The organism is Parvibaculum sp., from assembly GCF_035325945.1.
In the GTDB taxonomy this organism is placed as follows: domain Bacteria; phylum Pseudomonadota; class Alphaproteobacteria; order Parvibaculales; family Parvibaculaceae; genus Parvibaculum.
Map to the genome: position 1 here is coordinate 4,657 of NZ_DAOKYX010000002.1, position 56,143 is coordinate 60,799.

The following is a 56,143-nucleotide window of genomic DNA, read 5'->3' on the forward strand; positions in this document are numbered from 1 at the left end:
GCCCTCGACATTGCATGGATCGAGGAGCCATTGCCGGCAGATGATCTTGCAGGGCATGTCAGGCTCTCCGCTCTCACATCGCTTCCCGTGGCGGTGGGAGAGTCGATCTATTCGATCCGGCATTTCCGCGACTACATGCAGCAGGGCGCGTGCTCGGTGGTGCAGGTCGATGTGGCGCGCATCGGCGGCATCACGCCGTGGCTCAAGGTCGCCCACGCCGCCGAGGCGTTCAACCTCGCCGTTTGCCCGCATTTCCTCATGGAGCTTCATGTGGCGCTGGCCTGCGCCGTGCCGAACGGAAGATGGGTCGAATTCATTCCGCAACTCGACGACATCATCGCATCCGGTATGACGATCGAGAACGGTCATGCCGTGCCTTCGCAGGAGCCGGGGCTTGGTATCGACTGGGATTGGGAGGCGATAGACGCGCGCAGGGACAGTTATTTCGACATCAGGCGGCCGGGCTAGGGGGCGATCATGCAGCGAATGGGAATGGTCATCGGTGTAAGGCCGGAAAAGATCGCCGAATACAAGCGATTGCACGCGGCCGTCTGGCCGGAAGTTCTGGACATGATCTCGGCCTGCAACATCCGCAACTACACGATCTTTCTGCGCGAGCCGGAGAACCTCCTTTTTTCGTGCTGGGACTATGTGGGCACGGATTTCGAGGCCGACATGGCGCGCATGCGAGCGCATGAGCCGACGCAACGCTGGTGGGAACTCACTGATCCCTGCCAGCAACCGCTCGCAAGCCGCGAGGCGGGCGAACACTGGGCGCGCATGGAGGAGGTGTTCCATGCCGATTGAGGGAGCAGGCGGAAGGCTTGCAGGCAAGCGCATATTGGTGACGGCGGCGGCGCAGGGCATGGGCCGCGCGGCCGTAGATGCGTTCCGGCGCGAGGGTGCGGAAGTGATCGCGACGGACCGCGACGAGGAAAAACTCGCGACGGTCGAGGCGGCACGACTTGTTCCGCTCGACGTGACCGATGCGCGCGGCATCGAAGCGCTTGCCGAGGAATCGGGCGCGGTCGATGTGCTTTTCAACTGCGCCGGCTTCGTTCATCACGGCACCATCCTCGATTGTGATGAGGACGACTGGGAGCGCTCTCACGCGATCAACATCCGCTCGATGTACCGCATGTGCCGCGCGTTTCTGCCCGCGATGATCGCAGCGGGCGGCGGGTCGATTATCAACATGTCATCCGTCGCCTCGTCCATCATCGGCGTGCCGAACCGCTTTGCCTATGGGGTGACCAAGGCGGCTGTCATCGGCCTCACGCGCTCCATCGCCGCCGATTTCGTCACGCAGGGCATTCGCTGCAACGCCATCTGTCCGGGAACGGTCGATACGCCGTCCCTCGATCAACGCATGCGCGCGCAGGGCGACTATGACGCCGCCCGCGCCGCCTTCATTTCCCGCCAGCCTATGGGCCGCATCGGCAAGCCGGAAGAAATCGCCGAATTGCTGGTCTATCTCGCCAGCGACGCATCGGCCTTCATGACCGGCAGCACGCTCGTCATCGATGGCGGCTGGACAAACACATAGGAGTCAGACCGATGAAACTCTTGCGCTATGGCGAGCGGGGAAAGGAAAGGCCGGGAGCGCTCGACCGGCAGGGGCGCATACGCAGCCTCGCCGGGCTCATCGACGATATTCAGGGCGATTATCTCGTTCCGGCGGAACTTGCCTTGTTGCGTTCGATCGATCTCGAGACGCTGCCGATCGTCACCGGGACGCCGCGTCTCGGCCCTTGTGTGGCGAATGTTGGAAAGTTCATTTGCGTCGGGCTCAACTACGCCGACCATGCGGCGGAATCCGGCATGGAGACGCCGAGCGAGCCCGTGCTCTTCTTCAAGGCGACGAGCGCGATCTCGGGCCCGAATGACGATGTCATCATCCCTCGCAATTCCAGAAAGACCGATTGGGAGGTCGAGCTTGGCGTCGTGATCGGACGGGAGGCGCGCTATGTGTCCGAGGCCACGGCGATGGACCATGTCGCGGGCTATTGCGTCATCAACGATCTTTCCGAGCGCGAATTCCAGCTCGAGCGCGGCGGGCAATGGGTGAAGGGCAAGAGCGCCGACACTTTTGGCCCCATAGGCCCCTGGCTCGTGACGAAGGACGAGGTTCCCGATCCACACGATCTTTCGATCTGGCTCGATCTCGATGGACGCCGCGTCCAGAACAGCAGCACACGGATGATGATCTTCAGAATTCCGTTTCTGGTGAGCTACATCTCGCAATTCATGAGCCTCCAGCCGGGCGACATCATTTCCACCGGCACGCCGCCCGGCGTCGGGCTCGGCATGAAGCCGGAACCTGTCTATCTGCGCGAGGGGCAGGTCATGCATCTCGGTATCGAGGAGATCGGGGAACAGCGGCAGCGGACCGTTCGCGCCGAGAGCGTGGGAGAACATCTTCTTGCCGGAGTGGCGGCGCGATGAACGGAGACAGGAGAATGGCTTACGCGCCCGATCTTCAATCGCTCAACAGCCGTCCTCTGCCTGAATGGTACGATGCAGCGAAGTTCGGCATTTTCATTCATTGGGGCGTTTTTTCGATCCCCGCTTTCGCGCCGCAGCTTGGAAGCATTTCGGATGCGTTCAAGCTCGAATATGACCGCGCCGTGGCGATGGTGCCTTATACGGAATGGTATGCGAATGCGATCAAGGTGCCGGGCACGCCTTCGGCGAAGTTCCATGAAGAGCATTACGGCAATGCACCGTATGAGAATTTCAAGGAGCCGTTTCTCGAAGGGCTGAAGCAGTGGGACCCGGCCCAGTGGGCCGAGGCGTTCCGCGATGCCGGGGCGCGATATGTCGTGCTGGTGACGAAGCATCACGACGGGTTCTGCCTCTGGCCGAGCGAGGTTCCTCATCCCCATCGCCAAGGCTGGGACAGCAGCCGTGACATTGTGGGCGAGCTTGCCGCCGCAGTGCGGGCGGTGGGCATGCGCTTCGGCGTCTATTATTCCGGCGGTATCGACTGGACGTTCAATCCGGAGCCCTTGCGCACCATCGCGGATTTCATCGGCTCCGTGCCGGGCGGCGACTATCCGCGCTATGCGATGGCGCAGACGCGCGAACTCATCGAGCGCTACGAGCCAAGCGTGCTCTGGAACGATATTTCCTGGCCGACCGGCCTCGATGAGCTTCTGCCGCTTTTCGCCGATTACTACAACGCGGTGCCCGATGGCGTGGTCAATGATCGCTGGCCGCATGCGAACTGGGGCACGAAGGTGATGCGGACGAAAACCGGGCGCAGGATTTTCGATCTGATCGCCAAACGTTACATCAGGCGCAATCCGGACGCGCTCGACGGCATGATCCCGCCCGTCGTTCCGCATAGTGACTTCCGCACGCCGGAATATGTGCGCTTCTCGAGCATTCAGTCGAAGAAGTGGGAAGCGACGCGCGGCATGAGCTACTCCTTCGGTTACAACCGTCTGGACCGCGATGCCGACTACCTGCCTTCGGAAACGCTTCTGTCGGATTTCATCGACGGCGTTTCCAAGGGCGGCAACCTGTTGCTCAATGTTGGCCCGCGCGGAGAGGATGCGCAAATTCCGCAGGAGCAATTGTCGCGCCTCAGGGACTTCGGCAACTGGCTGCGTCGCAATGGCGAGGCGATCTATGGCACGCGGCCCTGGTCGCAGGCCGAAGCCGAGACGGCCGATGGTCTTTCCATCCGCTTTACCGCCAAGGGCAGCGAAATCAACGCGATCGTGCTCGGCCGGCCTGCGGGCGAGGAACTGCGGATCAGGAATTTCAATTTTGCCGGGCGCGCAAGGCGCCTCGAGGACGGGAGTCCCGTCTCATTGCATCAGGAAGGGGACGACCTCGTCCTCGGCTTCACGACGCCGCTCGCGAGTGATTTCGCGCCGGTCGTCGTCATGACACCGGAGGCGTGAACGAAACAAAAAAGTTCGCGCCTTCGACATCGAAACAGGGGAGGCCGCCACATCACGCAACGAAGGGTTTGAGAGGTGAGTTGCGGAGGGCGGAAGGAATGTTCGATTTCAATTCAACGGTGGGGAGGAAATGAATATGACGGATTTCCTGAGGGAAACGAGACGACGCTACCGGACGGGTTTGTTGTGCGGGGGAGCGTTGCTTCTTGCAACGGCGCTTGGCGCGCCCGCGACGGCGGCCGAGTGGACGTTCGGCAATGTCGAAATGCGTTTGAATTCGACGGTCTCGGCGGGTGCGGGTATGCGCCTCGTAAACCCGGACGCCGATTATATCGGCGTTACGAATGGTGGTAACGACCCGAGCGGCGTCAATTTCGATGACGGTAATCTCAATTATCGCCGGGGCGATTTCTATTCGGCCTCGACGAGGCTTCTGAACGAGCTGGAGATCACGGCAGGAAACTTCGGCGCCTTTCTCCGGGTCAACACGTTCTATGACGCCATCAACAACGATGCGGAAAGCACGCGGCGAACCGATCTGAGCAAGACCGCGCGCCATCGGATCGGGCGCGGCATCGATCTGCTCGATGCCTATGTGTCCGGGAATTTCGAGATCGGCAATTCGCCGCTCACCATTCGCGCCGGTAATCAGGTGATCAACTGGGGCGAGGCGCTCTTCACATCGGGCGGCATTTCGCAGACCAATGCGCTCGACGTCGTCAAGCTCGTCACGCCGGGCACGAATATCCGCGAGGCTTATCTGCCATCGCCGATGATCTACGGGAATATCGGTCTGTTCCCGAATTTCAATCTCGAAGCTTATTACCAGTTCCAGTGGCGGCAGAGCAAACTTCCGCCCGTGGGCACTTTCTTCGCCACCGACGATCTCTTCGGTCCCGGCGCACAAGGCCTCTTCTACCTTGCCGATCCCGGCGGATCCGGACTCGATCCGGCGACGCTTTTCGCCTTCGGCCTCGGCATTCCCAAGACCGAAGACAAGGCTCCGAGTGATCAGGGGCAGTTCGGCGTTGCGGCGCGCTATTTCGTCGAAAACATGTCGACGGAACTCGGTCTGTTCTTCGTCCGCTACCACGCCAAACTGCCATACTTCGCGGGCTCGGCGGAGGCTGTTCCGATTGTGGTCTTCCCATTCATTGATATCGTGCCGGCCAATTACTTCGCGGCATTCCCTGAATCGATCGATCTCTGGGGCGCGTCCGTCAGCTTCCCGGTCGGTCAGTTCTCGGTCGCGGCGGAAGCGAGTTATCAGCCGAACTTTCCGGTACCGACCAACGAGAACTCGCTGGTTGAAGCCGCCTTGGCGGTCCTCGGCGATCCTTTCCTGCGGCCGGCTTCCGTCTTCACCTATCCCAAGGCGGATCGCTTCAACATGATCGCGAATGCCGCGATCTCGATGGGACCGACGGATCCGTTCTTCGGCGTTGCGACCACGGCCATCGGCGCGGACAGCATCGATGCCATCGTCGAAGTCGGCGGTGTGTCGTTCGACAAGCGGCCGATCGACACGACGGGCGATCTCTTTGCCTGGGGATACAAGCTCTCGGCTTCCGCCACCTACAGCAATGCATTCGGAAGCAGCGTAACGCTGACGCCGCATGTCGCATTCTCGCATGACGTTCGTGGCACGCCGATCGACCGGACTGCCACCGGCAATTTCATCGAGGGGCGCAGGGCCGTCACCATCGGACTCGATGGCACGTACAACGCCAACCTCAAGGTGGGCGTCGCCTATACCAACAATATGGGTGGCGGTGTCGTGTCCAGAAATTCCGATCACGACTACGCCACTGTGGCTGTGAGCTACGCATTCTGACCGGCCATCGATAGCGATCAATGAGCCAGGAGAAAGAAACCATGTCTTATTCAGTCAAACTGAGAAGTGTTCTGACGGCCGGTCTTTTGTCGGTTTCCTGCATTGCGATGGCCCAGGCGGCCGGCGTTGATGATCTCGGAAAATCGCTGACGCCGGTGGGGGCGGAGAGGGCAGGCAATGCCGACGGCAGCATTCCGGAATGGGCGGGCGGCATCACCGCGCCACCTGCGGGATGGACGGTCGGGCAACCGCGCGTCAATCCTTACGCGGGAGATGCGAAGCTATTCAGCATCGACGGCGGCAATGTCGATCAGTATAAGGATAAGCTTTCCGAAGGCCAGATAGCGCTTATCAAGCGCTATCCCGGCTACAGGATGGATGTTTATCCGACGCGGCGGAGCTGCGCCTATCCCGAGCGCGTCTATGAGCGCACAAGGGCGAATATCGCCGAAACGAAGATGGACGAGAGCGGGCACATAACCGCTGGCTATGGCGGCTTCCCGTTCCCGATCCCGACGACCGGCTGGGAAGTCATCCAGAACCACCGCTCGGCTTATCGCGGCTATGGCGTCATCAGCACCCCGGCCATGGCCGTGATGCAGGGCGGCGATCGCTACATTCTCAATGTGGGCGATCAGGTGTCCTACACGCCGCAATACGACCCGAAGACGAAGTCCTTTGCCGATACGAAGGGCTTCAGAGGCAAGTTCATCTATACGCAGACCCAACCTGCCGCGTCGGTAGGCGGCGTGCTGCTCGTGCATGAGTATTACAACGGGCGGAAGGAATCCTGGGGCTACATCCCCGGGCTTCGCCGCGTGAAGCAGGCGCCCAACGCTGCCTATGACAATCCGGTGCCGGGGCAGGACGGGTTGCGGACCTTCGACCAGACCTTCATGTTCAATGGCGACGGGGATCGCTATGACTGGAAGCTCGTGGGCAAAAAGGAACTCTATGTTCCCTACAATGCCTGGGCGCTGAAGGACCAGAAGCTCACGATCAAGGATATCGTCGGTCCGGACTATCCGAACCGCGATCTCATCCGCTACGAGCTGCACCGCGTCTGGGTGGTGGAGGCCACTGTAAAGCCTGGCATCCGCAACATCCTTCCGCGCCGCACATTCTATGTGGACGAGGATAGCTGGACGATCGTTCTGGCCGATCTCTACGACACCAAGGGCAATCTGTGGCGCACACAGGAGAACAGCCTTTATGTAGCGTCGGAATTGCCTGCCTGCGTCACGGCGGCGGACTTCTATTTCGATCTCTCGGCCGGACGCTACATCGCCGACAACATGATCCTCGGCAATGCGACTGAGAACTATCTCGCCGGCGCTTCCGTCGATGGGGAGCGTTTCACGCCCTCCAGTCTGCGGCAAACGGGCATGCGCTAGAATTCCTCCTGCGAGACCACTCGCTCGCAGACCTGCCGGCCGCAATCCCTCTTGCGGCCGGTTTTTTTATGCGCTGCGTTTCCTATCTGATGAAGACGTGATTTCCGATGCGCGCCGTCTCCTCGTTGTTTTCGGCCCATCGCGGCGGCGACTTGCGGAACTGAAGCGTGGAGTAAAACGACGTCGCGCCGCTCGTCGTATCGGGGATCGCGCCCGCGATAAGCTTGTCGGCGATGGTCGAAGCGTCGCGCCATTGGCGCGACTTCCCGACAGCGACTTGTTTGCGCGATATGCGTCGCGTCCAGCCGAATTGCCCCGGCTCATAGACGACATCGCAAATGGTGGTGCCGGCCGGACGTGCGTCGAGACGGTTGAGGATCACATGGCCGACGCCGATCATGCCGTCGTCGCCTTCGCCATGCGCTTCGTAGTATATGGCGGCGGCGAGGCATGTATGCTCGCGCGAACCGAGATATCGCGGACGGGGAAGAGGAACTCGCAACCCGGGCGCTGCATGCGCGGAGGTGAAAGCCGTGCGCGCATCGCTCTCGACGATGGAACCTGTTGTAGTCGTGTCAGCCGCGACTTCGTCTGCCGCTGCGCTTGCCGCGTCCGTGGTCGCGGCCGCAGGCGCTGCGGATTCGGTTGAAGTCACGCAAGCGCTTAGCGCCATTACGATTGGAGCGGCAATGATCGGCGAGAGGCTGCGGCGCATTGACATCTCGTCATTGTGAAAGGGCGGGGGATTATGACGTCACGCATCCACGGCCGATAGCCGGAAATATCGGAAAAATATGATCGAAATTGCGCGTGATGTACCGAAACGGATCAGTTTCGCAAATCGTTTACATAATCAGCACACATAACTCGACATGATGGATGAAGGTCGTTGTGCTTAAATCCGGAGCCTGAGCGCGTTCGGGGACAGGACATGCTGGAGCAGAGAATTGGCGCCGCATTGCGCGAAGCGCGTTGCGAGCGGAATCTGACGCTGGCCGAGATAAGCGGGCGTCTGCACATCAGGGAATCCCATCTCAAGGCCATTGAGCGCGGAGAGGCGGAAGCGTGCTTTCCGCGCTTCTATCTCGTCGGCCACATGCGCAGCTACGCGAATGTGCTCGGCGTGGATATTGGTGACGATCTCGATGCGCTCTCGGCGGAGTTGCGGCGCGAGCGCGAGCAGACGGTGCCTGAATTCAAGCTTCCCGAAAGCACGAGCTGGTTTCGTCGTGCACAAGGCTGGGTACTGATGATCGGCCTGGCGTTCGGGGGGCTTCTCTTCTATCTGGGCGCCGGCGATGCCTCGCCCGAGGTGCATGTCGCAGGCAACGACATGGTGGAGCCAGTTGTTATCGACGCGCCGGAGCAAGCGCCCGCGCCGGAGCAAGCCTCCACATCGGCGTCGCGCGCTGTGGAGGATTCGTCCGCTCCCGATCTCATTGAGACGAAAGCGCCAGAGGCAGAGAAGGTAGCGGCGATACCAGTCGTGGCCGCATCCGCTGCGGCTGCACCCGATACCGTTGTACCCGACGCGCCGAAGGAACAAGTGGCGGCCCCGGCCCGCACGCAGGTGGTGGCGAAGTCCGTCTATCTGCGGCAGGGACCGACCGTTGCGAGCCCGGCCGTCGGCACAGTCATCCGCTGCACGCGCGTGGTCGTGGAGCGTGTCGATCCCCGGTCGGGTTGGGTCGAGGTTATGAACTCCGCCGAGCGCGGCTATCTCCATCGGAGCTTCCTCAAGGACGCAATGCCCGCCTGCGGCGAGGAGGGGGCGGGCGAGGCCGGCTAGATAGCGTCGAAACCTTCCGCTCGCTGTCAATTGCGGCGACGGGCCTGTTGCGGGTAATCTCGCATACCGGGCCTGAGGAAGGATGATCATGCGGATGAACAGGGTGGGGCTGGCGCTCCTTGCGATGCTTGCGGTCGCAGGCTGTGACACGAATCTGGGTCGCTCGGCGGGGCTGAATGCGCCTGAGGATGTTGGCGCGCTGCCTGCCGACTACCGCGAACAGGCGGTTGCCTTCACAAGGGCGAAGCTCAACGATCCGAAGGCCAATGTGACAGTGCTCGCGCCTTCGAGCGAGATCGCCAACTGCAATGTCAGCGTCATCGGAAGTCATTTCGGCTGGATGGTGCCGGTCGTCTATGACGCGCCGGACGGCTGTGGCGACTGCGAAGGCCACAAGACCATGTATCTGTGGTTCAGCCACGGCAAGATCGAGCACATGTCCTATTTTCCGGACCAGTGCTGACGGAGACATGACGGCCTAACGGTGATGAGCGCTCTCTAGGCGTTCGACCGCGACGGCGGTGAGCTTGTATTCCGGCGCGTGAACGACCCTGTCGCGGTGGGGGCTCGTCACACGGTTGAGAACGTTCTCAGGATCGTGGAAGGTGGCGAAGACCTCGCCCGTCTTCATTCCCTCATCGAGGCGCAGCGTCAGTTGCGCCTCGCCGTGGCGGCTTCTCACGCACACCCGCGCGCCCGCTTGCAGCCCGAGGCGGGCGGCATCTGACGGCGCCATGTCGAGCGTGTCGGTCGGGCGAAGCTTCGCATTATCCGTTCGCATGGTCATGGTTCCGGCGTTGAACTGGTAGAGATCGCGGCCGGTCATGAGCAGGAACGGAAACTCGTCATCGGTTACTTCTTCGCTCGGTATGTAGTCGATGCAGCGCAGGGGCGCGGCGCGGGCATGGGCGAATTGCGCAACATGCATGATCTCCGTGCCGGGGTCGCTTTCACTGCGGCAGGGCCATTGGAGGCCGCCCGCTTCGAGGCGGTCATAGGCGATGCCGCGTCCGTCAGGCCAGAGAGCGCGGATTTCGTTCCAGATGGCTTCGGACGACGCGAAGGAAAACGAGGAGCCGTGTCCCATGCGTGCGGCGATTTCCTGAACGATCTTCCAGTCCGGCAGGGCCTCGCCCGGCGGCGTGACAGCTTTCCTCACGCGCTGGATACGGCGTTCCGAATTCATGAAGGTGCCATCCTTCTCGAAGGCCGAGGCGGCAGGAAGAACCATGTGCGCTAAATGGCGCGCGGTTTCGTTGATGAAGAGGTCCTGCACGACAATGAATTCGAGGTTCGAGAGCGCCTCGCGGGTTTCATTCATGTTCGGAAGGGTCGCCAAAATGTCGTAGCCGACGACCCAGAGCGCCTTGAGACTGCCTGCGGCGGCGGCGTCGATCATGCCCAGTAGATCGTGGCCGGGGCGCGTGGGAATGGCAGTCTTCCAGATCGCCTCGAAGCGGCTTCGGCCTTCCTCGATGGCAATGGCGCCGGTGAGGCTTGCCGGTTCGCAACCCATATGCGCGGCGCCTTGCACATTGTTCTGCCCACGGAGCGGATTGATGCCTGCGCCCGGCTTTCCGAGATTACCTGTAAGTAGGGCAAGATTTGTGAGCGCCATCACCCCTTCGGTTCCCTGTGTGTGCTCGGTGAGGCCGAGCCCGTGGAACGCCATGGCGGGAGACGCCGCCGCATAGAGGCGCGCTGCGTCGCGGATCGCGCCCGCCGGAACGCCGCAGATCGCAGCCACGCGTTCCGGCGTCCAGCCTGCAATGAAGCGACCGAAATCCTCCCATGCGGCTATGCGTTCGCGGATGAAGGTCGCGTCGAACAATTTTTCCTCGACGATGACGTGGGCGAGCGCGTTGAGCAGCGGCACGTTCGTGCCCGGCCGGGGCGCGAGATGCAGCGTCGCATAGTCTGCAAGCTCGATCCTGCGCGGGTCGATCACGATGAGTTTGGCACCGTCGAGAACGCGCTGCTTGATGCGGGCGCCGACAACCGGATGATTGCCCGTCGGATTGGCGCCGACGATGAGAAACGCGCTCGCCTTCTCGATGTCGTCGAAGGAATTTGTGGCCGCGCCCGTGCCGAGCATGGCCTTGAGTGCGGCGGCGCTCGGCGCATGGCAGACACGCGCGCAGCAATCGACATTATTCGTGCCGAGCACAATGCGGGCGAATTTTTGCAGCAGATAGTTTTCCTCATTCGTCGCGCGGGCGGAGCCGAGAACGCCGATGGCATCGGGACCAAATGTCCCGGCAATGCGGGTGAATTCCTTTGCGCAACTGTTGAGGGCGACGTCCCAGCCGAGCGGTTCCCATCCATCGTGGCCGCGCTTCAGCGGCTGCCGGAGGCGGTCAGGCGAGGCGTTGAAGGCAAAGGCATAGCGTCCCTTGGAGCAGAGATGCCCCTTGCTGACGGGGCTGTCCGCTGCGGGGCGGATTTCCAGCACCTGCGAGCCGCGGCTGTGGATCTCGATCTCGCATCCGACGCCGCAATAGGCGCAGGTCGAGCGTGTCCATTTGTCGTCGTCGCGAAACGCCGTCGAGAAGATATCCGTGAGCGCGGCCGTGGGGCAGGTGTCGACGCAGGCGCCGCAGGCAACGCAATCGCTCGAGGCGAGATCGGACGCGTCGCCCGGCACGATCTCGGTTTCGGCGCCGCGGCCGACCGCATGCCAGACGAATTGTCCCTGCACCTCGTCGCAGATGCGCACACAGCGGAAGCAGTCGATGCACTGCGCCATGTCGACCTTTATGATCGGGTGCGAATGATCGCGCTCGCGCTCCGGCGATGGCTGCCCGCGCGGTTCGACGCCATAGCGGCGCATGAGCATGTGAAGCTCTTTTCCGGGCAACGCATCGAAGCTCGCCGGTGAAATGCGATCTGCCATCCAGGCGAGGATGGTCCTCCTGAAACCTTCGAGCGCGGGCGAGCGAGTCGTGATGGACATGCCGTCGGTGGCTGCCGTCGTGCAAGCCATGCGAGGATGCGGTTCGCCCGCAATCTCCACGGCGCATATGCGGCAGCCGCCGGCGGGGCGCAGGCGCGGATCGTGGCACAGCGTCGGCAGGTCGATGCCGATATGACGTGCCGCCTCCAGGACGGTGGTGCCGGGGGCTACGTCCAGTTTGCGGCCGTCAATTTCCACGACAGGCATGAGCGCCTCCCATCCGCCGGCCGGGTGCGGGGCCATGCGAACGGGATCATTCTAGGCGCGGGCTGCTGCCGGGTCTTTAGGGAATGACCCTGCTTGACAAGAGAGGTGGGCGGCGCGCAAAGCCGCTCAGATTTCGGCTTCGAGCTCGCCTATCTCGTCTTCCTCTCCGGCGATCGCCTGATGGTCCTCGGCGATGAGCATATACATGGCCGGGACGACGAAGAGCGTGAAGAGCGTGCCGATGGCAAGGCCGCTTGCGATGACGAGACCGAGATTGAAGCGGGAGACGGCGCCGGCGCCGCTTGCCAGGATGAGCGGCATGACGCCGAGCACCATGGCGGCCGTCGTCATGAGGATGGGTCGCAGGCGGATGCCTGCCGCTTCCTCGATCGCCTCGCGCTTCGACCGGCCCTGAAGCTGAAGGTTGTTCGCAAACTCGACGATGAGAATGCCGTGTTTGCTGATGAGGCCGATGAGCGTGACCAGTCCGACCTCGGTATAGATGTTGAGGCTCGCGCCGCCGAAGCCGAGATTGATGAACAGGAGAGCGCCGCAGAGCGACATGGGCACGGTGATGAGGATGATCACCGGGTCGCGGAAGCTCTCGAACTGGGCGGCGAGAGTGAGGAAGATGATGACGAGCGCGAAGAAGAAGGTGATGAGAAGCGCGCTGCTTTCCTGCACGAACTGGCGCGACTGGCCGCCGAAGTCGATCGTGTAGCCCGTCGGCAAGGTCCGGCCCGCGAGGTCCCTCAGATAGTTGAGGGCTTCGCCGGTAGTGATGCTGGGATTGGGCACGCCGTTGATCGTCGCCGCGTTGAGCTGCTGGAAATGGTTGAGCGTTTGCGGAACGGTCTTCGTCTCGATATGCGCGACCGTCGATAGCGGTATCGAGGCGCCGGAGGCCGAGCGGATATAGTAGTTTCCGAGCTGATCCGTGTTCAGACGGAACTTCTGCTGCACCTGCGGTATGACCTTGTAGGAGCGGCCGGAGAGGCTGAAATAATTGACGTAGCCGCCGCCGAGCATGGAGGAGAGCGCCGCGCCCACATCGGTCATGGTGAGGCCCATCTGGGCCACCTTGTCGCGGTCGATCACGATCTCGGCCTGAGGCTTGTCGAACTTCAGATCGGTGTCGAGGAAGATGAAGTTGCCGCTCTTCTGGGCCTCGGCAAGAAACTGCTGCGACACCTCGTAGAGCTGCTCGAACGGCTCCGTCGTCTGGATCACGAAGTTGATGGGAAAGCCGCGCGCGCCCGGCAGGGGCGGCGGCTGGATGGCGGCGATGCGGGCGAGCGGAATCTTGTTGAGCTCGGCCTGCAACTCGTTCTGAAGCTTCGTTGCCGATTTGGTGCGCTCGTCCCACGGCGTCGTGACAAGGCCGGCGAAAGCCTGCGTCGGAAGGATGTTCTGGAAGACGTGATCCGTCTCCGGATGCTTCGCATAGATGTCATAGATCTCGCGCATCGCGATCTGGCGCTGCGCGAGCGTGGCCGAAGGCGAGGACGACACGATGCTGACGACGATGCCCTGATCTTCCTGCGGGGCGAGTTCGGTCTTCGCGGTGGTGAACAGGAAATAGAGGCTGCCGATCACGATCAGCGCGAAGACGACAACGACCGAAATCTGCTCGTGGCTCGCATGGAGCATCCGGGCGTATCCGTGGCGAAGTCGCTCGAAGCGCTCGTCGATGTAGGCGACGAGGCGCTGCTCCCAGTGGCTGCGCTCGGCATCATGCGGCTTCAGGAAGCGCGCGCACATCATGGGCGAGAGGGTTAGCGCGACGACCGCCGAAACGGTGACGGCGGCGACGAGCGTGAAGGCGAATTCGGTGAAGAGTGCGCCCGTCAGGCCGCCCATGAAGCCGATGGGCACATAGACCGCGATCAGCACTACCGTCATGCTGACGATGGGGCTGCTCAATTCCCGTGCGGCGATGATTGACGCCTTGAGTGGTGGAAGGCCCTCCTCCAGATGCCGGTTCACGTTTTCGACGACGATGATGGCGTCGTCGACGACGAGGCCGATGGCGAGAACGAGCGCGAGCAGCGTCAGAAGGTTGATCGAGAAGCCGAACACCACCATGAAGGTGAAGGCGCCAATGAGCGACAGCGGAATGGCCAGCGTCGGAATGAGAACGGACCGGGGCGAACCGAGAAAGGCGAAGACGACGAGGGTGACGATGACAAGCGCCTCCACCAGCGTGCGGATGACTTCGCTGATCGAACTGTTGACGAATTTCGTCGCGTCATAGGCGATGGCGCCGTGCAGCCCCTCGGGAAGCTGCGCCTGGATCTCGGGGAAGATATTGCGCACCCGCTTCATCACATCGAGCAGGTTGGCCGTGGGCGCCACCTTGATGCCGATCTGGACGGAGGGCTTGCCGTCGAAGGCGGCGGCGGTTTCGTAGTCCTCCGCGCCGAGGGTCACATTCGCCACGTCCTCGAGCCGGACGGAGGCGCCCTTCTTGTCGCGGATGATGAGGTTGCGGAATTCGTCGAGCGAGTGAAGGCTCGTCGAGGCTGTGAGGTCGATCTGGACCATCTGGCCCTTGGTCGTGCCGACGGCCGAAAGAAAGTCGTTGCGGGCGAGCGCGGCCGAGACGTCCGACGCCGTCAGCCCGTAGGCTGCGAGTTTGTCCGGGTCCATCCAGACGCGGAGCGCGAAGCGCTTCTCGCCCAGGAATTCCGCCTGCTGGACGCCTTCCACTGCCTGCAGCTTCGGCGTGACGACGCGCAGGAGGTAATCGCTGATCTGGTTGTTGGCGAGGACGTCGCTCGAGAAGCCGATATACATGGAGTCGATCGTCTCGCCGACGGCGATACTGATGACTGGCTCCTGCGCTTCAGGGGGAAGCTGGTTTTTGACCGCGTTGACGCGCGTGTTGATCTCGGTCAGCGCCTTGGCGGAGTCGTAGTTCAGGCGTATCTGCACCTGAATGACGGAGAGGCTCTGCGAACTCGTCGAGGTGATGTAGTCGATGCCGTTCGCCTGGGCGATCGAGGTTTCGAGCGGCGTCGTGATGAAGCCGGCCACGACATCGGCGCTGGCGCCGAAATAGGCCGTCTGCACGGTGACGACGGCATTTTCGGTGCGCGGATATTGCAGCACGGGCAGCAGCGATACCGACCTGAGGCCGAGCACGAGGATCATCAGGCTCACGACCGTGGCGAGAACCGGACGGCGGATGAAGATGTCCGTGAACTTCATGGCCTGCTCCGGTTACCGGTCCTGAACGACGGGATTGATCTCGTTTGGCAGCTTCACCTCGTTGTTGATGGTGACCGCCATGCCGTTCTTGAGCTTGAGCTGGCCGGTGGTCACGATCATGTCGCCTTCCTTGATGCCGCCGGTGATGGCGACCTGATCGCCCCGGGTCTCGCCCGTGGTGACGAAGGTTTCTCGCGCGGTCATGACAGGCTTGCCATCGGCGCCGGGCTCGCCCTTGGTGACGACGTATACGGACTGGCCGTAAGGATTGTAGGTGATCGCCGTCTGCGGCAGGGTGAGGCGCTTTTCGGGCGAGCCGGTCGTGATGTTGATCGAGGCGAACATGCCCGGAAGGAGCCGGCGGTCAGGATTGGCGAGTTGGGCGCGGATGGCGACGTTGCGCGTTTCCGGGTCGAGCTTGGGGTCGATGGCGATGATCTCGCCGCTGAAGCTCTCGCCCGGGAAGGCGTCCGTGGTCACCACCACTTTCTGCCCGGTTGCGATCTGCCTCACGTTCCGCTGGGGCAGCGAGAAGTCGACATAGATCGGGTCCAGCGCCTGCAGCGTCGTGACCTTGATGCCGGCGGCGAGATATTGCCCGACATCGACGAGGCGGATGCCGACACGGCCGTCGAAGGGTGCAACGATCCGCTTCTTGTTGACCACGGCCTGCTGGGCGGCGACCTGGGCCTGGGCGCTCTTGTAGGTGGCGATGGCGTTGTCGAGCGCGGCCTGGCTCACCGTGCGGGACTTCACGAGCTGCTTGTTGCGCTCATAGGTGATGCGGGCAAGCTCGGCCGATGCCTTGAGCGCGTTCAGGTTGGCGATGTCGTCCTCGTCGACGAGCCTGAGAATGACATCTCCGGCCTTCACATCGTCGCCCGACTTGAAGGGAACCTCGGCCACGATGCCGGCAAGCTGGGGAGCGATGTCCGTGCCGCGGACGGCGCGAAGCGTGCCCACGGCCTTCAGAACCGGGCTCCAGTCCATGGCTTCGGCGGGCATGGCGGAAACCGTCGCGGTCTGGTGGCTCATGGCCGCCAGGAATTTCCGGGTCATCATGCCGACAAACAGTTTCCAGCCGACGAAGCCCGCCAGGATGACGCCGACTACGATGAGCATGGTGGCCATGCGCTTGGTCATCATGGACTTCTCCGCGTTCGCAAAGACCGAAGGCTACCCGAATGTTCGTAAAGGGGCGGTGAGCGGCCGATAAGGCGTAGGATACAGGCAGGCCGCCGCCGCGCCAAAAATAGTTGGGCACATTTACTACGTCCGCGCCGCATACAGGGCAAGGGGTGGATGAGGCCGGAAGGCCGGAAATGTGGTTTCCAGAGATTTACTGGCTCTTTCCAGTCGACGGGCCCGCCGCGTTCGCCCCTTCCAGCTCGTCCGGCGCCGGTCGATCCCGGGCCTTGAGGGATCGGCCGCGCGGATGGCGGGTGAGGGGCGGGACCGTCCGGGCCCTGCCTATTTGACGTATTTGCGGAATTCCGGCTTCCGCTTCTCCTTGAAGGCGTTGGTGCCTTCCCGCGCCTCGTCTGTATCGTAATAGAGCGCGACGGACTGCATGCCCATGGCGCCGATGCCCTTGATGTGATCGGTATCGGCGTTGAAGGAGCGTTTGGCGATGGCGATGGCGGTCGGGCTTTTTTCGAGGATTTCGGCGCACCAGCGGGCGATTTCGGCGTCGAGTTCCTCATGCGGCACCACGGCGTTGACGAGGCCCATGGCAAGCGCCTCGGCGGCCGAGTAGCGCCGGCAGAGATACCAGATCTCGCGCGCCTTCTTTTCTCCGACGACGCGGGCGAGATAGGCGGTGCCGAAGCCGGGATCGACGGAGCCGACCCTGGGCCCGACCTGGCCGAAGACCGCCTTTTCCGAGGCGATCGTGAAATCGCAGACCGTGCAGAGCACATTGCCGCCGCCGATGGCATAGCCCTGCACGCGGGCGATGACGGGTTTCGGTGCTTCGCGGATGAGGCTGTGCACCTCCTCGATGGGCAGGCCGATCGTGCCGCGGCCGTCATATTTTCCCGAATGCGCCGACTGGTCGCCGCCGGTGCAGAAGGCGCGCTCGCCCGCGCCGCCGAGCACGATGACGCCGACCTCCTTCGACCAGGCTGCCCGGTTGAGCGCGTCGATCAGCTCTTCGCAGGTCTGGGCGCGAAAGGCGTTCATCTTGTCCGGGCGATTTATGGTGATGGTCGCGACGCCGTTCGCCTCGGCGTAAAGGATGTCGGTGTAGCTCATGCCTGCCTCCTGATTCACTGTCTGCCGAGCGTAAGGCTGCGAGGGGCCTTGGCAAGCGTCCTGCGCAGGCGTAGATTTGCGAACGTCCCGGCAGAAGCCGGGCGAATGACTGGACGATGGAAATGGCGCACGGTTTTCTTTTCGTGAAGGGCTGGTGGACCACCTGAAGGGTGGCCCAGTCATGTCGTCTATCGACCTGCCGGATCGGCCGCCCCATTTGGAGGCGGCCTTTTTGTTTCCGTGTTCGGATCGAGGCCGCCCTTCCGGGGAGCGGCATCCGGCCCGAACATGGAGTGCAGGATGATCAAGGAACGCAATCGGACAAGGGAGTTCGCGCTCGAGGGCATCGTCCCCTGGGGGCGGCGGCTTGAGGAATATCGCGCCTTTTTCGCGCTCGATGATGTCGCGCCTGGTGCGAGCGTGCTCGACGCGGGCGGCGGGCCTGCTTCCTTTGCGGCCGAAGCCTGTGCGCTCGGCGCGAATGTCGTCGCAGCGGACCCGATCTACGAGCTTCCCGGCGAGGCGATCCGGCAGGGTTTCGAGGCGACGCGAGCCGCGATGATGGAGAGCCTGCGCATCGCGCGTTATCGCTTCAGATGGAGCCGCTACGGCTCGCCGGAGGCGCTGGAGCGCATCAGGTGCGAGGCGCTGGAACTCTTTCTCGCCGATTACGAAGCGCGGCGGGGAACGCGCTACGTCCCGGCGTCCCTGCCGCATCTGCCGTTCGGCAACGATGTCTTCGACCTCGCGCTTTCGTCGCATCTGCTGTTTCTCTATGGCGACGATCTCGACTGCGACTTCCATGTGGCGGCGGTGCGCGAGCTTGCGCGCGTGGCGCGGGAGGTCCGCATCTTTCCGCTGGTCAATCTCGACGGGCGGCCGTCGAGCCACCTTCCGGCCGTGATGGCGGAACTCGAGGCCGCGGGCCTTTTCGCCGATCTCGTGCCGGTGCCGTTCGAATTTCAGATCGGCGCGACGAGGATGCTGCGCGTGAGGCGGGCGTGATGCGTTTTCAGAACTGCTCGAAGAAGGCGTCGATGGCGGCGAGCGCTTCCGGCTCGTCGAGGAAAGGGGCGTGGCCGCGATCCTTCACCGTCACGCATTGCAGCTTGCGATGGCGCATCTCCATGCGCCGGGCCGTCTCGGCCGAAAGAATGTCGGAATTCTCGCCGCGCGTGACGAGCACGGGCACGGCGGTGAGCACGTTGAACTGCGCCCACATGTCGGGGATTTCGCCCTTCGCAGCCTCCAGCGTCTTGCGGAGCAGGGCGCCGATCCGCGCGTCATAGTCGAATTTCGGCGCGCCGTTTTCCTCCGCATAGGTCCGATGCGCGAAGGCGTACCATTCCTCGTTCGTCAGCGCCGGGAATTCACGCTCATTCATCATGCGGAGACGAAAGGCAGCTTCGGTCCAGCTTGCGGGCGCGTCTCCGACGCCCGCATATCCCGCAATGCGTTTCAGCCCCGCGATCTCCACTTCGGGGCCGATATCGTTCAGCACCGCGCCTTGCACAGCATTCGGGCGCTGCGCGGCCATGAGCATGGTCACGATGCCGCCGCGCGACGTGCCGATGAAGACGGCGCGGTGAATGCCGGCCGCGCCCATCAGGTCGAAAATGTCGAGCGCCTCGTTGGCGGGCGTATAGTCGGCGGCGTTTCTGCAATATTCCGAACGGCCGCGACCGCGAAGGTCGGGGCAGAGGACGCGCCGCGAGGTGGAGAGGCGTTCCGCCAGGGCCGCGAAGTCCTTGGAATTGCGCGTCAGGCCCGGCAGGCAGATGACGGGCGCCCGCTTCGACGTCCGCGAGCCATAGTCTCTCGCGAAGAGGCGCAGGCCATCCTGCGACGTATAGAACAGTTCGCGAAAGGGCATCGGCTTCACTGTTTGGAGTAGCTGCGCCGTGGCGCCAGGGGAGTGCGGCTCGGCACCTCCATCGCGGAGGTTTTCGTCTCGGCATCGGCGAGTTTGGCGTCATTGACGCTGCCGCCATCACCTGCGGAGGGGCGGTCCTCCTGCTCGACGACAGGCGCCATTGCGGGGCTTGCCTCCAGCGGCGAGATCGACGGCGCCTTGCCCGGCATCGGCGCCGGGGTCGTGATCGGCGCGCCCGTGTTGCGGCGCAGATCCTTGGACAGCCGGATGCGCTCGGCCTTGCCGCTGAGGCGGGTTCTGTAGACTTCGAGGTTTTCCATCACGCGCTGCACATAGTTGCGCGTTTCGGAGAAGGGAATGTTCTCGATCCAGTCGATCGGATCGACCGCCGGCGAACGCGGATCGCCGAACTGGCTCGTCCAGTCGGACACGCGGCTTCCGCCCGCATTATAGGCGGCGACGCTCATGATGTAGGAGCCGGTATAGTTTTCGACGAGGTCGCCGAGATGCGCCGAGCCGAGCATCGCATTATAGGCGGGGTCGGTCGTCAGACGGGATGGCGAATAGGGCACGCTGATCTTGCGCGCGACCTGCTTGGCCGTGGCGGGCATGAGCTGCATCAGCCCGCGCGCGCCGGCGGGGCTCACCACGGCCGGATCGAATTCGCTCTCCTGCCGCGAGAGGCCATAGACGAGCGCCTTTTCGACCAATGGCCCTTTTTCGTGGAATTTCGGCATCAGCGAAACGGGATAGGCGCGCTGCGCGAGCACGATGTTTCGCTGCGCGGCCGACTTGGCCACGCGGAGCGAGAGTTTCGGGTCGCCGAATTTGACGGCAAGGTCGGAGAGCGCCGCGATCTGCGCCGGCTCGTCCAGAATGTCGGCGAGGTGGAGCATGAAGCTCCACATCTGATCGTTGCGGTTGAAATCGTGCAGGATGTGCGCCGCGTGCACGAGTTCGAGCCGCTCGAAGCTCGCCTTGATGTCCTGTGTCGGCTTCGGGTCGCTTGCGAGGTGCAGGCGCGGCTCGCCGCCGCTCATGCTCGCGAGCGCCGCCGCGCCGAGCTGGCCGTAGAAGGTCGTGGGGTAGGCCGAAGCCTTGCGGTAATAGAGTTCCGCCACCTTCTTGTCGCCCTGTGCCGATGCGGCGCGGCCGCACCAGTATTCTGCTCGCGCCTTGCTGATCGGCGTCGACACGGCTTCGTTGAGCTTTGCGAAGTGCGAAAGCGCGGCACCGGCATTGTTAAGGTATTGCAGCGCGATCCAGCCGGACATGAACTCGGCGTCGGCATAGTCCGCGCCGCTCTTCAGCCCATGCGCCGAGACGATCTGATAGGCGTCCTTATAGCGGCCCTGCGCCAGCGCCTTCCGGGCCGCGATGCGACGCTCGATCCACCATGCGTTCGGATCGACCATGCCGTGCGGCTTGTTGGGCGCGGTCAGGATGAGCGGCAGCGATGCCTCGTCATTGCCCCGCCGGCGCTCATAGCGGATCCGGTCGAAAATGAGGCCCGGATCGTCGTTGAAGCGCGAAGGCACGCGCGAAAGCGCGCTGCCCGCGTCGTTCGATCCCGACATGAGCTTGATGCGGGCATTCGCGAGTGCCTGCGCGTCGGCGCCGATCAGGGCGGCGGTCGTCTGGGCGTCGCCCGTCCGCTCGTTCCAGAGCAGCCGGTCGAGCCGGGCCTTGTGCGTCGAGGCTGTGAGATAGGGGCGGAAACTGGCGAGGATTTCCTTCTGTCGCGCGGGCGTGAAGTCGTCCTCGACCCAGGCGCGCTGGATCCAGCCCTTGCCTTCCTCCGTCCGCCCGGCGGCGATCAGCGCCTGACCGAAGCGGATCTTGCCCTCGCCGGTTACCGGCGGATGGGCCGTGAACCAGCCGAGCCGGTCCTGATCCGTCATGGCATAGGCAAGAAGGGCCTCCTCCGCGCGGCGCGAGAGGAGCGCCTGGCGCGGCCAGTCGGGGTTCTGCTCCTGGAAGGCGACGATCTCGCCAAGGGTTGCGCCGGAATCCTGCGCGACGAGGCGGTTCCAGAGAACGAGCTTCGCGGCGACCGGGTCCTTCAGGCGCTTCATATGCCGCATCGCTTCCGGCCAGTTCTTCCGGTCGCCCTCGGCGAAGGCATCGGTCAGGGCCGCGATGTCGTCCTTGGTGAGAAGGGTGGAGGTGACGGTGGCGAGCTTGTGCTTCGGGCGGGTCGCAGCCTTCGCGTGCTTCTTCTTGTGCGCGGTCGTCCCTGTGTGCTTCGCCGGCTTGGCCTTGCTCGAGGAGGTGGCGCTCTTCTTCGTGGTCTTGGCCGGCTTGTGCGTAGTTTTGGCGGCGGAGGGCTTTTCGGCCGGCAGAGGCGCGGCGAGAAGCGTGCCGGCCGAGCCGACAAAAAGACAGGCCGAGGCCAGAATGGCGGCGGCGAAGGCGAAACGCCGGCCGAAATTCAGGCCCTTCATGCGATACTGCCCCCGATCGTGCAACGGCGCGGTCCAATTCATGCTTCTGCGGCCGTTCACGCTCCCCGCTGGAACGATCGAGCCCCTTAACATCAATCCCTACATACGCTATTCCGCGTCGGATTGTCCTTTGTCGAGATTACCTTTCTGCTATCAAGCAGGGCAACATGCCAAGGACGAAGGATTTGCCGGATTTGTTGCCGCTTTCGCGGGTTATGGTTATCGTGCGCGCCGCCTCAAAGGCGGTCAACAAGCCCCGTGGCGGGGCATTGGAGCTATAAAAAATGTTCAAGGGATCGTACGTCGCCCTCATCACCCCATTCCGTGACGGCAAGGTGGATGAGGAGGCGTTCGCCAAATTGATCGAATGGCAGATCGCCGAGGGCACGGACGGTCTGGTGCCTTGCGGGACGACGGGCGAGTCGCCCACGCTCTCGCATGAGGAACACCGGCGCGTCGTCGAAATCTGCGTCGAGGTCACGCGCAAGCGCGTGCCCGTCATCGCTGGCGCTGGCTCCAACAACACCGCCGAGGCGCTCGATCTCATGCGCCATGCAAAGTCCGTTGGCGCGGACGGCGCGCTCTGCGTGACGGGCTACTACAACAAGCCGTCGCAGGAAGGGCTCTATCAGCACTTCAAGGCGCTGAACGATGCCGTCGACATTCCGATGATCCTTTACAACATTCCCGGCCGCACGATCGTTGACATCAGCGTCGAGACGATGACCCGGCTCTTCGCCCTGAAGAACGTGGTCGGCGTCAAGGACGCGACGGCGAATCTCGCGCGTGTGAGCCTTCAGCGGCAGGCGATGGGCGCCGAATTCATCCAGCTTTCGGGCGAGGATGCGACCGCTCTCGGCTTCAACGCGCATGGCGGTCAGGGCTGCATCTCGGTCACGGCCAATATTGCGCCGAGGCTTTGCGCCGAGTTCCAGAAGGCGACGCTCGCCGGCGACTACCGAAAGGCGCTCGAATATCAGGACCGCCTGCTGCCGCTTCACCATAATCTTTTCATCGAGCCGAGCCCGGGGCCGGTCAAGTATGCGGCGAGCCTGCTCGGCCTTTGCCGTGACGAATTGCGCCTGCCGCTGGTGCCCGTCACCGCGGAGACTCGCGAGAAGATTCGCGGCGCGATGCGGCATGCCGGTCTGATCGACTGACGCCAATCAGGACAGAAGGACCATGTCCTCCAAGAGCGGCGGTGCGAAAAAGAAGCTCGGAGACGGCCGGAAGATCATCGCCGACAACCGCAAGGCGCGCTTCAACTACACGATCACCGATACCTTCGAGGCGGGGATCGAGCTGAAGGGCACCGAGGTGAAGTCGCTGCGTGTAGGGCAGGGAAGCCTCAACGAGGCCTATGCGCAGGCGACGAAGCAGGGCGAGATCATGCTGGTCAACGCCTATATCCCCGTCTATCTCCAGGCCAACCAGTTCAACCACGAGACGCGGCGGCCGCGTAAGCTCCTGCTGCACCGCCGCGAGATCGACAAGCTCTCCCAGGCGGTTCTTCGTCAGGGGATGACGCTCGTTCCGCTCAAGATGTATTTCAACGAAAAGGGACGGGTTAAGGTGGAAATCGGTCTGGCGCAGGGCAAGAAGCTCGCCGACAAGCGCGAGACGGAGAAGAAACGCACCTGGGAGCGCGACAAGGCGCGGGTGATGCGCGAGCGCGGCTAGGTTCGAGCGGAGAACATGCACGGGGAGCGGCCATGAGCGAAGAGGGCAAGCCCGGCCTGCTTGGCCAGATCAAGGACAGGCTGATCCGTTCCAAGGAAAAGACCGCGGCGGAGGGCCGGCACATCACCGGCAGCCCCGACCGGGGACATGAGCGCCGATTGCCGCCCGGCCAGCACCTCGTCGAGAAGTGGCCTGTGCTCGACCTCGGCATCCAGCCCGAAGTACCACTCGACGAGTGGCGGCTCGTCGTCGACGGCGCGGTGGAAGCGCCGCTGACGCTGACCTTCGAGCGGTTCATGGCGCTGCCGCAGTCGCATTTCGTCAGCGACATTCACTGCGTCACCACCTGGAGCCGCTATGACAATCGCTGGGACGGCGTGTCGTCGCGTTCGATCCTCGAAATGGTGAAGCCGAAGCCCGAGGCGCGGCACGTCATCTTTCATTCCTATGACGGCTACACAACGAACATCACGCTCGAGGCTTTCGCCGCGCCGGACGTGATTATCGCCCATAGCTGGGAGGGGGAGCGGCTCACGCGCGAGCATGGCGGACCTGTCCGCATGGTGGTGCCGCAATGGTATTTCTGGAAGAGCGCGAAGTGGGTCAGGCGCATCGAGTTCAGCGCCGTCGACAGGCCAGGCTTCTGGGAGCTGCGTGGCTACCACAATGAAGGCGATCCGTGGACGGAGCAGCGCTATGGCTGAAGCTCAGGCCTTGTCGAGAAAGGCTCTTATGTCGCGGAAGACGGCGTGGAACATCTCCGTCGTGAGGCGTCCCGTGTTCGTGTTGTAGCGCGAGCAGTGATAGCTGTCGAAGAGCCGCACGCCGCCGCCTATGTCATGGCTTGCCTGATGGGCGAAGGCGGCCTGTGTGCGCTTCACCTGCCGCTCGACGAGCACGCTGTCATGGGCAATGCGGCCGAGCGCGAGCACGGCCTTGAGGCGAGGCAGCGCGGCGATGCGTGCGGAAAAGAAGGGCAGGCAGGTTCTCGCTTCGAGCGGGGTCGGCTTGTTCTGGGGCGGCACGCAGCGCACGGCATTGGTGATCATGGCATCGACGAGCGTGAGCCCGTCATCCGGGCGCGCGGCATAGCTGCCTTTCGCGAAGCCGAATTCGATGAGCGTCGAATAGAGAAGATCGCCCGCATAGTCGCCTGTGAAGGGTCTGCCAGTCCGGTTCGCGCCCTGAAGGCCCGGCGCGAGGCCGACGATCAGGAGGTGGGCCTTTTCGCTGCCGAAGGAGGGCACGGGTCCGTTGAACCAGTCCGGATGCGCGTCGCGGTTGGCCTGCCGAAAGGCGACGAGGCGGGGGCAAAGCGGGCAGTCATGCGGCGGCTCCGCCTCCCACTGCTTCAGGGCTTTCATGGGTGCAAGTCCGGAGTTCAGGCGCGGGCGGGGAGGTCGTCGTCGTCCTCGTCCTCGTCGTCGTAATAGTCGTCCTCATCCTCCGCGTGGAGCGGCGCGTGGCTGCGATTGTCCTGATTGCGGCCAAGCGAGCCGCGCAGGGTGTCGAGGTCGATGAACTGGTCGGCCTGACGGCGCAACTCATCGGAGATCATCGGCGGCGCGCTGCGGATCGTCGAGACGACCGTGACGCGCTTTCCCTTGCGCTGGATGGCGTCGACGAGGCGGCGGAAGTCGCCGTCCCCGGAGAAGAGAACGAGGTGGTCGATCTTGTCGGCGAGCTCCATGGCATCGACGGCAAGTTCGATGTCCATATTGCCTTTGACGCGGCGGCGGCCGGTGGAATCGGTGAATTCCTTGGCGGGCTTCGTCACCACCGAGTAACCGTTATAGTCGAGCCAATCGATCAGTGGCCGGAGCGGCGAATATTCCTGATCTTCCAGAAGAGCCGTGTAATAAAAAGCCCGGACCAATATGCCTTTTGACCGAAAAAGCTCCAGAAGACGCTTGTAATCTATGTCGAACCCAAGTCCCCGCGCGGCTGAATAAAGGTTGGCGCCGTCGATGAAAAGGGCAATACGTTCCTGCGGGTAAAAACCCATACTTCTCTCCTTGAAACCCGGTGCAAGCGGAGATTGGAAAATCCATTTTTCACGCAAGCTTCGATTGCGTGTGTGAATAGCGCCAAACTATAGAAGTACTCGTGATTTGGGAACGGATATCGAAATCGTGCTGAGCGGGCCGCAATGATCCTTGTCGGAATGGGGGCAAATCTGCCCACGGCGCATGGCGACCCCCTTGCGACGCTGCATGCGGCGATCGAGGCCATGCCTTCATTCGGCGTCGATGTCGTCCGGCGGTCCTCCTTCTACCGCACGCCCGCCATGGCGGCCTATGCGCAGCCGCCCTATGTGAATGCCGTGATCGTCGTGGAGAGCGCCTTGCCGGCAGAGGAGCTTCTCCAGACGCTCCACCGGATCGAGGCGCAGTTCGGGCGGGTGAGGCTCGTCCGCTGGGGGGAGCGCACGCTTGATCTAGATCTTTTGGATTATAGTGGCATGGTTCTGCCACCGAGGCATCCCCAGGGGCTTCAGGCGGGGACGGGGCCTATTCCGCTCTGCCTGCCGCATCCCGGCATCTGCGAGCGCGGCTTCGTGCTCGTTCCGCTGGCTGAGGTCGCGCCGGAATGGCGCCATCCGGTCGATGGCGAGGGCGCGGCCGCCCTGTTGCGGCGCCTCATTGCGGAACAGGGCGAGGCCGCAATGGCCGGGATCGAGCGCCTGACTTCAGGATGAACCCATGGACAAACCCATGGAATGAGCCAAATCGGGGGCCTAACGCCCTGTTTTTTCTTGCTTCCCCGAGGGCCAGACCCTACATACTCGGCAAAACCTTTTCCCTGACCTATTGCGGAGTTCCGATCCATGGCGCGTGTGACCGTTGAAGACTGCGTCGACAAGGTGCCGAACCGTTTCGAGCTCGTGCTGCTTTCGGCCCATCGTGCCCGGGCCATGTCGGCTGGCGCGGAGTTGACGGTCGATCGCGACAACGACAAGAACCCGGTGGTGGCGCTGCGCGAGATCGCGGAACGGACCATCGCGCCGGACGATCTGCGTGAGGATCTGATCGGCAGCATGCAGAAGCGCGTCGAGACGGAAGAGCCCGAGGTCGAGAGCCTGCAGCTTCTGACCTCCGGCGAGGTCGCGGCCTCCGAGATCGACACTTTCGGCGCGGCCGGCGGCGGCGACCGGATGAGCGAGGAGGAGCTTCTCCGCGCGATCCAGAACCAGATCGACTCTCCGCAGCAGAAATCGGCCGATGCCGACGACATGGATGCGGAAGACTGAGAGAAGGCCAAAGGCGGAAGGATGAGGTTCCGCTGCCGAGCGTAATCGAGCGCCGCCCCGGCCGGAAGGTGAGGGCGGCGTTTTTGTGTGCGTGAGGCGGATCGGGTGGACGAACGGGTGAGCGATGCTGCGCCAGTACGAGCTGGTTGATCGGGTTCTGGGCTACGATCCGAAAGCGGACGAAGCCCTCATCAACCGCGCCTATGTCTATGCCATGAAGCAGCATGGCAACCAGATGCGGGCGAGCGGCGACCCCTATTTCTCGCATCCGATCGAGGTCGCAGGGATTCTCACCGATCTCAAGCTCGACACCGCGACCATCGTCACCGCGATCCTGCACGACACGATCGAGGATACGGGCGCGACCATGGAGGAGCTGACCAAGCTCTTCGGCGCCGAGGTCGCCAATCTCGTCGATGGCGTGACCAAGCTCACGCGGATCGAGATCACGTCGGAGCGCTCCAAGCAGGCGGAGAATTTCCGCAAGTTCCTGCTGGCCATGTCGAACGACATCCGCGTGCTGCTCGTCAAGCTCGCGGACCGGCTCCACAACATGCGGACGCTGCATTTCATTCCGTCCCCGGAGAAGCGCCGCCGCATTGCGCAGGAGACGATGGACATCTATGCGCCGCTTGCCGGCCGCATGGGCATTCAGGAAATCCGCGAGGAGCTGGAAGACCTCGCCTTCAAGGAACTCAATCCCGAGGCGCGCGAAACGCTGCTGAAGCGGCTCAACGAATTTCATTCGGCAAGCTCGGAAACGCTCAAGCGCATCGCGGAGAGCCTTCAGGCGCGGCTGGAGGAGGGAGGCCTTGCCTGCAAGGTCGACGGGCGGCTGAAGCGCGCCTATTCGATCTGGCGCAAGATGGAGCGCCGGGCGATCTCGCTCGAGCAGCTTTCCGATATTTTCGGCTTCCGTGTCATCGTCGACGATGTCGGGGACTGCTATCGCGCCGTCGGCATTCTGCATACGAACTGGCCGATGGTTCCGGGCCGGTTCAAGGATTACATCTCGACGCCGAAGAACAACGGCTATCGCTCGATCCACACCACCATGATCGGGCCGGAGAACAAACGCGTCGAGGTGCAGATCCGCACGCACAAGATGCACGAGGTGGCCGAACTCGGCATCGCCGCGCACTGGCTCTACAAGGACGGTTCGAGCGGCGCGGAGCGCTCCGAGGAATTCGCGAGCACGTTCCGCTGGCTGCGTCAGCTCATCGAAATGCTGGAGCATGGCGGCACGCCGGAAGAGTTTCTGGAGCACACCAAGCTCCAGATGTATTCGGACCAGGTGTTCTGCTTCACGCCCAAGGGGCTTCTCATCACGCTGCCGCGCGGCGCGACGCCGATCGATTTCGCCTATGCCGTCCATACGGAAGTCGGTGACAGTTGCGTCGGCTGCAAGATCAACGGCCGGCACATGCCGCTGCGCTCCATCCTTCAGAATGGCGACGAGGTGGAGATCATCCGCTCGCAGGCCCAGCGTCCCTCACCCGGCTGGGAGGCATTCGTCGCAACGGGCAAGGCGCGCTCGGCCATCCGCCGCGCGATCCGGCAGGCCAAGCAGGCCGAGTTCGGCAGGCTCGGACGGCAGATCGTCAAGGGCGTGTTCGAGGCGGCGGGCAAGGAGGTGACGGATGTCATCCTCCAGCGCGCCATCGGACCTCTGCATATGGACGATCTCGGCGATCTTCTCGCTTCAGTCGGCGATGGCACTCTGACCGGCCAGCAGGTGCTCGAAACGGTCTATCCCGAACTCCCGGCGAAGAAGACCCCGGCCCGCAAATCCGTCAAGGCCAATGGCGCCGGCGACCACCGCGCCGTGGTGCGGTTGACGGGCCGCGGGCACGGTCTGGCGATCCGCATGGCGCCGGACAGCCAGCCGCTGCCCGGCGAGCGCATCGTCGGCATCATCACGCCGGGCGAAGGCGTGACCGTCTATCCCATCGACGCGCCCGCTCTGGCCGAGTTCGACGGCGAACCCACGCGCTGGCTCGATGTGAAGTGGGATATCGACCCCGACCATCCGCAGAGTTTCCCCGCGCGCCTCAACATCACGGCGCGGAACGAGGTCGGCGCGCTCGGCCACATCACATCGCTCATCGCCGACTATGGCAGCAACATCACGAATCTGAGCATGACGGAGCGGGATTCCGATTTCTACGACATGCAGGTCGATCTCGAGGTCCGCGACTTCAAGCACCTGACCCGGATCATGTCGGCGCTAAACGGACTTTCCGTCGTGAGCAAGGTCATCCGGCCCCGCCGCTAGGGGCGCGCGGGGGCTCGCATCAGCCTGTCCGGGGCTACGCAGGGCGCGTAATTTTCGGGCCATGGCAGCCGAAATCTGCTATCCCGAAGCGCCATAACGAGGGGCGCCATGAAAGAAGCGAAAGTTCTCAAGGAATTCGAAAAGGCCGGAGCCCTGCTCAGGGGCCACTTCATCCTGTCCTCCGGATTGCACAGCCCGATGTTCCTGCAAAAGGCATTGGTGTTCATGAATCCGAAGCGGACCTCGCGGCTCTGCAAGGCGCTCGCCGCCAAGGTGAGGGACGAGGTGGACGACGATATTGACGCCATCGTCTCGCCGGCCGTCGGCGGCATCATTCCGGGCTATGAGACGGCGCGGCATCTCGGCGTGCCCGCCATGTATGTGGAGCGCGAGGATGGCGAATTCGTCGTCCGCCGCGGCTTTCCGCTGAAGAAGGGCATGAAGGTGCTCATGGTTGAGGACATCGTCACGACCGGCCTTTCCTCCCGCGAATGCATCGCGGCGATCAAGAAGACCGGCGCGCGCGTCGTCGCGGCGGCCTGCCTCATCGACCGCTCGGGCGGCCGGGCCAATGTCGGCGCCAAGCTCGTCTCTCTGGCGCAGATCGACATTCCGGCCTATCCCGCGAGCGAACTCCCGCCCGAACTGGCGGACATTCCGGCCACCAAGCCAGGCAGCCGGGGCCTCAAATAAGGAATGATCGGTGTTCCGGCGTAGGGTCCAGCTTTCCGCCTTGCAGAAAATGCGGGAGTCATTGTGGCCCCGCATCGGCTGGAAGCGCGCGAGCCTTTATGTCTGGCGGCGCGTCTGGCGGCTGAGCGGCACGCCCCATGCGATCGCGATCGGGGTCGCGGCGGGGGCGTTCGTCTCCTTCACGCCCTTTCTCGGCTTCCATGTCATGATGGCCCTGCTGATCGCATGGGTGCTGCGCGGTAATCTCATTGCGGCCGTATTCGGCACGATGGTCGGCAATCCCGTTTCCTATCCGCCGATCTGGTTTGCCACCTACGATCTCGGCAACCGGCTCCTCGGCCTGTCGGGGCGGCCGAATGTGAACCTCACCGAGCTGCTGATGGGCGGCAAGGCGTTCGACGTGATCCTCCCGGTCATGGTGCCGATGGCGATCGGGGCCGTGCCGCTCGGTCTTGCGGGCGGGCTCGCCGCCTATTTCTTCGTCAAGACGGCCGTCTCGGCCTATCAATTACGCAGGCGCGAGCAGCTTGAGGAGCGGGCGCTTTCGCGGCATGTGGAAGACGCCGTGCCGGCACCGGCAGGCAATGAGAGCGAAAACGACGAGCAGGAATAGAAGCATCCGGCATTGAGCGCGCGATCCGCGCTGCCGGCGGAGATGGAAGAGATGAGCGGACAGAAGGCGGCGCATCTGCGCCTCGGCGTGAATATCGACCATGTGGCCACGATCAGGAACGCGCGTGGCGGCGATCATCCCGATCCGGTGCGGGCGGCCGAGGCCGCCGCGGCGGCGGGCGCCGATGGCATCACGGCGCATCTGCGCGAGGATCGCCGGCACATCCGCGACCGCGACATCGAGCAGTTGATGAGCACGATCGGGCTGCCGCTCAATCTGGAAATGGCGGCGACGGAGGAAATGCTTGAAATCGCCCTCCGGCACCGCCCGCATGCCTGCTGCATCGTGCCCGAGCGGCGCGAGGAGGTGACGACCGAGGGCGGCCTCGACGTCGCGGGCCATCGCGAGCATCTGGCGCCTTACGTGGCGAAGCTGCGTGATGCGGGCATTCGCGTCTCGCTCTTCATCAATCCCGACCGCCACCAGCTCGAAGCCGCTGTGGCTCTCGGCGCGCCGGTGGTGGAGCTTCACACCGGCGCCTATTGCGAGGCGGAGGGAGCGGCGCGCGCGGCCGAGCTTGCCCGCCTCACGGCAGCGGCGCGCGAGGGCGGGGCTCTGGGGCTCGAGATCCATGCGGGCCACGGCCTCACCTTCGCCAATGTCGGGCCCGTGGCCGCGCTGCCGGAAGTGGCGGAACTCAATATCGGACATTTCCTGATCGGCGAGGCGATATTCACCGGCCTCGATCAGGCGATCAGGCGCATGCGCGCCCTGATGGAGGAAGCGCGCGCGGAGGCGCTTTGCGCACCGAAGGCATGAGCTCGAGGGCATGGCCATGAGCATGATCATCGGTATCGGCAACGACATGATCGACATCAGGCGGGTCGAGCGGACGCTCGAACGCTTCGGCGACCGCTTCACCGAGCGGATTTTCACCGAGGTGGAGCGACAGAAATCCGACCGCCGGAAAAACCGGGCCGCCTCCTATGCCAAGCGGTTCGCGGCCAAGGAGGCATGCGCCAAGGCGCTCGGCACCGGGCTCAATCGCGGCGTCTTCTGGCGGGATATGGGGGTCGTCAACCTGCGAGGCGGCCAGCCCACCATGGCGCTGACGGGCGGCGCGCGCGCGCGGCTGGAGGCGATCACCCCGGTGGGCATGGAGGCCGTCATCCATATAACGATTACGGATGATCATCCGCTCGCCCAGGCATTTGTCATAATTTCGGCCATTCCGGCGGGGAATATGGCCGGCCGATAGAAGCGGTTGGTGGGGCCGGGGTCTATGCTATTGTCCGCCTGTCCCGGGACGGGAATGGAAGGACCGGGACGCAGGAGCTGGATAATGTCGATGAGTGAACAAGCAAATACAGGCCGGGGCGGCGCCATAGGCGAAAATATCCGCACCATAGGCTACGCACTTCTGATCGCCCTCATCATCAGGGCGTTTTTTTTCCAGCCCTTCAACATCCCGTCGAGTTCCATGGTGCCGACGCTGCTCGTCGGCGACTACCTTTTCGTTTCCAAATACAGCTACGGCTACTCGAAACACTCGCTGCCCTTCAGCCCGCCGATCTTCGACGGCCGTATCCTCGCTCGCCAGCCGCACAGGGGCGACGTGGTCGTCTTCAAGAAGCCGACCGACAACAGGACGGATTTCATCAAGCGGCTGATCGGCCTTCCCGGCGACCGGATTCAGATGAAGGATGGCGTGCTCTATCTCAACGGCACGGCGGTTCCGAAAGTCAGGATCGAGGATTTCGTCGAGCGCGACGAGTTCGGCAGCGTCATTCGCGTGCCGCAATATCGCGAGACGCTTCCCAACGGCGTCACCTATACGACGCTCGATTTCCAGCAGAACGGCGACCTCGACAACACCGATGTCTATGTCGTGCCGCCCGGCCATTATTTCATGATGGGCGACAATCGCGACAATTCGATGGATAGCCGCGTGCCGAGCGTGGTCGGCTATGTGCCGTTCGAGAACCTCGTCGGAAAAGCCGAGATCATTTTCTTCTCGACCGATGGCAGCGCGCATTTCTGGGAGTTCTGGCGGTGGCCGTCCTCGATCCGCTGGAACCGCATTTTCATGTGGGTCGATTGAGCCGGAATCGCAGTTCCCAATATCGGGCGCTCATGGCCCGGCTGGGGCACAGCTTCAAGGATGAGAGCCTGCTCGATCTCGCGCTCTGCCATCCGAGCGCGGTAAGCGGCGCGGCCGAGGGCGCGAGCAATCAGCGGCTCGAATTTCTGGGCGACAGGGTGCTCGGCCTCGTCATCGCCGAATGGCTGCTTGGCGAGTATCCGGCGGCGGAGGAGGGCGAGCTTGCGGTGCGCCTCAACGCGCTCGTCCGCAAGGAGGCTTGTGCGGGCGTCGCCGAGAGGATCGCGCTCGGTCCCTGCCTCGCGCTCGGCCCCGGAGAGGAGCGCGGCGGCGGGCGGGAAAAAATGGCGATTCTGGCCGATGCCTGCGAGGCAGTCATCGCCGCGCTCTATCTCGATGGCGGGCTTGGCGCGGCCGAGCGCTTCATCAAGACGGAGTGGGCGGGGCTCATCGCCGGCCCGGCGCGCGCGAGGCGCGATGCGAAAACCGCGCTTCAGGAATGGACGCAGGCGCTCGGACGTGGCATCCCCACATACAGGGAAGCCGGGCGCTTCGGCCCCGATCACGCGCCCGTCTTCACGGTGCGGGTCGAGATCGCGGGGCTCGAGCCCATAACAGGCGAAGGCGGATCGAAGCGGCAGGCCGAGCAGGCAGCCGCCGGCGCCATGCTGATCAGAGAAGGTGTCTGGAACGACGATGAGTGAGATGGCAAACAGGAGCGGTGAGACACGATGCGGCTTCGTCGCCATCATTGGCGCGCCCAATGCGGGCAAATCGACGCTGCTCAACGCGCTTGTCGGCTCCAAGGTCGCCATCGTCACGCATAAGGTGCAGACGACGCGCAGCCGCATCCGCGGCATCGCCATCGAAGGTCAGGCGCAGATCATTTTCGTCGACACGCCCGGCATCTTCAAGCCGAAGCGTCGGCTCGATCGCGCCATGGTGGAAGCCGCCTGGGGCGGGGCGGGCGATGCCGACCTCATCGTGGTCATGGTGGACACGGAGCGCGGCCGCACCGCCGATGTCGATCGTGTGCTCGAGGGCCTGCGCGATCAGGGGCGCAAGGCGATCCTCGTCCTCAACAAGACGGACGCGCTCGCCAGCGAAAAGGGGCGAGAGAAATTGCTGAAGCTCGCAAGCGATCTCGATGCGACGGGGCTCTTCACCGACACTTTCATGATCTCGGCGCTCACCGGCGACGGCGTCGCCGATCTGAAGATGCATATCGCGGAGCGCATGCCGAAAGGCGCGTGGCACTATCCGGAGGATCAGGCGGCGGACGTGCCCCTGCGCTCGCTCGCGGCGGAAGTCACGCGCGAGAAGCTCTTTCTCAGGCTCCATGACGAGCTGCCCTACGAACTCACCGTGGAGACGGAGCAGTGGGAGCACAAGAAGGACGGCTCGATCCGCATCCAGCAGGTGATCTACGTCCAGCGCGAGAGCCAGCGCAAGATTGCGCTCGGCGCCGGCGGACAGACGATCAAGACGGTCGGCCAGCTCGCGCGCGCCGAACTCGAGGAAATGCTCGGAACGAAAGTGCATCTCTTCCTGTTCGTGAAAGTGCGTGAAAACTGGGGTGAGGATCGCGAGCGCTATCGCGAGATGGGCCTCGATTTCCCGAAGGATTGAGGGGCGCACGGATCCGCGTCCGCCCGCGGCGTCCGTTCGGGCGTCGCAGGGGCGGCCGAAGAGAGGTGAACGCTCTTGGAATGGCGTGACGAAGGCATTGTGCTCTCCGCGCGGCCCTATGGCGAAACGGGCGCGATCGTCGAGCTTTTGACGCGCGCGCATGGCCGCCATCTCGGCCTTGTGCGCGGCGGCGCGGCGCGGCGTCACAAGAGCATGCTGCAACCGGGAAACAGCCTCGCGGCGCATTGGCGCGCGCGCCTCGCCGAGCATCTTGGCACCTATACGGTGGAGACGCAGAAGCCGCGCGCGGGGCTCATCATGGAAAATGGCTTCTCGCTTCTCGGACTGAGCGCCGCTTGCGCGGTGGCGGGCGTCATTCCCGAGCGCGAGGCGCATCCCGCGCTCTATGAGGGGTTCGAGCTTCTGCTCGACACGATGGAGGACGCGGATATCTGGCCAGCGGTCTATGTGCGCTGGGAGCTTGGCCTGCTTCAGGAGCTTGGCTTCGGCCTCGATCTCGGCCAATGCGCCGCGACGGGCGCGCGCGAGGATCTCGTCTATGTGTCCCCGAGAAGCGGCGCGGCCGTCAGCCGCGCGGCGGGCGAGCCGTGGCGGGACCGCCTCTTTCGCCTGCCGCCGTTTCTCGTCGGCTCGCAGGCGGGCGAGGCGACGGCCGAGGATGTGCTGGAAGGGCTTCGCATCACCGGGCATTTCCTCGACCGGCATCTCTTTTCCGCGCAGCAGCGCCATTTGCCCGATGCGCGGATCAGGCTTCAGGAGCGCTTCGCGGCGCGGTCCCGAGGCCAGACGGCGGGGCGCGACGAATCGCTGATATAATGGCCATCCGCCGACATCCAATCGTCATGGCTCGTTCCCGCCGGGCCGTTCGTGCCGCCAGCCCGGCGTCGAGGAAGAAACGCGACGATCCGTAACGAAGAGGCGCAAGCCGATCCTTGTGCCGTAGATAGTCCGATGAAAGCTGAACCGATATGACCAAACTTGCCCCGCCGCCCCATGGGCCCGAGCATGAGATCAAGCTTCGCGACGCGCTGGAAGAGCGCTATCTCGCCTATGCGCTCTCGACCATCATGCATCGCGCGCTGCCCGATGTGCGCGACGGGCTGAAGCCGGTCCACCGCCGTGTCCTCTATGCGATGCGTCAGCTCAAGCTCGATCCGGGCTCGGGCTTCAAGAAGTCGGCGCGCGTGGTCGGCGATGTCATCGGCCGCTATCACCCGCATGGCGATCAATCCGTCTATGACGCGCTGGTGCGTCTCGCGCAGGATTTCTCCGTGCGCTATCCGCTCGTCGACGGTCAGGGAAATTTCGGCAACGTCGATGGCGATAACGCGGCGGCGATGCGCTACACCGAAGCGCGGCTCACCGACGTCGCGGCGCTCCTGCTCGACGAGATGGACGACGACACCGTCGATTTCCGCGAGACTTATGACGGCGAGGACAGGGAGCCGGTGGTGTTGCCCGGCGCCTTCCCGAACCTGCTTGCGAATGGCGCTTCCGGTATCGCGGTCGGCATGGCGACATCGATCCCGCCGCACAATGCGGCCGAGCTTTGCGACGCGGCGCTCCATCTCATCAAGCACCCCAACGCGCGGACGGACAAGCTCGTCGAATTCGTGCAAGGTCCCGATTTCCCGACCGGCGGCATTATCGTTGAGAGCCGCGAGGCCATTGCGGAGGCCTATGCGACCGGCCGCGGCGGTTTCCGTGTTCGCGCGCGCTGGGTGCGCGAGGAGCTGCCGCGCGGGCTCTGGCAGATCGTCGTCACCGAAATTCCCTATCAGGTGCAGAAGTCGAAGCTCATCGAGAAGATTGCCGAGCTTCTGATGGCGAAGAAGCTGCCGCTGCTCGACGATGTGCGCGACGAATCCGCCGAAGAGATCCGGCTCGTTCTCGTGCCGAAGAGCAAGACCGTCGATCCCGAGCATCTGATGGAGTCGCTTTTCCGCGCAAGCGATCTGGAGAGCCGTTTCCCGCTCAATCTGAACGTGCTTTCCGCCGAGCAGGTGCCGGGTGTCATGTCGCTGCGCGATGCGCTTCAGGCATGGCTCGACCATCGCAAGGTCGTTCTCATCCGGCGCTCGAACTTCCGCCTGCAGAAGATCGCCAAGCGGCTCGAGGTTCTCGACGGCTACCTCATCGCCTATCTCAATCTCGACGAGGTGATCCGCATCATCCGCGAGGAGGATGAGCCGAAGGCCGAGCTGATGCGCGTCTTCAAACTCACCGACAATCAGGCGGAAGCGATCCTCAACATGCGCCTCAGGAGCTTGCGCAAGTTGGAGGAAATGGAAATCCGCGGCGAGCACAAGGAGCTGACCGCCGAGCAGAAATCGCTGAATGCGCTTCTCAAGTCCGAGCAGGCGCAATGGGCGAAGGTCGGCGACGAAATCAGGGAGGTGAAGGCGAAATACGGTCCAAAGACCGAGCTTGGCCGCCGCCGCACCACCTTTGCGGATGCACCCGCCATCGAGTTCGTGCCGCCGGAAGCAATGATCGAGCGCGAGCCCGTCACCATCGTCTGTTCGGCCAAGGGCTGGATTCGCTCGATGAAGGGCCATCTCGCGCCGGATGCCGAGATCAAATACAAGGAAGGCGATGGCGAGCGTTTCGTGCTTCACGCCGAGACGACCGACAAGCTGATCCTTTTTGCGACCGATGGCCGCTTCTACACGCTCGCCGCCGACAAGCTGCCGGGCGGGCGCGGACATGGCGAGCCCGTGCGGCTGCTCATCGACATGGAGGAGGGCCGCGAGATCGTGCAGATCTTCGTGCATGAGCCCGGACGCAAGCTGCTCGTCGCCTCGCTTGAGGGCAATGGCTTCATCGTGCCGGAGGACGAGGTCGTGGCGATGCGGCGCGCGGGCAAGCAGGTGCTCAATGTTTCGGGCGCCGACGAGGCGGTCGCCTGCGCGGTGGTGCAGGGCGATCATGTGGCCGTCATCGGCGAGAACAGGAAGCTGCTTCTCTTCCCCATTGCCGAGGTCAACGAGATGACGCGTGGCAAGGGCGTGCGACTGCAGAGCTACAAGGATGGCGGCCTCGACGACGTCAAATGCTTCCGGCTCAAGGACGGGCTCACCGTTTATGACCGTTCGGGGCGGGCGCGCCAGTTCGCCGATCTCAAGGATTGGGTCGGCAAGCGCGCTCAGGCGGGCCGCCTGCCGCCAAAGGGCTTCCCGTCAGGTCCGAAGTTCGGCGGCGCGTTCGGCGCGGCGTAGTAACACGCAAGCGGCCCCGGATGCCGGATCAGGTCCGGCATGACGCGCCTCGGGCAGACGTGGATGGCCCGGACGAGCCGGGCCATGACCTTTGAGGCAAGGATCGTTCAGCGATCTCTCAGCGTATGGTCACGGGCGCATTGGCCTCATGGCCCCAGTAGCGCACATAGATGCGGTATTCGCCGGGGCGCACGCGATTGGGATCGAGTTCGACGGGGAAGGATTCGTTCATCGCCCGATGGGCGTCGAGCGCGGTCGAGACGGTGACTTGCGTGCACGCGCCCTCGTCGGATTGCGATTGCACGAATTCGTTTTTGGAGTCGGTCAGGAACCAGCGGAAGATCTCGCATTGGTTGGGCGCGGTGAGCGCAATGCGTTCCTTGCTGTTGTTCTCGAGGCGCAGGTCGATATTCATCGGGATCGACTTTTCGCCGCTCGCCGCGTCGCGCTGGACCGCGCTGACGGTCAGCTTCACGGGCTCGTCCGGCTCGACCGCGCCCGTATAGAGAAAATAGGCGATGACGCCGACAATCGCGATCATCGCGACCGACATGTTGATCATGCGCTGTCCGAGTTCGGACGCGGGGCTCGGCGGTTTCAGTGCGGCCATGGCGGATCTCCGGTGGGGCGGGCTCAGGCAGGCACGCGCTGCCAGCCGTCCGCGCCCAGTGCTTCCTGCGGGCGGAAGCGGGTCTTGTAGGCCATTTTCCGGCAATCCGCGACCCAATAGCCGAGATAGACATAGGGCAGGCGCAGCTCTCTCGCGCGCCTGATGTGGTCGAGCACCATGAAGGTGCCAAGGCTGCGCTCCGCGAGCGAGGAATCGAAGAAGCTGTAGACCATCGAGAGCCCGTCCTCGAGCCGGTCGGTGAGGGCGGCGGCGATGAGCGGGCGGCCGCGCCCGTCGCCCGATGTAACGCGGTATTCGAAGACCGAGGTCATGACCGTCGTGTCCTCGATCATGGACACGTAGTCGAGCGCGCTCATATCGGCCATGCCGCCTTCGGCGTGGCGCTCGTCGAGATAGCTGCGCAGCAATGCGAATTGCTCTTCGGTCGCGCGGGCGGGCTTTTCGGTGCCCGTCACGTCCTCGTTGCGCGCAAGCACGCGGCGGAAGCTCTTGTTGGGCTCGAACTCGTCGACGAGGATGCGGACGGAGACGCAGGCCGAACAGCCGTCGCAGGCCGGGCGATAGGCGATGTTCTGGCTGCGCCGGAAGCCGGATTGCGTCAGCACGTCGTTGAGCGCGACGGCGTTTTCGCCGAGAAGGTGGGTAAAGACCTTCTTTTCGTAGCGCCCGGGCAGATAGGGGCAAGGCTGCGGCGCCGTGATGTAGAACTGCGGAAACCGGTTGCCGAAATGCTCTGTCACTGGTGCTCATCCATGCGAGGGTACCGGTGACAGGATAGGGCGGATGGGCCTTTCTGACGAGCTTTCTGTGGCCCCACGGGCTTCACGCTTGCTGGGCCTGAGTTACGCCCTGGCGGCGGACGACCACCGTGCCGCAGAGCATGTCGTGCAGGCCGCGCTTGCGCTCATTGAGGAATGGCACGATGAGCACAATCGCCCAGGTCACGCTCACGGTGACGTAGAAGAGGATCGTTTGCAGCGCCGCCTGGAGGTAGCCGGGCCGGTATCCGTCCCATGTTCTCAGTTCGATGCCCTGCCAGCGCATGCCGGGCGTTGCCGAATGCGGCCCGCCAAGGGTCAGAACGAAATAACCGAGACAGATGAGCGGCCAGAGCGCGGCGCCCGGCCAGAGCAGGCCGAGAGTGAGAATGCCGAGAATGACGAAAACGATCATTGCGGCAAGGCCGATGACCGAAAGGATCAGCAGGTCCGCGATATAGGCGAGCGCCCGGCTGAGAATGACCCCGTCAAAAGCGCCCTGCGGCCAGGAATAGGCGCTGCTGCCGCTCGTCGCAGGTCCGCTGCGGATCAGGCCGTTTTCCTCGCTCATCGGGCTCCCTCATCCTTCCCAATAATCACTCGCTGTCTGGTGAAATAGGAAGGGCCGAGAGGCTTCGCAAGCGGGGAAAGCCCGATTGTCAGGGTTTGAAGCCGGGCGGCACCGGCGGCGCTTCGCGCAGCAGAACGATGGAGAGGCGCCGGTTCGCCGCCATGCGCGGGTCCTCGGGGAAGAGCGGCTCGGAATCGGCCTTGCCGACAACCTGATAGATGCGGTCGTCCGGAAGCCCCAGCGAGCCGATGATGCGGCGGGCTGCGTTGGCGCGGTCGGCGGTCAGTTCCCAGTTTGTATATCCGGCCGTGCCCCTGAGGGGCGCGGAATCCGTGTGCCCTGAAATGCTGACGCGGTTCGGCAGCTTCATCAGCACCCTGGCCACCGCCTCGATGAGGTGGCGCGTGCGCTCATAAGGTTCGGCGCGGCCGGAGGGGAACATGGAGCGGCCGTCCTGATCGACGATCTGGATGCGCAGCCCCTCGGGCGTTTCGTCGATGATGACATTCTTCGAGAGTTCGGCGAGTTCGGGGCTGTTCTGCATCGCCTGTCGCAGGCTTTCAGCGGCGCTGCGGAAGTTCTGATCGTCCTGCGAAATGGCTCCGATGGCGGTCGCGTTCGTCGCGGCCGATGTCATCGTCGCCTTCGCGGCGTTTGTCGATTCGCGATTGCCATTGGAGGCGGCCGCGGTGCGCTGGTCGTTCGTCTCCGGGCTCTTCGGCGCGGCCGGCGTCGAGATCGTCATGACGACGCGCGGCGTGGTCCCCGGCATGCGCGAGCCCTGCGAATCGAAGGCGGTGCCTCCCATCACGCCGCCCGAGCCGCTCGTCGAGCGGCTGACATTGGCCGGCGCGAAGTAATCGGCCAGTCCCTGCTTCTGCTCCGGCGTCGTCATGCTGATGAGCCACATGAGCAGGAAGAAGGCCATCATGGCGGTCACGAAGTCGGCATAGGCGATCTTCCAGGCGCCGCCGTGATGGGCGTGGACGACCTTCTTCACCTTCTTGAGGATGATCGGGCGTTCGTTGGACGTGGCCATGCTCGACCCTCCGTTGCGACGTCAGGCTGCGGCGGGCTGAAGGTTTGCGGTGGATTGCTCCACTTCCGCGAATGTCGGGCGCACCTCGGACATGAGCGCCTTGCGGGCGAATTCGATCGAAACGGCGGGCGCGTAGCCGGCCATATGCGCAAGGAGGCCCGCCTTCATCGACAGGTAATATTTGGACTCGGCTTCGTAGATGTTGCGCAGCGACTGGGCCATGGGGCCGAAGAAGCCATAGGCGCAGAAGACGCCGAGAAAGGTTCCCACAAGGGCGCCGCCGATGAGGTGGCCCAGCACTTCCGGCGGCTGGTCGATCGAGCCCATGGTCTTGATGACGCCGAGCACGGCGGCGACGATGCCGAGGGCCGGCGTGCCGTCGGCGAGCGCCTGAATGCTGGCGACGATCCGCTCGCGCTCCTGATGGTGCGTTTCCAGCTCTTCATCCATCAGCGCTTCGAGTTCATGGGCGTTTTCGGTGCCCATGGTGATCATGCGCAGGTAGTCGCACATGAATTCGACGGCGTGGTGATCGGCGGAGAAGTTCGGGAACTGCTGGAAAATTGAAGATTCGGAAGGGTTCTCGACATGTGCCTCGAGGGCGAGGTTGCCCTTGCTCTTGGCGAGCTTGAAGAGGGTGAACTGGAGGCCGAGAAGTTCCAGATAGGCCGCCTTGTCGTAGCGGGGCCCGCGAAAGAGGGTCTTGAAGGTGCTGCCGATCTTCTTCAGCACGGCGGGCGGATTGCCGATGACATAGGCGCCGACGGCCGATCCCAGGATGATCAGGGCCTCAAATGGCTGAAACAGCACGGCAAGATGGGCGCCCATGGCGGCATAGCCACCGAAAACGCTCAGCAAAACCACGAGAGTGCCGACGATCAGGCGCATTTGCGTCCGTTACTTTCTTCCAGAAATCCCCACATTCGGGAGCGCGGGCCATCCCGTGGGGGCCATTCTGGTCGGACGCCTCTTAACAGGCGGTTTAACATGTCGGATTTGCACAAAAAACACAGGATTTGCGCGGCTCGCAGGTTGCGCGGGTCCCAGCCCTTTGCTTAAACGAAATCGAGTGCCGCTCCCCGCGGTGCCTGCTGAGAGGGAGCGGCAAATCCATCATGACCCACGACACCCGTAAATTTCGTAACGCCCTTGGCTGCTTCACCACGGGCGTGGCCGTCGTCACCACGCAGGTCGAGGGCAAGGAGCCGATCGGGGTCACGATCAACTCGTTCGCGTCGGTCTCGCTCGAGCCGCCGCTCGTGCTCTGGAGCCTGGACAAGAAGTCGGACACGCTGCCGGTCTTCAATGCGGCCAAGGCTTTCACGATCAATATCCTGCGCGAGGACCACAGGGAGCTGTCCTCCCGCCTGGCGCGTCAGGGCGACCACAGCCTAGCGGGCCTGCCCGTGCGCCCCGGTGCCAGCAATGGCTGCCCGGCGCTCGAAGACGCGCTCGCCCATTTCGAATGCGAGGTCGAGGCGCGGCATGAAGCGGGCGATCACATCATCATGATCGGCCGCGTGCTCCACTTCGAATATTCCGAGGACGGACGGCCGCTGCTCTATCATCGCGGCAGCTACAGGGGACTTGCCGAGGGCAATCCCTAAACCGGCCCGGCCTGTCCGGCGGCCGCCCTCAGGCGGTCCTCTTCCTCGACCGACAGCAGATTGGCGCGCATCAGCGTCAGACATTCCAGCATCGCCAGATAATCGGCTTCGCGGATGCCGTCGATCGAGGCGTTGTGAATATCCGCGTAATGCGCCATGCCGCGATGCTTGTGGGCGTGGAGGAGTTCGGTCAGGTAGATGCATTTGGCGCGCTTGTCGCGCGGATGCGACCGCCGCTCGACGAGCCCCAGCGCTTCAAGTTCGCTCACATAGATCCCGATCGAGACCTTGTGTATCTGAAGCTCGTTCGCAAGCTCCGTCTGCGTGCGCCCGTCATGCTGGAGGAGCGCGGTGATGATGCGTGTCTGGTTGCGGGTGAGGCCGCTGCGCCGGTCATAGACGGTGGCGAGAAGCGTGCCGACTTCGGTGATGAGGTTCAGGAAATATTGCGGCGAGAAACGTTCGTCGGGCGCTTCGCGTTCGACAGCCTTCGCTGCACCTGCCTGTTTCGCCTTCGCCATGTGATCCCCCTCAGACGACGCACACGCGGCGACACGATGTGTCATTCCTTCAAATTTGGCCGCGAATGCCGACTTGACGCCTGCCAGCCCGGATGATTTCGTAACTAAGATTTACTAAAAAGGCGCCCGGCGGTCATTGAAATTCGCATCGGCCGGGAATGTATACGCCATTCGGGGAGAATCGGGAGATGGCAGAAGATTCGGCGGTTCAGGCCGTGGCCAATGCGGCCGGTGCGGCGCAGACGGCGGGCGATGCGATCGCGCAGGCTGCCGCGGCGGGCGCGGCAGAGCCCTGGTATGCGCTTGGGCCCCTGATCGACAAGGGCGGCCCCATCGTCGCCCTGCTGCTGGTCCTCTCGGTCATTTCGGCGGCGATCATTCTCCTCAAGGTCTTTCAATACTGGAGCGCCGGCCTTTCGAGGCGCGGCTTCATCGAGCCCGCGGTCGAGCGCATCGAGGCGGGCGATCCGGAAGGCGCGCTCAAGGTGCTCGGCAAGCATCGCACGCCGGTTGCGCGCGCCATGGCGGCGGGCATTCGCGCCAAGGTGCGCGGCGACTTGCGCGACGAGGACGTCGCCGCCGAGATCCAGCGCGTCGGCGCGGTCGAACTCGGCGCGCTGCAAAGCTATTTCCGCTGGCTCGAAGTCATCGGCAACATCTCGCCGCTGCTCGGCCTGCTCGGCACCGTCATCGGCATGATCCAGGCCTTCCAGAAGCTCGAACTGGGCGGCAGCAATGTCGATCCGGCGCAGCTTTCCGGCGGCATCTGGACGGCGCTGCTGACGACGGCCGTCGGCCTCGTCGTCGCGCTTCCCGCCGTGACCGCGCTCAATCTCTTCGAGGGGCGGGTCGATCAGGTGCGTCTCGTCATGCGCGATGCGTCCGCGCGTGTGATCGCCGGACTTCATGCGCGCCAGAGCGGCGTGCGCTCGAAAGCCGCCGAGTAGCGCCGGAAGGGGCGAGCGTTCATGTTCGACGAGCCCATCAGGCGACGGCGCGTTTTCAGCCTCACACCGTTGATCGACGTCGTTTTTCAGCTCCTGATCTTCTTCATGCTGTCGGTGACGTTCCTGCAGACGCAGACGCTCACCGTCTCGACGCCCGCGCAGAGCAGCGGCGCCGCGCCGCTTGATGCGAATGTCGTCGAGATCTGGCTCTATGCCGATGGCGCGATCAGGGTCGCGGAAAAACCCGTCGCGCCCGCGGGGCTCAATGAGGCTGTCAGGAGCGCCATTGGCGGGCGGGGCGACATGACGGTTTCGATCCTCGCGCAGCGCGGCGCGCGCACACAGGCGCTTGTCAGCGCGATCGAGGCGGCGCGGCTTGGCGGGGCGAAGGATGTCGGCACCGCGCGGGTGGAGAATTTCACGCCATGATCGAGTTCGACGAACCGCTGCCGCGCCGGCCCTATGAATCGATCGTGCCGCTCATCAATGTCGTCTTCCTGCTGCTCATTTTCTTCCTGCTCGCAGGCACGATGGGGCCTTCCGAAACGGTCAAGGTGAACCTGCCCGTGGGCACGCTCGACGACAAGAACAAGCGCCAGCCCGCCATGATCTATATGGAGCAGGACGGCTTCATGTGGCTCGGCAAGACATTCGTCGCGCCGGAAGCGGCAGGCTTCATGGTCAGGGACTTCATCCGGGACGCGGGAACGGACCGCGTCGCCGTGAAGGTCGATGAGGCGGCGCCCGCCGATGCGCTGCTTACGCTGATGGAGGTTTTGCGGATCGCGGATGTGAAGGAAGTCACCATTCTCACGGAGCGCGCGCGGTGAGCATGGCCCTCGACAGCGCCTCGTTCGATGAGCCGGCCGTGCGGACGCCGCGTCTGTGGCTCTTCATCGCGGTTTCGATCGCGATTCATCTCGCGCTCTTCCTGTTCGGCCTCGTCAGTGGCGGTATTTTCGGCGGGCCGGGACCGGGCGGCGGCGACGCGGTGACGTTCCGTCTGGCGGCGGGCGGCGGGCATGATCGTTTCGCCGCGCCGGTATCCGGCCATGCGAAGCCAACGCCGCGGCCGAAGCGCGTCGAAAAGCCGAAACCCAAACCCGAGCCGAAACCGGAAACGGTGGTTCGCAAGAAGCAGGGCGAGGCGCCGAAGCCGCTCGTGGCGGAGCCCGAAGAGCAAGCCGAGGCGAGCGCGGAAGAGGCAGGCGCGGCCGGCGGCGGCCTTCCCGGCGGGCAAGGTCAGGGCGCGGGCGGCGATGCGGAGGAAACCATCCTCAACCGCAAGGGGACGTTGCTCTCGGGCGGCGAGATCACCTCGCGGATGGGCGGGCGCACCTTCCATCTCGAAATGGGCCGCATCGACGTCGAAGGCGGTAACAGGCTCATCAACACTGTGATCGCCCTCAACCCCGATGGCACATCGGAAGTCACCCTCACGCGCTATTTCTACCAGACCTATCACTCGCAATATTCATCGACGAGAAGCGCCACCGGCACGGGGCGCTGGTGGATCGAGGGCAATCGCTGGTGCCACCAGTCGAGCATCATCAATTACGGCACCAAGGACTGCTACAACATCACCGTCGATGGCCCGACCGTGCGCCTCTATTACGCGCGCTGCAACCTCGAATCCTCTCAACTCTGCAAGACGGGCCGCATCGCGGGCGAGGGCAACGTCAAATAATCAGACTGCGGAGCGACATGCGCCGATTTTACACGCTGGCGCCACCCTGCTAGAAAATCGTCTCCACAGCAATTCAGGGACAGGCGAGGCGACGATGGCGAGAGTGGCGTTTCTCGGGCTCGGTGTCATGGGCTTTCCGATGGCCGGGCATCTCAAGAAGGCGGGGCATGAAGTCACCGTCTATAATCGCACATCGGCAAAGGCCGAGGCGTGGGTCCGCGAATATGGCGGACGCTCGGCGCCGACGCCGGGCGGCGCGGCGCAGGGCGCGGAGATCGTCTTCGCCTGTGTCGGGAACGACGCCGATGTGCGCGAGGTGACGCTTGGTTCGGGCGGCGCCTTCGCCAGCATGGAACGCAGCGCCGTTTTCGTCGATCACACCACGGCGTCCGCCTCTCTCGCGCGGGAACTCGACGCGGCAGCGCGGGAGCGTGGGCTCGGCTTCGTCGATGCGCCCGTTTCCGGCGGGCAGGCGGGAGCGGAGAAGGGCATTCTCACGGTGATGGCAGGCGGCGAGGAGGCGGCCTATCGCGTGGCGGAGCCGGTGATCGGCGTCTATGCCCGCGCCGTGCGGCTGATGGGGCCTGCGGGCTCGGGCCAGCTCACCAAGATGGTGAACCAGATTTGCATCGCGGGGCTGGTGCAGGCGCTGGCCGAGGGGCTCGAATTCGCGAAAAAGGCCGGGCTCGACGCGGCGGCGGTCATCGACGTGATTTCCAAAGGCGCGGCGCAATCCTGGCAGATGGAAAATCGCTACAGGACCATGATCGATGGCGCTTTCGATCATGGATTCGCCGTCGACTGGATGCGGAAGGATCTCGGCATCTGCCTCGACGAGGCGAGGGCGAATGGCGCGCATCTGCCGGTGACGGCGCTGGTGGACCAGTTCTATTCCGAAGTGCAGGCCATGGGCGGGGGGCGCTGGGACACGTCGAGCCTCATCGCGCGCTTGCAGCGAGGCGCCGGAACGTGAAGTAAACCCGGGCGCGTCTCCACGCCCGGGTTTTTCTTCGCCTTTCAGGGGCCGATCTTCTCAGAAGTTTGCCGCCAGAGTGAGGAAGGGTCCGTGGATGAAATAGTCGGACTTGCCGACATTCATGCCGTAGCCGTTGTTATCCGTGATGGCGACATTGACCGACGACCAGTACTGGAACTGATAGCCGAGAACGAGCTTCGTATTCCCGACAACGTTCACCGAGGCTTGCGTCCCGGTCGCTCCAGCGATAGCCGGCCAGTGCCTGGCCGAGCCAGCCGTCGCCGGGCGCGGTTCGGGCGGTTTCATGGGGCACGGCCGGTCCGAACAGCTGCCAGTCCTTCGGCATTGCATCGACGAGGTAGGAGCCCGTCAGCGAGATGAAATAGCCGGATGCGGGTGTCTGATCTTCAGTGCTTGCACTCGCGATTCCGATGCAGCTCACCATCGCCACGATCGATGCCGAAGCCAATAGCCATGCCTTGTTCACAGATTGATACCTTTGTGATTGTAAAGAAAAGACCGTCTGCCCGGCCCGTTATGAAAAGAGGGAGGTCAGCGGGGAAAGCAATGGAGAACGGGGAGGTATGTATCCCTCGCCGATGAACTTGCCCGATGCCCTGCCGCACTGTCAGACTATGGGTGAAATCCGACGGAGCGTTGCAGCGACGTCGTGTCTGGCATGGTGAAGCTTGTGGTCAAAGAAGCCCGCTTCTCTTCCGTCGCCGAGGTGATCGAGCGGCTGAACCCCTCCTATCCGGTGTTCATGGTCTTCCCGGGGATTCTCAAGGATCGCGCGCGTGCCTTCCTTTCCGGTTTTCCGGGCACGGTGCTCTATGCCGTCAAATGCAATCCGGACCCGCATGTGCTGCGCGCGCTTCACGAGGCGGGCATCCGGCATTTCGATACGGCCTCGTTGCCCGAGATCGCGAAGATCAACGAACTCTTTGCCGATGCACATTGCTATTTCAACCATCCGGTGAAGAGCAGGGGCGCGCTCGAATCCGCGTCCGATGTCTATGGGCTCGCGGACTATGTCGTCGATCACATGGCCGAACTCGACAAGCTCTGCGAAGTCGTGGGCACGGACATAACGGTCGAGGTGCGGATCGCCACGGAGCATGGCAGGGCGGTCTATGATCTCTCCTCGAAATTCGGCGCGAGGCACCGCGATGCGGTGGCGCTGCTCAAGGAGGCGAACCGGCGCGGCACGCGTACGGCGGTGGCCTTCCATGTCGGCAGCCAGTGTCCCGATCCGGACGCCTACAGGCTTGCCATGATCGATGCGGCGGCGATCATCCGCGAGGCAGGCGTGCCGGTCGAGTATCTCGATATTGGCGGCGGCTTCCCTGTGGAATACGGCACGCCGGTGCCGCCCATCACAGCTTTCTTCGACGTCATCATAAGAGCGAGGGATGAGCTGGGGCTTTCCATGCCGCTCTTCGCCGAGCCCGGACGCGCGCTCAGCGCCGATGGCTGCTCGGTGCTTGCGCAGGTTCAGCTTCGCAAGGATGGCGATCTCTATATCAATGATGGCGTCTATGGCTGCCTTGCCGAAATCCAGCTTGGCGGCCAGAAGCCACCGCTGCGGGCGCTCCGCCTTGCCGGTGGAAAATGCGCGTCCGTTTCGGGCGCGACGCGGACCTTCCGCATCTTCGGTCCCACCTGCGACAGTCTCGACGTGTTCAAGGTCCAGTTCGAGTTGCCGGATGGGATCGAGGAGGGCGACTGGATCGAGTTCCGCCGCATGGGCGCCTACTCGATCGGGATGCAGACCGCCTTCAACGGATTTTTCACCGATACGGTCGTCGAGGTCGCGGGGCTGAACGACACCTGAAATTTTTCCCGGAATACATCCTCAGTTCACGGAGTGTTCTACTGCGCTCTGTTGATTTTCATGTTAACGATGATAACATGGGTTCGCGCGGACAAAGAAGGAACGCCATGAGGGCAAGGCTTCGTGGACAGAAGACGCATTACCATCACGGCGATCTGAAGCGCGCGCTTATGGATGCGGCGGCGACGCTGATCGACATACGCGGGCGCGACGCGCTCACGCTGCGGGAAGCGGCGCGGAGGGCAGGCGTCTCCGAGGCTGCGCCCTATCGTCATTTCGCCAATCTCGACGAGCTGTTGGGGGCAGTGGCGCTTGAAGGCTACGAGATGTTGATCACCGATCTCGAACATGCGGGCTCGGCGCGCGGCGTGCGCGACGCCTATCTCGCCTTTGCGGGCGATTTTCCCGGCCGCTATGCGCTGATGTTCGGTCCGCTCGCCGACAGGAAGGCGGCGGCGCGGCGCAGGGAAGAGGTCGAGCACGTCGCGGAATTGACGGAAGAGGCAGGCGGGCTCACCACGCTGCACGGCATGGCGTCGCTCAGGCTCGCGGGGCTTGCGGAGTAGCGGGGCTCAAAGCCCCTTCAGGAGCCGCGCGGCCGCGGGCGCGAAATAGGTGAGAATGCCGTCGGCACCGGCGCGCTTGAAGCTCAGCAGGCTTTCGAGGATGACGCGGTCGCGGTCGAGCCAGCCATTTCCGATGGCGCCTGCAAGCATCGCGTATTCGCCGGAGACCTGATAGGCGAAGGTCGGCAGGCCGAAGGCCTGCTTCACCCGGTAGAGCACGTCGAGATAGGGAAGGCCCGGCTTCACCATCACCATGTCGGCGCCCTCGGCGATGTCGAGCGCGACTTCGCGGAGCGCCTCGTCGCCATTCGCCGGATCCATCTGATAGGTGCGCTTGTCGCCCTTGAGCGCGCCGGACGAGCCGATGGCGTCGCGGAAGGGGCCATAGAAGGCGGAAGCGTATTTGGCCGCATAGGACATGATCTGCGTGTCCTTGTGGCCTGCTTCCTCCAGCGCGGCGCGTATGGCGCCCACCCGGCCGTCCATCATGTCGGATGGCGCGATGATGTCGCAGCCTGCCTCGACCTGAAGCAGCGACTGGCGAATGAGGATTTCGACCGTCTCGTCATTGAGGATGCGCTCGCCTTCCATCACGCCGTCATGGCCGTGGCTGGTAAAGGGATCGAGCGCCGCGTCGCAGAGGACGCCGAGGCCGGGAAACTCCTTCTTGATCGCGCGCGTCGCCTGGCAGACGAGATTATCCGGATCGGTTGCGAGAGAGCCGAGGGGGTCGCGCTTCTCCATCGGCGTATGCGGGAAAAGGGCGATGACGGGAATGTCGAGCGACACGGCCTCTCCCGCGGCGCGCACGGCCTCGTCGACCGAAAGCCGCTCGACGCCGGGCATGGAGGGAATGGCCTCGCGCTTGCCCTTGCCCTCGATGAGAAAGAGCGGCCAGATGAGATCGTTCGGCGAAAGGGAATTTTCGGCGATGAGCCTGCGCGACCAGTCGGCCTTGCGATTGCGGCGCATGCGGATGGCGGGAAAGGCGGGCGTGGGGCGTGGCTCGTTTGTCATGCGCCACTCATAACGCCTGCGGCCAGCCGGCGCAATGTGACGTTGCGCCGGGCGGATGCTCTCCTTTCCGCTGCGTTAGCCTTGCCCGCGTTGACAGGGGGTAGGGGCGTCATTATCACGGCCGGAGGCGCAGGGCCGCAGGAGGGAGATTGCGATGCAGTTCGGGCTTAGCGAGGACCAGCGGGCGTTTCAGGAGATGGCGCGGACATTCGCCGCCGAGGAACTGGCGCCCCATGCCGCCGAATGGGACCGGACGCATTTCTTTCCGGTGGAGACGCTGCGCAAGGCGGCGGCGCTCGGTCTCGCGGGCATTTATGTGAAGGAAGATGTCGGCGGATCAGGGCTCACAAGGCTCGATGCGGCGCTCGTCTTCGAGGCGCTGTCGGAAGGGTGCACGTCCACGGCGGCCTTCCTGTCGATCCACAACATGGCGTCGTGGATGATCGACACATTCGGGACCGAGCTTCAGCGCCATCGCTTCCTGCCGAAGCTGACGACGATGGAACTCATCGCGAGCTATTGCCTGACCGAGCCGTCGTCGGGCTCGGACGCCGCCTCGCTCCGCACGCGGGCGGTGAAAGACGGCGATTACTATGTGCTCAACGGCTCCAAGGCTTTCATTTCGGGCGGCGGAGTGTCGGACCTCTATGTCTGCATGGTGCGGACGGGCGAGGCGGGCGCGAAGGGCATTTCCTGCCTCATCGTCGAGAAGGGAACGCCGGGGCTCTCCTTCGGCGCGCCGGAGCGGAAGATGGGCTGGAACTCGCAACCCACCGCGCAGGTGATCTTCGAGGATTGCCGCGTGCCGGTCGCCAACCTCATCGGCAAGGAAGGCGAAGGCTTCAAGATCGCGATGATGGGCCTCGATGGCGGGCGGCTCAATATCGGCGCCTGCGCGCTCGGCACGGCGAAGGCGGCCTTCTCGCGCGCCAAAGCCTATCTCGGCGAGCGCCAGCAATTCGGAAAGCCGCTTTCGGCCTTTCAGGCGCTTCAGTTCAAGCTTGCGGACATGGCGACGGAGTTCGAGGCCGCGCGGCTTCTGCTCTTGCAGGCGGCCACCAAGGTCGATGAGAAAGCGCCGGATGCGACCATGCATGCCGCCATGGCGAAGCGCTATGCCACGGATGTGAGCTTCAAGGTGGTGAACGAGGCGCTGCAGATTCACGGCGGCTACGGTTATCTCAACGATTTCCCGCTGGAGCGGCATCTGCGCGATGTGCGCGTGCACCAGATTCTGGAAGGCACGAACGAGATCATGCGCGTCATCATCGCGCGCGAGTTGCTGAAGAGTTGAGCATGAGCGAAGAAGCCGAAGTCCTGTTCTCGCGCGAGGGCCGCGCGGGGATCATTACCCTCAATCGTCCCAAGGCGCTCAACGCGCTGACGCTCGGCATGGTGCGGCTCATCCATCCGCAGCTCACCGCCTGGGCCGCCGATCCCGAAATCGGGCTCGTCATCATCGAGGGCGCGGGCGACCGCGCCTTTTGCGCCGGTGGCGACATACGGGCGCTGCATGACTGGGGCAAGGCGGGCGACCCGCATGTAATCCGTTTCTATGCGGAGGAATATCGCCTCAACACCTTCATCAAGCGCTATCCGAAACCCTTCGTGTCGCTGATGGACGGCATCGATATGGGCGGCGGCGTCGGCCTGTCCGTTCACGGCTCGGTGCGCGTCGCGACGGAGCGGCTGACCTTCGCCATGCCCGAGACGGGGATCGGGCTTTTTCCCGATGTCGGCGGAACGTGGTTCCTGCCGCGCTGCCCCGGCGAGGTCGGCATGTTCCTCGCGCTCACGGGCGAGCGGCTCAAGGCGGCGGATGCGATTTATGCCGGGATTGCCGATGTCTTCGTTCCGAGCGACCGGCTCGGTGCGCTGAAGGAGCGTCTTGCGGCCGGCGAGACGATCGACGAGGTGCTGAAGGAACTTGCGGGCGATCCGGGCGAGCCGTCTCTGGCCAGGCAACGCGAAGCGATCGACCGGCATTTTGCGCGAGGCTCGGTCGCCGGGATCGTCGCCTCGCTCGAGGCCGATGGCGGCGAGTGGGCGGCGAAGGTGCGCTCGACGCTCGCGACGAAATCGCCGACGAGCCTCCTCGTCACCTATCGCCAGATCCGCGAAGGCGCGAAGCTCTCCTTCGAGGAGTGCATGAAGCTCGAGTTCCGGCTGACCAATCGCTTCATGCGGGGGCACGACTTCTATGAGGGCGTGCGGGCGATCATCATCGACAAGGACCAGACGCCGGTCTGGAAGCCGGCCGCGCTCGGCGAGGTCGGCGCGGAGGCCGTCGATGCCTATTTCGCATCGCTGGGCGACGATGAGCTGACGTTCGTCTGAGTTAAGGAAAATTGAACGCCGTGTCTCCTTCCGGGTGACAAAGCTTCAATTTGTATCGGGTTTAAGCAGTCGTTAGGCACATGCGGCTATTCTCTCATGCGGTGGGAGTCCAGGAGCGACTCCAGCCGGTGTTCGCTGAAGTTGAGAGGCTAGATCATGTCTATGATGACGACGCAGGCTAATGTTGTGGTTGCCCGGGACGACCAGGCAGCAGCTAAGCCGTCATATCTGGAAGCGCTGACCTATGTCGAGCGTCTGCATCGCCGGCTTCTCGACGTGATCAAGGACGAACTCGACCGCCTCAACTGCTCGGAGATCAACAGCGTTCAGGCGCTGCTGCTCTTCAATATCGGCGATGCGGAAATGACCGCAGGCGAACTTCGCACGCGCGGCCACTATCTCGGCTCGAACGTCTCCTACAATCTCAAGAAGCTCGTCGAGGCCGGCTATATCAGCCATCAGCGTTCGCGGCTTGATCGCCGCTCGGTCAGGGTGCGCCTCACGGAAAAGGGCCACGACATCTGCCGGGCGATCGACGAGCTTTACAACAAGCATTGCCGCTCCATCGCCGAGGTCGGCGACATCAGCATCGAGGAGCTGAAGCTCATCAATGCGACGCTGAACAAGCTCGAGCGCTTCTGGACCGACCAGATCCGCTATCGCCTCTGAGCCCCAAGGCCCCTTCCATACCGCACCCGTCCTGTCCTGCGCGCGGACTGCATGCTTATTGCAGTCTGGTAGAGATCAGGCGTTAACCTGTCCCGAAGCCGGACGAAGCGCCGGAGACAGGGTTAATTCTGATCGGGCCGTGCCGGGTTGGGGCGTATTTTGGCGAAATCGAACGGACTTCGTGTTGCGGGGCTGTTGCTTCAGGCTGTGATCGCCTGCGGGCTGGCATGGCCTGCTCATGCCTCGTCCCGCGCCGCCCCCCGCGATACGCAATGGATCGACCCCTGGTCGCTCCAGTCCGATAGCGAGGTGGCGCCCGCCGCAAGCTCGGCCGTGCCAACGCTCGGCGCGGACGGGCTTTCGCGTTTCGGCGAAGCCATCGCGCGCTACAGGCGCATCGAGGCGCGCGGCGGCTGGCCGCGCATTCCCGAAGGCGAGCTTCTCGAAAAGGGCGTTCGCGATCCGCGCGTGGCGCTGCTCCGCGCGCGCCTTGCCGCGACCGGGGACATGGCGCAAACGGCAGGCGGCGATGCGCAGCTTTTCGATCAGGCTGTGGCCGATGGCGTCCGAAAATTTCAGACGCGGCTCGGCATGCGGGCGGACGGCACGGTCGGGCGCGCGACCATCGCGGCGCTCAACGTGCCGGTTGGAACGCGCATCCACCAGCTTGAAATCAACATGCGGCGGATCGGCAACGCCGCGCAGGAACTTCCGTCTCGCTATGTGTTCGTGAACATTGCCGGCCAGCAGGTCGAGGCGGTGGAGGGGGGCAGGGTTTCGCTCCGCAAGCGCGTGATCGTCGGCAAGGAAGATCGTCAGACACCGGAACATACGAGCCGCATCGGTTCCGTCACGCTCAATCCCTATTGGAACGTGCCGCAGTCGATCGCGATGAAGGACCTTCTGCCGAAGATCAGGTCGAATCCGGGCTTCCTCGACCGCATGGGCATTCGCGTGCTGCGCGGAGACGGAAGCGAGGTCGATGCGGCAACCGTCGACTGGCGCGACCCCGGCGTCGTTGCTAAATACCGGCTGCGCCAGGATCCGAGCAAGTACAATTCGCTCGGAACGGTGCGGATCAATTTTCCGAACCCCTATGCCGTCTATCTGCACGATACGCCGGTGAGGACGCTTTTCAGCCGCAACGACAGGAGCTTCAGCTCGGGCTGCGTGCGGGTGGAGGATATTCGCGACCTCGCGTCCTGGCTCCTTCGCGATGCGGGCTGGACGCGAGCGCGTATCGACAGGGCCATCGCCGATGGTGAGCACACGGACGTGCCTCTCGCCCGGCCCATGCCGATCTACATGATCTATCTCACCGCCTGGGTAGGCGAGGATGGCACGGTCAGTTTCCGCGACGATGTCTATGGCCGCGACGGCAAGCTCTCGGCCGCCTTTCCCGGCCGCTGAATTCGATTAGACTTTCCGGAATTGTGCCTGAGCGAAAAGGGGGAGAGCGACACCATGCCGTCACCGCGTCCGGCCAGATTTCCGTATCTCGAACATGAGGGCATATTGGCATTTGCCCATCGCGGCGGGGCGAATGACTGGCCTGAGAATACCATGCCTGCCTTTCAGGGGGCGGTCGATCTCGGCTACCGCTATCTCGAGACGGATGTTCATGCGACACGCGACGGGGTGCTGCTCGCCTTCCATGACGATCATCTCGACCGGGTGACCGATCGCACGGGCATGATCGCGGAGATGGATTTCGAGGAGGTGCGGAAGGCGCGCGTCGCCGGCCGGGAGCCGATCCCGAGGCTCGAGGAGCTGCTTCTCGCCTGGCCGGAAATCAGGATCAACATCGACCCGAAGCGCGACAATGCGGTGGGGCCGCTCATCCGGGTTCTGCGTTCCTCGGGGGCGATCGATCGCGTCTGCGTCACTTCCTTTTCGGGGCCGCGCACGGCCGCCATGCGCGAGGCGCTGGGGCCACGTCTTTGCACCGGGCTCGGTCCGGCGGGTACGACGCGGCTTCGCCTGTCGAGCTGGCTCGGGCCCATGGGCGGGCTCTGCGGCGGCTTCGTCGAGGGCTGCGCGCAGATACCCGTTTCGCAATACGGGATAAGGCTCATCGACCGGGCGCTGATCGGGCGCGCCCATGAGGCGGGGCTGCAAGTCCATGTCTGGACCATCGACGATCCGGCAGAAATGAACCGCCTCATCGACGTCGGGGTCGACGGGCTCATGACCGACCAGCCGGCGGTCCTGAAGGCCGTTCTCATGCAAAGAGGGCTCTGGAGTTCCTAATAACCCTGATGCATGTGCATGAATTTAATGCGACAATTCGCGGTAACAAAGCTCTGCCGCCTGCGGCTATTGTGTGTTAATTGAAACTTGTGATGCCGCAAGGAGCTGCGGAGCGCGCCGCCCGGCATGGCACCACCACCAATGCTGAATGGGAACGCGGCCATGGATTATCAGTCGAAGCTCAGTGATGCGCTGCGGTCCGTGAAGGATGAAGGCCGATACAGGGTCTTCGTGGACATTCTGCGACATCGCGGCGATTTTCCACGCGCCACGTTTCACACGCCGGAAGGCACGCGCGAGATCATCGTCTGGTGCTCGAACGACTATCTCGGCATGGGCCAGCATCCGGACGTTCTCGCGGCCATGCACCGCGCCATCGACGAGGTTGGCGCAGGGGCAGGGGGCACGCGCAATATTTCCGGCACCACGCGCTATCACGTCGAACTCGAGCACGAGCTTGCCGATCTGCACCAGAAGGAAGCGGCGCTTCTTTTCACATCGGGCTATGCGGCGAATGATGCGACGCTGTCCACGCTCGCGCGGCTCTTCGGCAATTGCGTCATCATCTCGGACGAGATGAACCACGCCTCGATGATCGAGGGGATCAGGCGGGGCGGCGGACCGAAGCGCTTGTGGAAGCACAATGATCTCGTGCATCTCGAGCAGCTGCTGAAGGAACTCGACCCGGAACAGCCGAAGATCGTCGCCTTCGAGTCCGTCTATTCGATGGATGGCGATATTTCGCCCATCGGCGAGATCTGCGACCTGGCACGTCAATATGGCGCGCTGACCTATCTCGACGAGGTTCATGCCGTCGGGCTTTACGGACCTCGCGGCGGCGGCATCGCCGAGCGGGACGGCGTGCTCGACAAGGTCGATATCATCGAAGGAACGCTCGCCAAGGGCTTCGGCGTCATGGGCGGCTATATCGCCGGTTCGGCGACGCTGATCGACGTCGTGCGCTCCTATGCGCCGGGTTTCATCTTCTCGACCTCGCTGGCGCCGGTTCTCGTCGCGGGCGTGCTCGCCGCTGTCCGTCACCTGAAGGCGAGCAATGTCGAAAGGGAGCTGCATCAGGAACGCGCCCGCACGCTGCGGCGCATGATGGCCGATGCGGGCCTTCCGGTGATGATGTGCGAGAGCCATATCGTGCCCGTGATGGTCGGCGACCCTGTCGTCTGCAAGCAGGTAAGCGACGATCTGCTTCAGGATCACGGCATCTATGTGCAGCCCATCAACTACCCCACCGTGCCGCGCGGCACGGAGCGTCTGCGTTTCACGCCTTGCCCGGTTCACACGGACGAGATGATGAGAGATCTGGTGAAGGCTCTCGATTCCGTCTGGACGCAGCGGAACATAAGGCGTGCCGCGTAACGGCGACAGCG

57 protein-coding genes (1 of these 57 cut by a window edge) are annotated in these 56,143 nt (G+C 63.6%); 40 read left to right on the forward strand and 17 right to left on the reverse strand.

The genetic code is table 11. The annotated features are described in order from the left end of the window. From PKA57_RS02065 to PKA57_RS02095, 7 genes are all read left to right on the forward strand, one after another. Positions 1-468, forward strand: a 468-nt coding sequence (locus tag PKA57_RS02065) for an enolase C-terminal domain-like protein (RefSeq protein WP_324297268.1), incomplete at its 5' end; no start/stop codon positions are given. 9 nt (positions 469-477) lie between these two features. After that, a complete protein-coding gene (locus PKA57_RS02070) occupies positions 478-807 on the forward strand; it encodes an L-rhamnose mutarotase (RefSeq protein WP_324297269.1) in 330 nt (109 codons plus the stop codon). Further along, entirely contained in the window at positions 797-1,546 is a 750-nt protein-coding gene (locus PKA57_RS02075) for an SDR family oxidoreductase (protein ID WP_324297270.1), read from the forward strand. The genes PKA57_RS02070 and PKA57_RS02075 overlap by 11 nt, the downstream gene beginning before the upstream one ends. Positions 1,547-1,557: 11 nt before the next feature. Next, positions 1,558-2,445 (forward strand): fumarylacetoacetate hydrolase family protein, encoded by an 888-nt coding sequence (locus PKA57_RS02080; protein ID WP_324297271.1) that lies wholly within the window; start codon positions 1,558-1,560, stop codon positions 2,443-2,445. Positions 2,446-2,459: 14 nt separating this feature from the next. Beyond that, positions 2,460-3,911, forward strand: coding sequence for an alpha-L-fucosidase (locus PKA57_RS02085; RefSeq protein ID WP_324297272.1), 1,452 nt, complete (start codon positions 2,460-2,462; stop codon positions 3,909-3,911). 199 nt (positions 3,912-4,110) lie between these two features. Then, the gene (locus tag PKA57_RS02090; protein WP_324297273.1) at positions 4,111-5,745 is read left to right on the forward strand and encodes a DUF1302 domain-containing protein; all 1,635 of its coding nucleotides are present in this window, start codon (positions 4,111-4,113) and stop codon (positions 5,743-5,745) included. Between the two features lie 41 nt (positions 5,746-5,786). Beyond that, positions 5,787-7,139 carry a DUF1329 domain-containing protein gene (locus PKA57_RS02095; RefSeq protein WP_324297274.1) on the forward strand — a complete coding sequence of 451 codons (1,353 nt, stop codon included), beginning with the start codon at positions 5,787-5,789 and terminating at the stop codon, positions 7,137-7,139. A gap of 82 nt (positions 7,140-7,221) precedes the next feature. On the opposite strand, the gene PKA57_RS02100 is transcribed toward PKA57_RS02095, so the two are convergent. Then, positions 7,222-7,854, reverse strand: coding sequence for a cell wall hydrolase (locus PKA57_RS02100; protein ID WP_324297275.1), 633 nt, complete (start codon positions 7,852-7,854; stop codon positions 7,222-7,224). 216 nt (positions 7,855-8,070) lie between these two features. Here PKA57_RS02100 and PKA57_RS02105 point away from each other — a divergent pair, with 216 nt between their 5' ends. Together PKA57_RS02105 and PKA57_RS02110 are read left to right on the forward strand one after the other, a co-directional pair. Continuing rightward, positions 8,071-8,928: a helix-turn-helix domain-containing protein gene (locus PKA57_RS02105; protein ID WP_324297276.1), complete on the forward strand. Its 858-nt coding sequence runs from the start codon at positions 8,071-8,073 to the stop codon at positions 8,926-8,928. An 88-nt stretch (positions 8,929-9,016) separates the two neighbouring features. Beyond that, a complete protein-coding gene (locus PKA57_RS02110) occupies positions 9,017-9,391 on the forward strand; it encodes a hypothetical protein (protein ID WP_324297277.1) in 375 nt (124 codons plus the stop codon). Between the two features lie 15 nt (positions 9,392-9,406). Here PKA57_RS02110 and fdhF read toward each other — a convergent pair whose 3' ends face one another. From fdhF to badI, 4 genes are all read right to left on the reverse strand, one after another. Then, the gene (gene fdhF, locus PKA57_RS02115) at positions 9,407-12,088 is read right to left on the reverse strand and encodes a formate dehydrogenase subunit alpha (protein WP_324297278.1); all 2,682 of its coding nucleotides are present in this window, start codon (positions 12,086-12,088) and stop codon (positions 9,407-9,409) included. A 126-nt stretch (positions 12,089-12,214) separates the two neighbouring features. Then, on the reverse strand, positions 12,215-15,298 hold the full coding sequence (locus tag PKA57_RS02120) for an efflux RND transporter permease subunit (RefSeq protein WP_324297279.1): 3,084 nt from the start codon (positions 15,296-15,298) through the stop codon (positions 12,215-12,217). A 12-nt stretch (positions 15,299-15,310) separates the two neighbouring features. Next, the gene (locus PKA57_RS02125) at positions 15,311-16,444 is read right to left on the reverse strand and encodes an efflux RND transporter periplasmic adaptor subunit (RefSeq protein WP_324297280.1); all 1,134 of its coding nucleotides are present in this window, start codon (positions 16,442-16,444) and stop codon (positions 15,311-15,313) included. 324 nt (positions 16,445-16,768) lie between these two features. After that, positions 16,769-17,551 carry a 2-ketocyclohexanecarboxyl-CoA hydrolase gene (gene badI, locus PKA57_RS02130; protein ID WP_324297281.1) on the reverse strand — a complete coding sequence of 261 codons (783 nt, stop codon included), beginning with the start codon at positions 17,549-17,551 and terminating at the stop codon, positions 16,769-16,771. A gap of 300 nt (positions 17,552-17,851) precedes the next feature. On the opposite strand from badI, the gene PKA57_RS02135 reads away from it, so the two are divergent. Beyond that, positions 17,852-18,556, forward strand: coding sequence for a hypothetical protein (locus PKA57_RS02135; RefSeq protein WP_324297282.1), 705 nt, complete (start codon positions 17,852-17,854; stop codon positions 18,554-18,556). A 7-nt stretch (positions 18,557-18,563) separates the two neighbouring features. Here PKA57_RS02135 and PKA57_RS02140 read toward each other — a convergent pair whose 3' ends face one another. Both PKA57_RS02140 and PKA57_RS02145 read right to left on the reverse strand, forming a co-directional pair. Next, entirely contained in the window at positions 18,564-19,424 is an 861-nt protein-coding gene (locus tag PKA57_RS02140; RefSeq protein ID WP_324297283.1) for an alpha/beta hydrolase, read from the reverse strand. A gap of 5 nt (positions 19,425-19,429) precedes the next feature. Next, positions 19,430-21,868 (reverse strand): lytic transglycosylase domain-containing protein, encoded by a 2,439-nt coding sequence (locus PKA57_RS02145; protein ID WP_324297284.1) that lies wholly within the window; start codon positions 21,866-21,868, stop codon positions 19,430-19,432. 284 nt (positions 21,869-22,152) lie between these two features. Between PKA57_RS02145 and dapA the strand changes: the two genes are divergently transcribed. Genes dapA through PKA57_RS02160 form a run of 3 tightly spaced genes read left to right on the forward strand, consistent with a single transcriptional unit; the run spans position 22,153 to position 24,252 of the window. Further along, entirely contained in the window at positions 22,153-23,028 is an 876-nt protein-coding gene (gene dapA, locus PKA57_RS02150) for a 4-hydroxy-tetrahydrodipicolinate synthase (protein ID WP_324297285.1), read from the forward strand. 22 nt (positions 23,029-23,050) lie between these two features. Then, complete coding sequence (smpB, locus tag PKA57_RS02155; RefSeq protein WP_324297286.1) at positions 23,051-23,548, forward strand: SsrA-binding protein SmpB; 498 nt, start codon at positions 23,051-23,053, stop codon at positions 23,546-23,548. 32 nt (positions 23,549-23,580) lie between these two features. Then, positions 23,581-24,252 (forward strand): sulfite oxidase-like oxidoreductase, encoded by a 672-nt coding sequence (locus PKA57_RS02160; RefSeq protein ID WP_324297287.1) that lies wholly within the window; start codon positions 23,581-23,583, stop codon positions 24,250-24,252. A 3-nt stretch (positions 24,253-24,255) separates the two neighbouring features. Here the strand turns inward: PKA57_RS02160 and PKA57_RS02165 are convergent, their stop codons facing one another. Both PKA57_RS02165 and PKA57_RS02170 read right to left on the reverse strand, forming a co-directional pair. Then, a complete protein-coding gene (locus PKA57_RS02165) occupies positions 24,256-24,912 on the reverse strand; it encodes a uracil-DNA glycosylase (RefSeq protein WP_324297288.1) in 657 nt (218 codons plus the stop codon). A gap of 17 nt (positions 24,913-24,929) precedes the next feature. Further along, the gene (locus PKA57_RS02170) at positions 24,930-25,553 is read right to left on the reverse strand and encodes an NYN domain-containing protein (protein ID WP_324297289.1); all 624 of its coding nucleotides are present in this window, start codon (positions 25,551-25,553) and stop codon (positions 24,930-24,932) included. Between the two features lie 144 nt (positions 25,554-25,697). On the opposite strand from PKA57_RS02170, the gene folK reads away from it, so the two are divergent. From folK to parC, 12 genes are all read left to right on the forward strand, one after another. After that, complete coding sequence (gene folK / locus PKA57_RS02175) at positions 25,698-26,246, forward strand: 2-amino-4-hydroxy-6-hydroxymethyldihydropteridine diphosphokinase (protein ID WP_324297290.1); 549 nt, start codon at positions 25,698-25,700, stop codon at positions 26,244-26,246. Between the two features lie 129 nt (positions 26,247-26,375). Then, entirely contained in the window at positions 26,376-26,798 is a 423-nt protein-coding gene (gene rpoZ / locus PKA57_RS02180; protein ID WP_324297291.1) for a DNA-directed RNA polymerase subunit omega, read from the forward strand. Positions 26,799-26,922: 124 nt separating this feature from the next. After that, on the forward strand, positions 26,923-29,073 hold the full coding sequence (locus PKA57_RS02185; protein WP_324297292.1) for a bifunctional (p)ppGpp synthetase/guanosine-3',5'-bis(diphosphate) 3'-pyrophosphohydrolase: 2,151 nt from the start codon (positions 26,923-26,925) through the stop codon (positions 29,071-29,073). 108 nt (positions 29,074-29,181) lie between these two features. Then, entirely contained in the window at positions 29,182-29,766 is a 585-nt protein-coding gene (gene pyrE, locus PKA57_RS02190) for an orotate phosphoribosyltransferase (RefSeq protein ID WP_324297293.1), read from the forward strand. A gap of 49 nt (positions 29,767-29,815) precedes the next feature. Next, the gene (locus PKA57_RS02195) at positions 29,816-30,379 is read left to right on the forward strand and encodes a DUF2062 domain-containing protein (protein ID WP_324297294.1); all 564 of its coding nucleotides are present in this window, start codon (positions 29,816-29,818) and stop codon (positions 30,377-30,379) included. 51 nt (positions 30,380-30,430) lie between these two features. Continuing rightward, positions 30,431-31,198 carry a pyridoxine 5'-phosphate synthase gene (locus tag PKA57_RS02200; RefSeq protein ID WP_324297295.1) on the forward strand — a complete coding sequence of 256 codons (768 nt, stop codon included), beginning with the start codon at positions 30,431-30,433 and terminating at the stop codon, positions 31,196-31,198. A gap of 22 nt (positions 31,199-31,220) precedes the next feature. Then, a complete protein-coding gene (gene acpS / locus PKA57_RS02205) occupies positions 31,221-31,637 on the forward strand; it encodes a holo-ACP synthase (RefSeq protein ID WP_324297438.1) in 417 nt (138 codons plus the stop codon). Between the two features lie 90 nt (positions 31,638-31,727). Further along, a complete protein-coding gene (gene lepB, locus PKA57_RS02210) occupies positions 31,728-32,480 on the forward strand; it encodes a signal peptidase I (protein WP_324297296.1) in 753 nt (250 codons plus the stop codon). After that, positions 32,477-33,184, forward strand: coding sequence for a ribonuclease III (gene rnc / locus PKA57_RS02215; RefSeq protein ID WP_324297297.1), 708 nt, complete (start codon positions 32,477-32,479; stop codon positions 33,182-33,184). Before lepB ends, rnc begins: the two co-directional genes overlap by 4 nt. Next, positions 33,177-34,109, forward strand: coding sequence for a GTPase Era (era, locus tag PKA57_RS02220; protein WP_324297298.1), 933 nt, complete (start codon positions 33,177-33,179; stop codon positions 34,107-34,109). Before rnc ends, era begins: the two co-directional genes overlap by 8 nt. 75 nt (positions 34,110-34,184) lie before the next feature. Next, a complete protein-coding gene (gene recO / locus PKA57_RS02225; RefSeq protein WP_324297299.1) occupies positions 34,185-34,946 on the forward strand; it encodes a DNA repair protein RecO in 762 nt (253 codons plus the stop codon). Between the two features lie 152 nt (positions 34,947-35,098). Beyond that, positions 35,099-37,348, forward strand: a complete 2,250-nt coding sequence (gene parC, locus PKA57_RS02230) for a DNA topoisomerase IV subunit A (RefSeq protein WP_324297300.1) — start codon at positions 35,099-35,101, stop codon at positions 37,346-37,348. A gap of 118 nt (positions 37,349-37,466) precedes the next feature. Here the strand turns inward: parC and PKA57_RS02235 are convergent, their stop codons facing one another. The 5 genes from PKA57_RS02235 to motA form a co-directional block, all read right to left on the reverse strand. Further along, positions 37,467-37,958, reverse strand: coding sequence for a BsuPI-related putative proteinase inhibitor (locus PKA57_RS02235; RefSeq protein WP_324297301.1), 492 nt, complete (start codon positions 37,956-37,958; stop codon positions 37,467-37,469). Between the two features lie 23 nt (positions 37,959-37,981). After that, positions 37,982-38,719, reverse strand: a complete 738-nt coding sequence (locus tag PKA57_RS02240) for an arginyltransferase (protein WP_324297302.1) — start codon at positions 38,717-38,719, stop codon at positions 37,982-37,984. Positions 38,720-38,801: 82 nt separating this feature from the next. Next, on the reverse strand, positions 38,802-39,308 hold the full coding sequence (locus tag PKA57_RS02245) for an RDD family protein (RefSeq protein ID WP_324297303.1): 507 nt from the start codon (positions 39,306-39,308) through the stop codon (positions 38,802-38,804). An 88-nt stretch (positions 39,309-39,396) separates the two neighbouring features. Further along, entirely contained in the window at positions 39,397-40,347 is a 951-nt protein-coding gene (locus tag PKA57_RS02250) for a flagellar motor protein MotB (RefSeq protein WP_324297304.1), read from the reverse strand. Between the two features lie 21 nt (positions 40,348-40,368). Next, the gene (motA, locus tag PKA57_RS02255; protein ID WP_324297305.1) at positions 40,369-41,235 is read right to left on the reverse strand and encodes a flagellar motor stator protein MotA; all 867 of its coding nucleotides are present in this window, start codon (positions 41,233-41,235) and stop codon (positions 40,369-40,371) included. Positions 41,236-41,462: 227 nt separating this feature from the next. Here motA and PKA57_RS02260 point away from each other — a divergent pair, with 227 nt between their 5' ends. Further along, complete coding sequence (locus PKA57_RS02260; protein ID WP_324297306.1) at positions 41,463-41,954, forward strand: flavin reductase family protein; 492 nt, start codon at positions 41,463-41,465, stop codon at positions 41,952-41,954. Here PKA57_RS02260 and PKA57_RS02265 read toward each other — a convergent pair. Continuing rightward, a complete protein-coding gene (locus PKA57_RS02265; RefSeq protein ID WP_324297307.1) occupies positions 41,951-42,475 on the reverse strand; it encodes a MarR family transcriptional regulator in 525 nt (174 codons plus the stop codon). The genes PKA57_RS02260 and PKA57_RS02265 overlap by 4 nt on opposite strands. Positions 42,476-42,663: 188 nt before the next feature. Between PKA57_RS02265 and PKA57_RS02270 the strand changes: the two genes are divergently transcribed. From PKA57_RS02270 to PKA57_RS02290, 5 genes are all read left to right on the forward strand, one after another. Continuing rightward, a complete protein-coding gene (locus PKA57_RS02270) occupies positions 42,664-43,422 on the forward strand; it encodes a MotA/TolQ/ExbB proton channel family protein (RefSeq protein ID WP_324297308.1) in 759 nt (252 codons plus the stop codon). A 21-nt stretch (positions 43,423-43,443) separates the two neighbouring features. Beyond that, positions 43,444-43,851: a biopolymer transporter ExbD gene (locus tag PKA57_RS02275; RefSeq protein WP_324297309.1), complete on the forward strand. Its 408-nt coding sequence runs from the start codon at positions 43,444-43,446 to the stop codon at positions 43,849-43,851. Continuing rightward, positions 43,848-44,252, forward strand: a complete 405-nt coding sequence (locus PKA57_RS02280; protein WP_324297310.1) for a biopolymer transporter ExbD — start codon at positions 43,848-43,850, stop codon at positions 44,250-44,252. Before PKA57_RS02275 ends, PKA57_RS02280 begins: the two co-directional genes overlap by 4 nt. Continuing rightward, positions 44,249-45,109 carry a hypothetical protein gene (locus PKA57_RS02285; protein WP_324297311.1) on the forward strand — a complete coding sequence of 287 codons (861 nt, stop codon included), beginning with the start codon at positions 44,249-44,251 and terminating at the stop codon, positions 45,107-45,109. Before PKA57_RS02280 ends, PKA57_RS02285 begins: the two co-directional genes overlap by 4 nt. A gap of 94 nt (positions 45,110-45,203) precedes the next feature. Further along, complete coding sequence (locus PKA57_RS02290; RefSeq protein WP_324297312.1) at positions 45,204-46,082, forward strand: NAD(P)-dependent oxidoreductase; 879 nt, start codon at positions 45,204-45,206, stop codon at positions 46,080-46,082. A 60-nt stretch (positions 46,083-46,142) separates the two neighbouring features. Here PKA57_RS02290 and PKA57_RS02295 read toward each other — a convergent pair whose 3' ends face one another. Continuing rightward, on the reverse strand, positions 46,143-46,304 hold the full coding sequence (locus tag PKA57_RS02295) for a hypothetical protein (protein ID WP_324297313.1): 162 nt from the start codon (positions 46,302-46,304) through the stop codon (positions 46,143-46,145). Between the two features lie 472 nt (positions 46,305-46,776). Between PKA57_RS02295 and PKA57_RS02300 the strand changes: the two genes are divergently transcribed. Both PKA57_RS02300 and PKA57_RS02305 read left to right on the forward strand, forming a co-directional pair. Further along, a complete protein-coding gene (locus PKA57_RS02300) occupies positions 46,777-47,919 on the forward strand; it encodes a type III PLP-dependent enzyme (RefSeq protein ID WP_324297314.1) in 1,143 nt (380 codons plus the stop codon). 107 nt (positions 47,920-48,026) lie between these two features. Beyond that, positions 48,027-48,485: a helix-turn-helix domain-containing protein gene (locus tag PKA57_RS02305; protein ID WP_324297315.1), complete on the forward strand. Its 459-nt coding sequence runs from the start codon at positions 48,027-48,029 to the stop codon at positions 48,483-48,485. A gap of 6 nt (positions 48,486-48,491) precedes the next feature. Here the strand turns inward: PKA57_RS02305 and hemB are convergent, their stop codons facing one another. After that, positions 48,492-49,502, reverse strand: coding sequence for a porphobilinogen synthase (hemB, locus tag PKA57_RS02310; protein ID WP_324297316.1), 1,011 nt, complete (start codon positions 49,500-49,502; stop codon positions 48,492-48,494). Between the two features lie 154 nt (positions 49,503-49,656). Between hemB and PKA57_RS02315 the strand changes: the two genes are divergently transcribed. The 7 genes from PKA57_RS02315 to PKA57_RS02345 all read left to right on the forward strand — a co-directional run. Further along, positions 49,657-50,796, forward strand: a complete 1,140-nt coding sequence (locus PKA57_RS02315; RefSeq protein WP_324297317.1) for an acyl-CoA dehydrogenase family protein — start codon at positions 49,657-49,659, stop codon at positions 50,794-50,796. A 2-nt stretch (positions 50,797-50,798) separates the two neighbouring features. Further along, positions 50,799-51,839: an enoyl-CoA hydratase/isomerase family protein gene (locus PKA57_RS02320; protein ID WP_324297318.1), complete on the forward strand. Its 1,041-nt coding sequence runs from the start codon at positions 50,799-50,801 to the stop codon at positions 51,837-51,839. 162 nt (positions 51,840-52,001) lie between these two features. Further along, positions 52,002-52,508: a winged helix DNA-binding protein gene (locus PKA57_RS02325; protein WP_324297439.1), complete on the forward strand. Its 507-nt coding sequence runs from the start codon at positions 52,002-52,004 to the stop codon at positions 52,506-52,508. A 195-nt stretch (positions 52,509-52,703) separates the two neighbouring features. Next, on the forward strand, positions 52,704-53,918 hold the full coding sequence (locus tag PKA57_RS02330; RefSeq protein ID WP_324297319.1) for a L,D-transpeptidase family protein: 1,215 nt from the start codon (positions 52,704-52,706) through the stop codon (positions 53,916-53,918). Between the two features lie 54 nt (positions 53,919-53,972). Continuing rightward, the gene (locus tag PKA57_RS02335) at positions 53,973-54,758 is read left to right on the forward strand and encodes a glycerophosphodiester phosphodiesterase (protein ID WP_324297320.1); all 786 of its coding nucleotides are present in this window, start codon (positions 53,973-53,975) and stop codon (positions 54,756-54,758) included. A 162-nt stretch (positions 54,759-54,920) separates the two neighbouring features. Continuing rightward, the gene (gene hemA / locus PKA57_RS02340) at positions 54,921-56,132 is read left to right on the forward strand and encodes a 5-aminolevulinate synthase (RefSeq protein WP_324297321.1); all 1,212 of its coding nucleotides are present in this window, start codon (positions 54,921-54,923) and stop codon (positions 56,130-56,132) included. Next, positions 56,122-56,143 carry the start of a hypothetical protein gene (locus PKA57_RS02345; RefSeq protein ID WP_324297322.1) on the forward strand. 275 nt of this gene lie beyond the right edge of the window, so 22 of the gene's 297 nt are visible here — the first part of the coding sequence; the start codon lies at positions 56,122-56,124; the stop codon falls past the right edge of the window. The genes hemA and PKA57_RS02345 overlap by 11 nt, the downstream gene beginning before the upstream one ends.

Bases quoted from the DNA above. Each gene is read 5' to 3' on its own strand.
- PKA57_RS02075 (WP_324297270.1), top strand. From the start codon at position 797: ATGCCGATTGAGGGAGCAGGCGGAAGGCTTGCAGGCAAGCGCATATTG.
- PKA57_RS02160 (WP_324297287.1), top strand. From the start codon at position 23,581: ATGAGCGAAGAGGGCAAGCCCGGCCTGCTTGGCCAGATCAAGGACAGG.
- PKA57_RS02315 (WP_324297317.1), top strand. From the start codon at position 49,657: ATGCAGTTCGGGCTTAGCGAGGACCAGCGGGCGTTTCAGGAGATGGCG.
- PKA57_RS02100 (WP_324297275.1), bottom strand. From the start codon at position 7,854: ATGCGCCGCAGCCTCTCGCCGATCATTGCCGCTCCAATCGTAATGGCG.
- PKA57_RS02265 (WP_324297307.1), bottom strand. From the start codon at position 42,475: ATGGCGAAGGCGAAACAGGCAGGTGCAGCGAAGGCTGTCGAACGCGAA.
- PKA57_RS02235 (WP_324297301.1), bottom strand. From the start codon at position 37,958: ATGGCCGCACTGAAACCGCCGAGCCCCGCGTCCGAACTCGGACAGCGC.
- PKA57_RS02320 (WP_324297318.1), top strand. From the start codon at position 50,799: ATGAGCGAAGAAGCCGAAGTCCTGTTCTCGCGCGAGGGCCGCGCGGGG.
- folK (WP_324297290.1), top strand. From the start codon at position 25,698: ATGATCCTTGTCGGAATGGGGGCAAATCTGCCCACGGCGCATGGCGAC.
- PKA57_RS02120 (WP_324297279.1), bottom strand. From the start codon at position 15,298: ATGAAGTTCACGGACATCTTCATCCGCCGTCCGGTTCTCGCCACGGTC.
- PKA57_RS02080 (WP_324297271.1), top strand. From the start codon at position 1,558: ATGAAACTCTTGCGCTATGGCGAGCGGGGAAAGGAAAGGCCGGGAGCG.
- hemA (WP_324297321.1), top strand. From the start codon at position 54,921: ATGGATTATCAGTCGAAGCTCAGTGATGCGCTGCGGTCCGTGAAGGAT.
- badI (WP_324297281.1), bottom strand. From the start codon at position 17,551: ATGAGCTACACCGACATCCTTTACGCCGAGGCGAACGGCGTCGCGACC.
- dapA (WP_324297285.1), top strand. From the start codon at position 22,153: ATGTTCAAGGGATCGTACGTCGCCCTCATCACCCCATTCCGTGACGGC.
- PKA57_RS02270 (WP_324297308.1), top strand. From the start codon at position 42,664: ATGGCAGAAGATTCGGCGGTTCAGGCCGTGGCCAATGCGGCCGGTGCG.
- PKA57_RS02335 (WP_324297320.1), top strand. From the start codon at position 53,973: ATGCCGTCACCGCGTCCGGCCAGATTTCCGTATCTCGAACATGAGGGC.
- motA (WP_324297305.1), bottom strand. From the start codon at position 41,235: ATGCGCCTGATCGTCGGCACTCTCGTGGTTTTGCTGAGCGTTTTCGGT.
- PKA57_RS02325 (WP_324297439.1), top strand. From the start codon at position 52,002: ATGATGACGACGCAGGCTAATGTTGTGGTTGCCCGGGACGACCAGGCA.
- acpS (WP_324297438.1), top strand. From the start codon at position 31,221: ATGATCATCGGTATCGGCAACGACATGATCGACATCAGGCGGGTCGAG.
- PKA57_RS02105 (WP_324297276.1), top strand. From the start codon at position 8,071: ATGCTGGAGCAGAGAATTGGCGCCGCATTGCGCGAAGCGCGTTGCGAG.
- PKA57_RS02280 (WP_324297310.1), top strand. From the start codon at position 43,848: ATGATCGAGTTCGACGAACCGCTGCCGCGCCGGCCCTATGAATCGATC.
- PKA57_RS02145 (WP_324297284.1), bottom strand. From the start codon at position 21,868: ATGAAGGGCCTGAATTTCGGCCGGCGTTTCGCCTTCGCCGCCGCCATT.
- PKA57_RS02260 (WP_324297306.1), top strand. From the start codon at position 41,463: ATGACCCACGACACCCGTAAATTTCGTAACGCCCTTGGCTGCTTCACC.
- smpB (WP_324297286.1), top strand. From the start codon at position 23,051: ATGTCCTCCAAGAGCGGCGGTGCGAAAAAGAAGCTCGGAGACGGCCGG.
- PKA57_RS02195 (WP_324297294.1), top strand. From the start codon at position 29,816: ATGCGGGAGTCATTGTGGCCCCGCATCGGCTGGAAGCGCGCGAGCCTT.
- PKA57_RS02170 (WP_324297289.1), bottom strand. From the start codon at position 25,553: ATGGGTTTTTACCCGCAGGAACGTATTGCCCTTTTCATCGACGGCGCC.
- era (WP_324297298.1), top strand. From the start codon at position 33,177: ATGAGTGAGATGGCAAACAGGAGCGGTGAGACACGATGCGGCTTCGTC.
- PKA57_RS02085 (WP_324297272.1), top strand. From the start codon at position 2,460: ATGGCTTACGCGCCCGATCTTCAATCGCTCAACAGCCGTCCTCTGCCT.
- PKA57_RS02095 (WP_324297274.1), top strand. From the start codon at position 5,787: ATGTCTTATTCAGTCAAACTGAGAAGTGTTCTGACGGCCGGTCTTTTG.
- PKA57_RS02185 (WP_324297292.1), top strand. From the start codon at position 26,923: ATGCTGCGCCAGTACGAGCTGGTTGATCGGGTTCTGGGCTACGATCCG.
- hemB (WP_324297316.1), bottom strand. From the start codon at position 49,502: ATGACAAACGAGCCACGCCCCACGCCCGCCTTTCCCGCCATCCGCATG.
- fdhF (WP_324297278.1), bottom strand. From the start codon at position 12,088: ATGCCTGTCGTGGAAATTGACGGCCGCAAACTGGACGTAGCCCCCGGC.
- PKA57_RS02070 (WP_324297269.1), top strand. From the start codon at position 478: ATGCAGCGAATGGGAATGGTCATCGGTGTAAGGCCGGAAAAGATCGCC.
- PKA57_RS02135 (WP_324297282.1), top strand. From the start codon at position 17,852: ATGATCAAGGAACGCAATCGGACAAGGGAGTTCGCGCTCGAGGGCATC.
- PKA57_RS02275 (WP_324297309.1), top strand. From the start codon at position 43,444: ATGTTCGACGAGCCCATCAGGCGACGGCGCGTTTTCAGCCTCACACCG.
- PKA57_RS02305 (WP_324297315.1), top strand. From the start codon at position 48,027: ATGAGGGCAAGGCTTCGTGGACAGAAGACGCATTACCATCACGGCGAT.
- PKA57_RS02140 (WP_324297283.1), bottom strand. From the start codon at position 19,424: ATGCCCTTTCGCGAACTGTTCTATACGTCGCAGGATGGCCTGCGCCTC.
- PKA57_RS02125 (WP_324297280.1), bottom strand. From the start codon at position 16,444: ATGATGACCAAGCGCATGGCCACCATGCTCATCGTAGTCGGCGTCATC.
- PKA57_RS02165 (WP_324297288.1), bottom strand. From the start codon at position 24,912: ATGAAAGCCCTGAAGCAGTGGGAGGCGGAGCCGCCGCATGACTGCCCG.
- PKA57_RS02290 (WP_324297312.1), top strand. From the start codon at position 45,204: ATGGCGAGAGTGGCGTTTCTCGGGCTCGGTGTCATGGGCTTTCCGATG.
- PKA57_RS02245 (WP_324297303.1), bottom strand. From the start codon at position 39,308: ATGAGCGAGGAAAACGGCCTGATCCGCAGCGGACCTGCGACGAGCGGC.
- PKA57_RS02110 (WP_324297277.1), top strand. From the start codon at position 9,017: ATGCGGATGAACAGGGTGGGGCTGGCGCTCCTTGCGATGCTTGCGGTC.
- parC (WP_324297300.1), top strand. From the start codon at position 35,099: ATGACCAAACTTGCCCCGCCGCCCCATGGGCCCGAGCATGAGATCAAG.
- PKA57_RS02250 (WP_324297304.1), bottom strand. From the start codon at position 40,347: ATGGCCACGTCCAACGAACGCCCGATCATCCTCAAGAAGGTGAAGAAG.
- lepB (WP_324297296.1), top strand. From the start codon at position 31,728: ATGAGTGAACAAGCAAATACAGGCCGGGGCGGCGCCATAGGCGAAAAT.
- PKA57_RS02200 (WP_324297295.1), top strand. From the start codon at position 30,431: ATGAGCGGACAGAAGGCGGCGCATCTGCGCCTCGGCGTGAATATCGAC.
- rpoZ (WP_324297291.1), top strand. From the start codon at position 26,376: ATGGCGCGTGTGACCGTTGAAGACTGCGTCGACAAGGTGCCGAACCGT.
- pyrE (WP_324297293.1), top strand. From the start codon at position 29,182: ATGAAAGAAGCGAAAGTTCTCAAGGAATTCGAAAAGGCCGGAGCCCTG.